Annotated in this window: 50 protein-coding genes and 1 riboswitch (2 of these 51 cut by a window edge); of the genes, 25 read left to right on the top strand and 25 right to left on the bottom strand. The window is 43.7% G+C overall.

What is annotated here, in order from left to right; genetic code table 11:
* Positions 1-981, bottom strand: partial view of a M20 metallopeptidase family protein gene (locus ACRZ9O_RS07700; RefSeq protein WP_459457956.1) — the 5' portion only. It extends 210 nt beyond the left edge of the window; 981 of the gene's 1,191 nt are visible here — the first part of the coding sequence; its start codon is at positions 979-981; its stop codon lies off the left edge, out of view.
* 135 nt (positions 982-1,116) lie between these two features.
* Between ACRZ9O_RS07700 and ACRZ9O_RS07695 the strand changes: the two genes are divergently transcribed.
* Positions 1,117-1,632: an HNH endonuclease gene (locus ACRZ9O_RS07695; RefSeq protein WP_130894781.1), complete on the top strand. Its 516-nt coding sequence runs from the start codon at positions 1,117-1,119 to the stop codon at positions 1,630-1,632.
* Positions 1,629-2,369: a DUF2520 domain-containing protein gene (locus ACRZ9O_RS07690; RefSeq protein WP_459457955.1), complete on the top strand. Its 741-nt coding sequence runs from the start codon at positions 1,629-1,631 to the stop codon at positions 2,367-2,369. The genes ACRZ9O_RS07695 and ACRZ9O_RS07690 overlap by 4 nt, the downstream gene beginning before the upstream one ends.
* Here the strand turns inward: ACRZ9O_RS07690 and ACRZ9O_RS07685 are convergent.
* The gene (locus ACRZ9O_RS07685; protein ID WP_459457953.1) at positions 2,362-2,820 is read right to left on the bottom strand and encodes a hypothetical protein; all 459 of its coding nucleotides are present in this window, start codon (positions 2,818-2,820) and stop codon (positions 2,362-2,364) included. The genes ACRZ9O_RS07690 and ACRZ9O_RS07685 overlap by 8 nt on opposite strands.
* Before the next feature lie 94 nt (positions 2,821-2,914).
* Between ACRZ9O_RS07685 and prfA the strand changes: the two genes are divergently transcribed.
* Positions 2,915-3,985: a peptide chain release factor 1 gene (prfA, locus tag ACRZ9O_RS07680; RefSeq protein WP_459457951.1), complete on the top strand. Its 1,071-nt coding sequence runs from the start codon at positions 2,915-2,917 to the stop codon at positions 3,983-3,985.
* Positions 3,986-4,417: 432 nt separating this feature from the next.
* Here prfA and ACRZ9O_RS07675 read toward each other — a convergent pair whose 3' ends face one another.
* A complete protein-coding gene (locus tag ACRZ9O_RS07675) occupies positions 4,418-5,449 on the bottom strand; it encodes a sensor histidine kinase (protein ID WP_459457949.1) in 1,032 nt (343 codons plus the stop codon).
* A 57-nt stretch (positions 5,450-5,506) separates the two neighbouring features.
* Between ACRZ9O_RS07675 and purB the strand changes: the two genes are divergently transcribed.
* The 12 genes from purB to ACRZ9O_RS07615 all read left to right on the top strand — a co-directional run bounded on the left by purB (position 5,507) and on the right by ACRZ9O_RS07615 (position 16,931).
* Positions 5,507-6,862, top strand: a complete 1,356-nt coding sequence (purB, locus tag ACRZ9O_RS07670; protein ID WP_459457947.1) for an adenylosuccinate lyase — start codon at positions 5,507-5,509, stop codon at positions 6,860-6,862.
* Between the two features lie 53 nt (positions 6,863-6,915).
* Positions 6,916-7,299: a VOC family protein gene (locus tag ACRZ9O_RS07665; RefSeq protein ID WP_459457945.1), complete on the top strand. Its 384-nt coding sequence runs from the start codon at positions 6,916-6,918 to the stop codon at positions 7,297-7,299.
* Between the two features lie 188 nt (positions 7,300-7,487).
* Entirely contained in the window at positions 7,488-8,897 is a 1,410-nt protein-coding gene (locus ACRZ9O_RS07660; protein ID WP_459457943.1) for an anthranilate synthase component I family protein, read from the top strand.
* 4 nt (positions 8,898-8,901) lie between these two features.
* Positions 8,902-9,465, top strand: a complete 564-nt coding sequence (locus ACRZ9O_RS07655) for an anthranilate synthase component II (protein ID WP_459457941.1) — start codon at positions 8,902-8,904, stop codon at positions 9,463-9,465.
* Positions 9,466-9,468: 3 nt separating this feature from the next.
* A complete protein-coding gene (gene trpD / locus ACRZ9O_RS07650) occupies positions 9,469-10,458 on the top strand; it encodes an anthranilate phosphoribosyltransferase (RefSeq protein WP_459457939.1) in 990 nt (329 codons plus the stop codon).
* A 1-nt stretch (position 10,459) separates the two neighbouring features.
* Complete coding sequence (gene trpC / locus ACRZ9O_RS07645; protein ID WP_459457937.1) at positions 10,460-11,242, top strand: indole-3-glycerol phosphate synthase TrpC; 783 nt, start codon at positions 10,460-10,462, stop codon at positions 11,240-11,242.
* A 2-nt stretch (positions 11,243-11,244) separates the two neighbouring features.
* Entirely contained in the window at positions 11,245-11,838 is a 594-nt protein-coding gene (locus ACRZ9O_RS07640) for a phosphoribosylanthranilate isomerase (RefSeq protein WP_459457935.1), read from the top strand.
* Positions 11,839-11,840: 2 nt separating this feature from the next.
* Positions 11,841-13,028, top strand: a complete 1,188-nt coding sequence (gene trpB / locus ACRZ9O_RS07635) for a tryptophan synthase subunit beta (RefSeq protein ID WP_422172960.1) — start codon at positions 11,841-11,843, stop codon at positions 13,026-13,028.
* A gap of 1 nt (position 13,029) precedes the next feature.
* Complete coding sequence (trpA, locus tag ACRZ9O_RS07630; RefSeq protein ID WP_459458027.1) at positions 13,030-13,809, top strand: tryptophan synthase subunit alpha; 780 nt, start codon at positions 13,030-13,032, stop codon at positions 13,807-13,809.
* 112 nt (positions 13,810-13,921) lie between these two features.
* Positions 13,922-14,275, top strand: a complete 354-nt coding sequence (gene rplS / locus ACRZ9O_RS07625) for a 50S ribosomal protein L19 (RefSeq protein WP_130894795.1) — start codon at positions 13,922-13,924, stop codon at positions 14,273-14,275.
* A gap of 131 nt (positions 14,276-14,406) precedes the next feature.
* Positions 14,407-15,558 carry a Gfo/Idh/MocA family protein gene (locus ACRZ9O_RS07620; protein WP_459457932.1) on the top strand — a complete coding sequence of 384 codons (1,152 nt, stop codon included), beginning with the start codon at positions 14,407-14,409 and terminating at the stop codon, positions 15,556-15,558.
* The gene (locus ACRZ9O_RS07615; RefSeq protein WP_459457930.1) at positions 15,555-16,931 is read left to right on the top strand and encodes a Gfo/Idh/MocA family protein; all 1,377 of its coding nucleotides are present in this window, start codon (positions 15,555-15,557) and stop codon (positions 16,929-16,931) included. The genes ACRZ9O_RS07620 and ACRZ9O_RS07615 overlap by 4 nt, the downstream gene beginning before the upstream one ends.
* On the opposite strand, the gene ACRZ9O_RS07610 is transcribed toward ACRZ9O_RS07615, so the two are convergent.
* Together ACRZ9O_RS07610 and fusA are read right to left on the bottom strand one after the other, a co-directional pair.
* A complete protein-coding gene (locus ACRZ9O_RS07610; protein WP_459457928.1) occupies positions 16,928-17,638 on the bottom strand; it encodes an ABC transporter ATP-binding protein in 711 nt (236 codons plus the stop codon). The genes ACRZ9O_RS07615 and ACRZ9O_RS07610 overlap by 4 nt on opposite strands.
* A 167-nt stretch (positions 17,639-17,805) precedes the next feature.
* A complete protein-coding gene (fusA, locus tag ACRZ9O_RS07605) occupies positions 17,806-19,899 on the bottom strand; it encodes an elongation factor G (protein WP_459457926.1) in 2,094 nt (697 codons plus the stop codon).
* Positions 19,900-20,046: 147 nt separating this feature from the next.
* Here fusA and ACRZ9O_RS07600 point away from each other — a divergent pair, with 147 nt between their 5' ends.
* A complete protein-coding gene (locus tag ACRZ9O_RS07600; RefSeq protein WP_459457924.1) occupies positions 20,047-20,715 on the top strand; it encodes a ComF family protein in 669 nt (222 codons plus the stop codon).
* Positions 20,716-20,720: 5 nt separating this feature from the next.
* Here the strand turns inward: ACRZ9O_RS07600 and gldJ are convergent, their stop codons facing one another.
* A complete protein-coding gene (gene gldJ, locus ACRZ9O_RS07595; protein WP_459457922.1) occupies positions 20,721-21,932 on the bottom strand; it encodes a gliding motility lipoprotein GldJ in 1,212 nt (403 codons plus the stop codon).
* Positions 21,933-21,974: 42 nt separating this feature from the next.
* A complete protein-coding gene (mfd, locus tag ACRZ9O_RS07590; RefSeq protein ID WP_459457920.1) occupies positions 21,975-25,319 on the bottom strand; it encodes a transcription-repair coupling factor in 3,345 nt (1,114 codons plus the stop codon).
* 67 nt (positions 25,320-25,386) lie between these two features.
* Positions 25,387-25,481: riboswitch (TPP riboswitch) on the top strand.
* Positions 25,482-25,575: 94 nt separating this feature from the next.
* Here mfd and ACRZ9O_RS07585 point away from each other — a divergent pair.
* A complete protein-coding gene (locus tag ACRZ9O_RS07585; RefSeq protein WP_459457918.1) occupies positions 25,576-27,945 on the top strand; it encodes a TonB-dependent receptor in 2,370 nt (789 codons plus the stop codon).
* Between the two features lie 39 nt (positions 27,946-27,984).
* Here the strand turns inward: ACRZ9O_RS07585 and ACRZ9O_RS07580 are convergent, their stop codons facing one another.
* Entirely contained in the window at positions 27,985-28,722 is a 738-nt protein-coding gene (locus ACRZ9O_RS07580; RefSeq protein ID WP_377978996.1) for a glycosyltransferase family 2 protein, read from the bottom strand.
* Between the two features lie 52 nt (positions 28,723-28,774).
* Between ACRZ9O_RS07580 and ACRZ9O_RS07575 the strand changes: the two genes are divergently transcribed.
* Positions 28,775-29,833, top strand: a complete 1,059-nt coding sequence (locus ACRZ9O_RS07575) for a TerC/Alx family metal homeostasis membrane protein (protein ID WP_459458025.1) — start codon at positions 28,775-28,777, stop codon at positions 29,831-29,833.
* Here ACRZ9O_RS07575 and ACRZ9O_RS07570 read toward each other — a convergent pair.
* A complete protein-coding gene (locus ACRZ9O_RS07570; protein WP_459457915.1) occupies positions 29,830-30,699 on the bottom strand; it encodes an AraC family transcriptional regulator in 870 nt (289 codons plus the stop codon). The two genes, ACRZ9O_RS07575 and ACRZ9O_RS07570, sit on opposite strands and share 4 nt — an antisense overlap.
* A 127-nt stretch (positions 30,700-30,826) precedes the next feature.
* Here ACRZ9O_RS07570 and ACRZ9O_RS07565 point away from each other — a divergent pair, with 127 nt between their 5' ends.
* On the top strand, positions 30,827-31,615 hold the full coding sequence (locus ACRZ9O_RS07565; RefSeq protein WP_459457913.1) for a phytanoyl-CoA dioxygenase family protein: 789 nt from the start codon (positions 30,827-30,829) through the stop codon (positions 31,613-31,615).
* Positions 31,616-31,741: 126 nt separating this feature from the next.
* Here ACRZ9O_RS07565 and ACRZ9O_RS07560 read toward each other — a convergent pair whose 3' ends face one another.
* A complete protein-coding gene (locus ACRZ9O_RS07560; protein WP_459457911.1) occupies positions 31,742-32,578 on the bottom strand; it encodes a dienelactone hydrolase family protein in 837 nt (278 codons plus the stop codon).
* Between the two features lie 85 nt (positions 32,579-32,663).
* On the opposite strand from ACRZ9O_RS07560, the gene ACRZ9O_RS07555 reads away from it, so the two are divergent.
* The gene (locus ACRZ9O_RS07555; RefSeq protein ID WP_459457909.1) at positions 32,664-36,032 is read left to right on the top strand and encodes a ThuA domain-containing protein; all 3,369 of its coding nucleotides are present in this window, start codon (positions 32,664-32,666) and stop codon (positions 36,030-36,032) included.
* Between the two features lie 47 nt (positions 36,033-36,079).
* Here the strand turns inward: ACRZ9O_RS07555 and ACRZ9O_RS07550 are convergent, their stop codons facing one another.
* Genes ACRZ9O_RS07550 through glyA form a run of 3 tightly spaced genes read right to left on the bottom strand, consistent with a single transcriptional unit; the run spans position 36,080 to position 40,127 of the window.
* On the bottom strand, positions 36,080-37,942 hold the full coding sequence (locus tag ACRZ9O_RS07550; RefSeq protein ID WP_459457907.1) for an ABC-F family ATP-binding cassette domain-containing protein: 1,863 nt from the start codon (positions 37,940-37,942) through the stop codon (positions 36,080-36,082).
* Positions 37,943-37,964: 22 nt separating this feature from the next.
* Positions 37,965-38,831 carry a twin-arginine translocase subunit TatC gene (gene tatC / locus ACRZ9O_RS07545; protein ID WP_459457905.1) on the bottom strand — a complete coding sequence of 289 codons (867 nt, stop codon included), beginning with the start codon at positions 38,829-38,831 and terminating at the stop codon, positions 37,965-37,967.
* A gap of 6 nt (positions 38,832-38,837) precedes the next feature.
* Positions 38,838-40,127: a serine hydroxymethyltransferase gene (glyA, locus tag ACRZ9O_RS07540; protein ID WP_459457903.1), complete on the bottom strand. Its 1,290-nt coding sequence runs from the start codon at positions 40,125-40,127 to the stop codon at positions 38,838-38,840.
* A 151-nt stretch (positions 40,128-40,278) separates the two neighbouring features.
* On the opposite strand from glyA, the gene ACRZ9O_RS07535 reads away from it, so the two are divergent.
* Positions 40,279-42,279, top strand: a complete 2,001-nt coding sequence (locus ACRZ9O_RS07535; protein ID WP_459457901.1) for a protein-disulfide reductase DsbD family protein — start codon at positions 40,279-40,281, stop codon at positions 42,277-42,279.
* Positions 42,279-42,725, top strand: a complete 447-nt coding sequence (locus ACRZ9O_RS07530; protein ID WP_459457899.1) for a hypothetical protein — start codon at positions 42,279-42,281, stop codon at positions 42,723-42,725. Before ACRZ9O_RS07535 ends, ACRZ9O_RS07530 begins: the two co-directional genes overlap by 1 nt.
* A 72-nt stretch (positions 42,726-42,797) precedes the next feature.
* Here the strand turns inward: ACRZ9O_RS07530 and ACRZ9O_RS07525 are convergent, their stop codons facing one another.
* From ACRZ9O_RS07525 to ACRZ9O_RS07505, 5 genes are read right to left on the bottom strand one after another with little or no spacing between them, the layout of a single operon-like run.
* Positions 42,798-43,046, bottom strand: a complete 249-nt coding sequence (locus ACRZ9O_RS07525; RefSeq protein ID WP_459457897.1) for a hypothetical protein — start codon at positions 43,044-43,046, stop codon at positions 42,798-42,800.
* Between the two features lie 51 nt (positions 43,047-43,097).
* Entirely contained in the window at positions 43,098-44,801 is a 1,704-nt protein-coding gene (locus ACRZ9O_RS07520) for a M3 family oligoendopeptidase (RefSeq protein ID WP_459457895.1), read from the bottom strand.
* Position 44,802: 1 nt separating this feature from the next.
* A complete protein-coding gene (locus tag ACRZ9O_RS07515) occupies positions 44,803-45,849 on the bottom strand; it encodes a 2Fe-2S iron-sulfur cluster-binding protein (protein WP_459457893.1) in 1,047 nt (348 codons plus the stop codon).
* A gap of 1 nt (position 45,850) precedes the next feature.
* Positions 45,851-47,344, bottom strand: a complete 1,494-nt coding sequence (locus ACRZ9O_RS07510) for a glycoside hydrolase family 10 protein (protein ID WP_459457891.1) — start codon at positions 47,342-47,344, stop codon at positions 45,851-45,853.
* Positions 47,345-47,374: 30 nt separating this feature from the next.
* Positions 47,375-48,076, bottom strand: a complete 702-nt coding sequence (locus ACRZ9O_RS07505) for a response regulator transcription factor (protein WP_459457889.1) — start codon at positions 48,074-48,076, stop codon at positions 47,375-47,377.
* A 66-nt stretch (positions 48,077-48,142) separates the two neighbouring features.
* On the opposite strand from ACRZ9O_RS07505, the gene ACRZ9O_RS07500 reads away from it, so the two are divergent.
* The gene (locus ACRZ9O_RS07500) at positions 48,143-49,225 is read left to right on the top strand and encodes an AI-2E family transporter (protein ID WP_459457887.1); all 1,083 of its coding nucleotides are present in this window, start codon (positions 48,143-48,145) and stop codon (positions 49,223-49,225) included.
* Here the strand turns inward: ACRZ9O_RS07500 and ACRZ9O_RS07495 are convergent.
* Genes ACRZ9O_RS07495 through ACRZ9O_RS07485 form a run of 3 tightly spaced genes read right to left on the bottom strand, consistent with a single transcriptional unit; the run spans position 49,203 to position 51,649 of the window.
* Complete coding sequence (locus ACRZ9O_RS07495) at positions 49,203-49,940, bottom strand: LytR/AlgR family response regulator transcription factor (RefSeq protein ID WP_459457885.1); 738 nt, start codon at positions 49,938-49,940, stop codon at positions 49,203-49,205. The two genes, ACRZ9O_RS07500 and ACRZ9O_RS07495, sit on opposite strands and share 23 nt — an antisense overlap.
* A gap of 7 nt (positions 49,941-49,947) precedes the next feature.
* Positions 49,948-50,994: a sensor histidine kinase gene (locus ACRZ9O_RS07490; protein ID WP_459457883.1), complete on the bottom strand. Its 1,047-nt coding sequence runs from the start codon at positions 50,992-50,994 to the stop codon at positions 49,948-49,950.
* 1 nt (position 50,995) lies between these two features.
* Positions 50,996-51,649 carry a histidine phosphatase family protein gene (locus tag ACRZ9O_RS07485; RefSeq protein ID WP_459457881.1) on the bottom strand — a complete coding sequence of 218 codons (654 nt, stop codon included), beginning with the start codon at positions 51,647-51,649 and terminating at the stop codon, positions 50,996-50,998.
* A gap of 45 nt (positions 51,650-51,694) precedes the next feature.
* Here ACRZ9O_RS07485 and ACRZ9O_RS07480 point away from each other — a divergent pair, with 45 nt between their 5' ends.
* Together ACRZ9O_RS07480 and ACRZ9O_RS07475 are read left to right on the top strand one after the other, a co-directional pair.
* The gene (locus ACRZ9O_RS07480; RefSeq protein WP_459457879.1) at positions 51,695-52,117 is read left to right on the top strand and encodes a hotdog fold thioesterase; all 423 of its coding nucleotides are present in this window, start codon (positions 51,695-51,697) and stop codon (positions 52,115-52,117) included.
* Positions 52,114-53,202, top strand: coding sequence for a chorismate-binding protein (locus tag ACRZ9O_RS07475; protein WP_459457877.1), 1,089 nt, complete (start codon positions 52,114-52,116; stop codon positions 53,200-53,202). Before ACRZ9O_RS07480 ends, ACRZ9O_RS07475 begins: the two co-directional genes overlap by 4 nt.
* On the opposite strand, the gene ACRZ9O_RS07470 is transcribed toward ACRZ9O_RS07475, so the two are convergent.
* The 4 genes in view from ACRZ9O_RS07470 to ACRZ9O_RS07455 are tightly spaced (at most 1 nt apart) and all read right to left on the bottom strand, a layout consistent with a single transcriptional unit that may run on beyond the window.
* Positions 53,191-54,510, bottom strand: coding sequence for a hemolysin family protein (locus ACRZ9O_RS07470; RefSeq protein WP_459457875.1), 1,320 nt, complete (start codon positions 54,508-54,510; stop codon positions 53,191-53,193). The two genes, ACRZ9O_RS07475 and ACRZ9O_RS07470, sit on opposite strands and share 12 nt — an antisense overlap.
* Positions 54,497-54,715 (bottom strand): hypothetical protein, encoded by a 219-nt coding sequence (locus ACRZ9O_RS07465; protein ID WP_459457873.1) that lies wholly within the window; start codon positions 54,713-54,715, stop codon positions 54,497-54,499. The genes ACRZ9O_RS07470 and ACRZ9O_RS07465 overlap by 14 nt, the downstream gene beginning before the upstream one ends.
* 1 nt (position 54,716) lies before the next feature.
* Positions 54,717-57,266, bottom strand: a complete 2,550-nt coding sequence (gene ccsA / locus ACRZ9O_RS07460; RefSeq protein WP_459457871.1) for a cytochrome c biogenesis protein CcsA — start codon at positions 57,264-57,266, stop codon at positions 54,717-54,719.
* Between the two features lies 1 nt (position 57,267).
* Positions 57,268-57,671, bottom strand: the 3' portion of a protein-coding gene (locus tag ACRZ9O_RS07455) for a cytochrome c maturation protein CcmE domain-containing protein (protein ID WP_459457869.1). It continues 40 nt past the right edge of the window; the window shows 404 of its 444 coding nt (coding positions 41-444); its start codon lies off the right edge, out of view; its stop codon occupies positions 57,268-57,270.

Below are 57,671 nucleotides of genomic sequence, written 5' to 3'. Positions count from 1 at the left end.
ATTTTCTGCTCCCATATATTCGATAGCAGCGGCTTTAGAGCGACGCGTAAGTTCTGGATTATTCTGTAAGAAAGGGTAACCTTTTAAAACCTCGAATTCGGCACGTCCGCCCATCGCATCAGCGATTCCTTCGGCTAGTTTTTTCATCTTTTCTAATCCTTCAGCACGCCAAGTTTCGTCCATTGCACGGAAAGTGCCGGCGATGTTCACTTCGTCAGGAATGACGTTTGTGGCTCCTAGACCTTCGATTTTGCCAAAAGTCAATACCGATGGAAGCTTTGGATTCTTATTTCTGGAGATGATTTGTTGCATCGCCACAATAATATGAGAAGCAATGACAATGGGGTCAATGCAGGCGTCTGGCATGGCGCCGTGCCCACCTTTGCCGATTACTTTAATGTAGATTTCATCTGTGCTGGCCATGTACATTCCTTCGCGGAAACCGATTTTTCCGACGGGAACATTGGTGGCAACGTGTTGGCCAAAAATGCTCGCAGGAGTCGGGTTTTGTAGGGCACCTTCTTTGATCATGATACTCGCTCCACCGGGGGCTTTTTCCTCGGCAGGTTGAAAGAGTAATTTGATGGTGCCTTCGAATTCGTCGCGGACTTTTTGGAGAATTTGAGCCGTTCCTAAAAGGGAGGCGGTATGCACATCGTGCCCGCAAGCGTGCATGACGCCGGGGTTTTTGGATTTATAGGGAACTTCGTTGGTTTCTAGTATGGGAAGGGCATCCATGTCGGCACGAAGGGCGACGACTCTTTTGTCTGGATTTTTTCCTTTGATTTCGGCGATGAGGCCGGTGGTGGCGATTTTTTTGGCCTGAATACCCATGCGTTCAAGTTGTTCTAAAACATAAGCCTGCGTCTGAAATTCCTGATAGGATAGCTCTGGATTCGCGTGAATATGGTGGCGATTGACCAGGGTGTCAGGGGTAATTTCAGCGGAAAGCTGCTTGATTTTTTCCAATAAAGAGGACATGGGCATTTATTTAATTTACGCAAATCTACGAAATAGGACCTAATTCCAGGAATTCTTAACAAAAAAGCAATGCTAAGTGCTTCCTATTCAGCCGATTATTTTTTAATTTGATGAGCAAATTAAATCGGTTTGTCTATGGCTCAGAAAGTGTTAGTCTTAAATCAGGATTACAGTGCGTTAACGATTTGTTCCATGCCGAAGGCCTTTCTTTTGGTCTACTTAAATAAGGCAGAATTAGTGGCGGAATCCACCACCGCGAAATTGCATTCCGTTTCAAAAACATTTCCCTATCCCTCGGTCATTCGTTTGCAGCGTTATGTCTATTTTCCGTTCAAAGGAGTGATGCTGAATCGCCAAAATATCTTGAAGCGAGACAACCATACCTGCCAATATTGTGGTTCGAAAGATTTCTTGACAATGGATCATGTGTTGCCCAAATCACGCCAGGGGCGCACTTCCTGGGATAATTTAGTCACTGCGTGCAAGTATTGTAATTCGAAGAAGGGCTATATGACACCGGAGGAAGCGGGAATGGTTTTAGCACGCCAGCCATTTAGACCATCTTTTGTTATGTTTTTGCGAAATTTTTCTGGAATTTTGGATCAACAATGGGCGCCGTTCGTTGGGGCTAAACTGGAGACCACCACATGAGTTTTAAAATATCGTTTATTGGTGCAGGAAACGTTACCTGGCACATCGCAAAGGCATTAGAAAATGCCGGAAATTCAGTTCAAGAAGTATTTAGTCGCGAGCCCTCGAAGGCAAAAGAGATTGTCTCCTATTTATACAATGCGAAAGTCCACGAAGACCTTGATTTCTCTGACTCGGCAGCCACCGTATTTTTCTTGTGCGTTCCAGAATCAGCTTATTCGGAGGTTTTGAAAGAATTATTATTGCCAAAATATGCCACGCTCATTCTCGTAACAGGCACTTTTTCTTTAGCAGAAGCTAATTTATTATACGATCCAGCGCGGGAGAGCACGAACCAGATGGGGGTCTTTTTCCCAGTTCAGCATCTAGAAACAGGTCGCAGAATCAAATTAGATCAGATGCCAATCTGCCTAGAAGTACTGGTGGAAGAAACACAAAATACCTTAGTGGCGCTAGCAAAAGACATCACGGATGCGATGTATTTAGTCAGTGGCGAAGAGCGAAAGAAGATTCACAAAGCCATGCTATTGGCGGGTGTTTTAACCCAAAACCTTTGGTTACATGCACAAGAATTATTACAATCGATCGAATTAGAACCCAGTTTATTGCACGGACTAGTGCAACAACACGTTCAAGCCTTCTTTACGGGTAACCCGCTTTCAAAAGAAATTTCTGATCCACATTTACGCGAAGTGAATTTTCAAATCAGCCAAATTCTGGAGCGCAACCTCATTTAATCAAGGGGCGGTCCATGTTTTGGATCACGATGTTTTTAGCGAATCCAAGCACGGTAATTTTACCGGCTTCTGAAGGGTAAAAATAGTACAAGCTATCCCCTGCGGTATTTTTTTGGATAGATGGAGGGATTTCCTGCTTTTGGCCCAATGAATAATCCAAGGCATCCATTATCTCAACCATCTTCGCATCTTTAAAGGACGCTTTTAAGGAAGCTGGAGCACCGATTCGAACCGTAATCAGAAACGCTTTGGTCGCACTATCTAATTTTGTCGCCCCTTTTGATTGAATTTCTTGACCCCAAGTATCTACTTGATTAACGATGTCTTGTGGTAAAACGCGCTTCACTTGTCTAGCCTTCATCTCCTTGACGGCCGCAGCAGTATCGATACGTTTGGAAAAATCACAGGCTTGCACTGCGATTAAAGCGAAAAGGAGTAGGGCGTGTTTCATCGTTTGGAGATTTTATGCAAAGGTATTCTAAACGAGGGCAAAGGGCAATGGATTTAATTACTATCTTTGCAACGTTTTTTAAAACCAAAATGTTATGCTGGAGCAGCTAGAGGCCATCCGAGAAAGATTTTTAGAAGTAGAACAACAAATTGCGATGCCGGAGGTGGTGTCGGACTTGAAGAAATTCAAGACCTTGAGTAAAGAATACAAGGATTTGCAAAAGATCGTAGACCAATATATGGCCTACCAAAACTTGTTAGGCTCCATCGAGGAGGCGAAACAAGTGATCGCTACGGAAAAAGACGAAGATTTTCGCGACATGGCGAAGGCGGAATTAGAAGAATTAGTTCCAGCAGAAAAGGAAATGCAAGAGGTTCTAAAGGAGATGTTAATCCCCCGTGACCCGAACGATTCCAAAGACTGTATCCTGGAGGTTCGTGCCGGAGCAGGTGGCGATGAGGCCTCCATATTTGCCGGAGATATCTTCCGCATGTACCAGCGTTACGCGGAGAAAATGGGTTGGACTTTCCAAATCATGGACTTCACCGACGGTACCGCCGGTGGTTACAAAGAGATTATCGCGTCCGTTCAGGGCGAAGATGTATATGCCAAAATGAAATTTGAATCTGGTGTTCACCGTGTTCAGCGCGTTCCAGCAACGGAATCGGCCGGTCGTATCCACACTTCAGCAGCTACAGTGGCTGTGATGCCTGAGGCTGATGAGGTCGATGTCCAAATCAATATGAACGATATCCGCAAGGATACCTTCTGTTCGTCTGGAGCGGGTGGTCAGTCTGTAAATACGACCTATTCAGCCGTTCGTGTGACCCACATTCCGTCAGGCTTAGTGGTACAGTGCCAGGATGAACGTTCTCAAATCAAGAACTTTGACAAAGCGATGACGGTTCTCCGTTCTCGTTTATATGAAATTGAATTAGCGAAACGAAATGCAGAAATCGCCGGTAATCGTAAATCGATGGTAGGCACAGGAGATCGTTCGGACAAAATTAGAACCTATAACTATCCCCAAGGCCGCGTAACGGATCACCGCATCGGCTTAACCGTATACAATCTACCTGTCGTAATGGACGGTGAAATTGCTGAATTTATTGAGCAGTTGAGGATTGCGGAGAATGCGGAGAGGTTGACTGAAGGGGCGGTTTAGTCAATCAAATTCGAAAAATGGGCTGCGCCATATTTTTCCGAATTTGTTTTACTAAACCTCTGGAAAAAATGGTAGCTAAAAATGGCCTACGTCATATTTTTTCGCCACAATAAAAAATTTAAACTCTTGGTAAAAAACGCAAAATTGGGCTGCGTCCTATTTTTCCGAATTTGTTTTACTAAACCTTTCTAGAAAAATTGGTAAAAACGGTCTTCGTCATATTTTGTCGTCTCAAAAATAATTAAACCTCTAGAAGGAATCGCCAATATTCCTTTTAAACCTTTCTAAAGAGATAGAATATTTTGGGTATTTCTTTACTCATAAAAAATGGGGAAATCTGTTTCCATTTTTTATTCCACCTCTGTGCTTTATTCTTTGTTCTTTTTGCTTTGTACTTTTTGCTTTGATAAAAAAAAGGCCACGGCCTTTTTTTTATATCGCCCGTTCTAACTTAAAGCTAAAGCTCGTCCCTTTATCTAACTTCGATTCAACTTGGATTTTACTACCATGAGCTTGAACGATGTGCTTTACGATGGAAAGTCCTAGACCGGTTCCGCCGCTGAGTTTTGTTCGGCTTTTGTCAATTCGGTAGAAGCGCTCGAAGAGACGTGGGAGGTGTTTTTCAGAAATGCCTGGCCCATTGTCTTTGACCGAAATTAAATAGGATTTTTTACGGTCTTCAATTAAGACGGTTACTTTACCTTCTTGGTTGCCATACTTGATACCGTTGTCTATAAGATTAACTAAAACTTGTTCAATCTTTTGAGCGTCGGCTTTTACATCAATGGCCTCATCTGTGCAATTTAGGGCCAATTTAACCCCGCGTTTTTTGGCCTTACCCTCTAATTGTTCGAAAATTTCTTCAATCATAGGACGCAAATTAATGCGTTTCTTTTCGATCTTGATGGCGCCGGTTTCGATTTGAGATACAGTTAGCAGATCCTTAACTAAAGCGTCTAATCCGTCTAAACTTTTGGCAGCTTTTTCGAGAAATTTTTGGCGTATTTCTGGGCTTTCATCTGGGTTGTCCAAAAGTGTGTGGACAAAACCTTGAGCGGCAAAAATGGGTGTTTTAAGTTCGTGAGATACGTCAGCAAGGAATTCTTGGCGGTAAACTGCGGCCTTTTTTAATTCTTTTACTTCGTCTTCTGTGGTAGAAACGTAGGCCGTTAATTCACTTTTTAAGAGTTCGATGGGGTTCTCTTTTTGGACTAATTGTTTGCGAGAAATCAAGGGGAAACTTTTCTTCTTGATTTGCTTTATTTGGTCATATAATTCGTTTACTTCTTTGAAAACTAAGTTGTCCAAAGCAAAGTAAATCAAGATGGAGCCGAAAATAAGGACACTAATAAAACTCACAAATAAAGTGGCAGAATTAGAGTCTGGCAAGAAGGAAATGAAGGCAGTTGCCACCCCTGCGATGACAAAAGCTAATAAGACAGAAAGGATGCGGGGACTTAGCATGCTTGAAATTACGGATAATTTTTAAATTGTTGTACCTTTGTGCTTTGATAAGATAGCATGGAATTAAATTTACTGACTGCCATATCTCCGGTTGATGGTCGTTACCGCAAACAAACCGCCGCACTCGCTCCTTATTTTTCTGAATTTGGTTTGATCCAATACCGGGTGCGCGTTGAAATCGAATACTTTATTGCACTGTGCGAAATTCCTTTGGCCCCTTTAAAAGGTTTCCCTAAGGAGCATTATGCGGCATTGCGCTCCATGTACTCGAATTTCACAGAGGCGGATGCGACCTGGATTAAGGATGCGGAGAAGGTAACAAACCATGACGTGAAGGCGGTAGAATATTTTATCAAAGACCGTATGTTAGCGTTACCAGGCGATATGAGCCCTTTTGTGGAGTTCATTCACTTTGGCTTAACGTCTCAAGATATTAATAATACAGCGATTCCATTGTCTTTAGCAGAGGCTCATCGCGATGTTATTTTACCAGCTTACCAAGCAGTTGTTGCCACGTTAGAGGCATATGCAACCGAGTGGAAAGAGATCCCTTTGTTAGCGCACACACACGGACAACCGGCTTCACCTACTCGTTTGGGTAAAGAAATCAAGGTTTTTGCCGAGCGTTTGAATCGTCAATTAGACCTGTTAGCGCAGGTACCCTTTACGGGTAAATTTGGTGGAGCAACGGGTAATTTCAATGCGCATCAGGTTTCATTCCCAGAAATTAATTGGCCACAATTTGCGGCGAAATTGCACGCAGATTTAGGGATCAAGCGTAGCCAATACACGACCCAAATCGAACATTACGATAATTTAGCAGCCTATTTCGATGGCTTGAAGCGTTTAGACACCATTTTGATTGACTTGTCGAGAGATATTTGGCAATACATCTCGATGGGGTATTTCAAGCAAAAAATCAAAGCAGGTGAAATCGGATCTTCGGCGATGCCTCACAAGGTAAACCCGATTGACTTTGAAAACGCGGAGGGAAATTTAGCGATGGCGAATGCCTTCTTTGAATTCTTGTCTGCGAAGCTTCCGATCTCACGTTTACAACGCGATTTGACAGATTCGACGGTATTGCGTAACGTGGGAACGCCTTTGGCGCACGTCGTGATCTCTTTGAATTCCTTGCAACGCGGTTTGGGTAAATTAGAATTGAACAATAGCAAAATCCAACAGGATTTAGAAGATAACTGGGTTGTCATCGCGGAGGCAATCCAAACGGTATTGCGCCGCGAAGCATTCCCTAAGCCGTATGAGGCATTGAAAGATTTGACTCGCCACCACGGAAAGATTGATCAAGCTGTTTTCCATTCATTCATTGATGGCTTAGCCGTTTCTGATGCGATCAAGGCAGAATTGAAATTAATCTCACCATTTAACTTCGTAGGCCGCGACGAAAAGTAAAATAAAACCCAGCCACTGACTAGTGACTATCGACTAGCGACTCCCGACTACTTATGAACCACCGCCTCATGCACATTGCCCTCGTGGTAGCCGATTACGACGAAGCCATCGCTTGGTATACTCAGAAATTAGGTTTTACATTAGTGGAAGACACCGTTTTGAGTGATGTCAAACGTTGGGTGCTGGTTCAACCATCTGGCGAAGGTTCCTGTCAATTATTGCTGGCAAAAGCAGCGACGGAGGAACAAAAATCGAGAGTAGGAAATCAGACCGGAGGACGTGTATTTCTGTTTTTGCATACGGATGATTTTGAAAGGGATCATGCGAATTTGATCGCTCAGGGCATTACGATTGTACGCGGTCCGAGCGAGGAAGAATATGGTAAAGTGCTCGTATTCGCCGATTTATATGGAAATTTGTGGGATTTGATCGGTTAAAATTTTGATTTTACAGATTTCACTCTACATTTGTATCAAATAACAACACAATGACAAAAGCAACATACAACAAAAACTGGTGGCAAGGATAATAATCCCTGAACAGTTTTGCTGTGTGTACATGATATGTTTACTAAAGGCTTGCTGTTCAACAGTAAGCCTTTTTTATTAATTTTGCCCTTTGAAACATGTCTAGCATAAACATACGAACTTCCCGAAAATCACTTTTGGCAGATACACTGACGCCAATCGGAATCTTTTTGAAGATTCGCAAAAACTATAAGAACTCTGTCATTTTAGAATCGGCAGATTACCACGGCAAGGAGCATGGCTTTTCGCACATTGCCTTTGATCCCGTGGCGCGCTTCGAATTGACGGATTCAAAAGTCACCCAAACTTTTCCGGACGGAACACAGGAGAATTTCACCTTAGCCAATCGCCATGATGCAATAGAGGCGTTGAAGAGCTTTGCGGATCGTTTTGATTTTAAGAAGGAAAAAGGCGATTCACCTATGGCGAACGGTCTTTTTGGCCATATCTCCTATGATGCGGTAACCTATTTCGAGGATATCGATATTCAGGCTAAAAACCCTGAATCAGAAATCCCGTCTATTCGGTATTATGTGTACCGTTACGTGGTGGCGGTGAATCATTTTAACAACCAAATGAGCCTCTACGCGCACAGCTACGATGGTTCTGAGCCTACGTTTGATACCATTACTTACCTATTAGACATGCCGCATTATGCGACTGCGTCATTCGCTCGTCAAGGGGAAGAGGTGAGTAATTTAACGGAAGACCAAACACGAGAAATCGTCAATACTTGCATCAAACACTGTTTGCGCGGGGATGTATTTCAAATCGTTCCCTCTAGACGCTTTGCCCAAAAGTTCCAAGGCGATGATTTTCAGGTCTACCGCGCATTACGCTCGGTGAATCCATCGCCCTATTTGTTCTATTTTGATTACGAGGAATACCGGATTTTTGGAGCTTCTCCTGAGAAGCAGATCAAAATCGAGGGTTCGGTCGCGGAGATTCATCCGATTGCAGGAACATTTAGACGTTCAGGCGATGATGCACGCGATGCGGAATTAGCCCAGGCTTTGATCGCGGATCCAAAAGAATCGGCAGAACACGTGATGTTAGTGGATTTAGCTAGAAATGATTTAAGCCGTTCGGCAGATAATGTGAAGGTGGAGACGTTTAAGGAGGTGCAATTCTTCTCGCACGTGATTCACTTGGTTTCCAAAGTAACAGGGCATTTGCAAAAGGGCGTGAATCCATTACAAATGGTGGCGGATACATTTCCGGCCGGCACATTAAGTGGCGCGCCGAAGCACAATGCGATGACGATTATTAACCGTTTGGAGCCCACAAATCGGGCTATCTATGGAGGTGCGATCGGATTTATGGATTTCGAGGGCAATTTCAATCACGCCATCGCGATCCGTACGTTTTTGAGTAAAGGAGATACCTTATTTTTCCAAGCCGGAATGGGCGTAGTCGCGAAGTCCGTGGTGGAAAGTGAGATGCAGGAAATTCACAATAAACTAGCCGCCTTGCGCAGAGCATTAGAGGTAGCAGAAAATTTAGCCTAAGGATATGAAAGTTTTAGTGATAGATAATTACGATTCCTTTGTGTACAATTTGGTCTACTTGTTAAAGGAACTAGGGGCGGAGGTAGACGTGTTTCGCAATGATAAAATTTCCTTGGAGGATGTAGGTAAATACGATCAAATCTTGTTGTCGCCGGGTCCAGGGATTCCGTCGGAAGCTGGAATTATGATGGATTTATTGAAGGAATATAAGTCGACCAAAAAAATTCTAGGCGTCTGCCTAGGACACCAAGCGATTGCGGAGGCTTTTGGCTCTCAACTGAGCAATATGGGTGAGGTATTACACGGCGTGACAACCGAATGTGTAGTGACGGATCCGACAGAACGCTTGTTCTTAGATATTCCATCCCGTTTCGAAGTTTGCCGCTACCACTCTTGGACGGTAGTTCCATCGACGATGCCGAGTGACTTAAAGGTTACGGCGCAAGATGACAAAGGTTTTGTTTTAGCGGAGGCGCATTCGAAATACGATGTGCGCGGGGTGCAATTCCACCCGGAGGCGTTTTTAACGCAACACGGATTGCAAATGATTAAAAATTGGATGAAATAAGCAATGAAAGATATATTAAATAGACGGGCAGCGGGAGAGGCGTTATCAGAAAACGATGCAAGAGAGATATTGCTGCGCATTGGGCAAGGAGAAATAAATCCGAGTCAAATCGCCGCATTTTTATCCTCTTATTGGTTCAATCCGATTCAAGTGGATGAGCTGAAAGGATTCGTTTCGGCGATGTTGGAATTAGCCATAACGGTGGATTTATCGGAATTTGATGCGATGGATGTGTGCGGAACGGGTGGTGATGGGAAAGATACCTTTAACATTTCGACGACGTCCTCTTTCATCATCGTGGGTGCCGGCCAAAAAATCGCCAAGCACGGTAATCACGGCGTTTCCTCTTCGGTGGGATCGTCGACGGTGTTGGAGTTTTTGGGATTGAAATTCAATAATGATCCGAAGATATTGAAACGCAAGATGGAAACGGCGGGAATGTGCTTTTTGCACGCGCCACTTTTCCACCCAGCGATGCGCTTCGTGGGCCCTATCCGCAAGGAATTAGGGATGAAGACTTTCTTCAATTTGTTAGGACCTTTATTGAATCCTGCCAAAGTCAACAAGCAAATCTCCGGCGTCTATTCGCCAGAAGCGTTTGCCTTGTATGAAGGATTTTTTGCCGGTTCAGGCAAACAATACGGCATCGTTTATGCGGAAGATGGTTACGACGAAATCTCGCTAACCTCTGCGTTCCGTTTAACCACTGCTGATGGAGCTTCGATTTACAATCCGGGAGATATTGGCTGCGAAGTGGTGGCACAATCCGAATTGTTTGGTGGTTCTACGGCGGAGGCATCTGCGAATATGTTGTACAGAATTTTGCAGCGCGAAGGCACACCAGCACAAACGCAAGCGGTTTTAGCGAATGCGGGAGCTGGTTTGTTTGTCGCAGGCAAGGCCGGAAGTTTAGTGGAAGGATATGCTTTAGCGAAGGAATCTTTGGAAAGTGGTCGTGCTTTCCAGGCTTTCAAGAAATTTATAATGGATTAAGATGAGCATATTAGGCCAAATCATAGCCACCAAAAGACAGGAAGTCGCCGCTTGCAAAGCGCGCACTACGACTGCTCAACTCGAAAAGCAGGGTTTTTTCGCGCGGGCATGTCATTCTTTGTCGATGTCTTTAGTTCAGCCAGCTTCCACGGGAGTCATTGCTGAATTCAAGCGCAAATCCCCATCAAAAGGCATTATCAATGACCGTTTGGGTGTGGATGTGGTGACAAAAGGCTATGTGGAAGCGGGTGCGGCCTGTTTATCGGTGTTGACGGATGAATCCTATTTTGGAGGAACTTATGCCGATTTCGATTTAGCGCGTCGCACGAATCCGAATACGCCCATCTTGCGCAAAGACTTTATGATCGATGAATACCAAATCATCGAAGCAAAGTCCATGGGCGCTGATGTGGTGTTATTGATTGCGGCGGCTTTAAGTCCAGCTGAAATCAAAACATTAGGAACCCTAGGGCGTTCATTAGGTATGGAAACCTTACTCGAGGTGCACGATCAAGAAGAATTGGATCGTTCGCTGGGAGATTATATTTCCGTGGTAGGTGTGAATAACCGGAACTTGAAGAATTTTTCGGAGCAAAATGTGGAGGCGTCTAAAGTTTTGGCATCTAAAATACCGTCCCAATTCGTCAAGGTTTCGGAAAGTTGTATTTCGGGTCCGGAGATTATAACAGAATTAAAAACCTACGGTTACCGCGGCTTCTTGATAGGCGAGAGTTTTATGAAGACCGATAACCCAGGAAAAGCCTTAAGCGACTTTATCAACTAGGTATGAAGTGGAAAGTATGTGGCATGCGGGAACCGGAAAATATCCAAGAAGTAGCGGCTTTAGGGCCAGACTTCATGGGCTTTATTTGGGCACCTAAATCGCCACGCTACGTAGGACCTGATTTTGTCATCCCAGCTTTACCTGCCAAAACGAAGGCGGTTGGCGTTTTTGTCAATGAAACGACTGAAACCATTATCTCCTTGTCTAAAAATGCTGGATTCTCGGTCGTGCAATTGCATGGAGAAGAGGGTCAAACAGAAATAGAAGCCTTACAAGCCGCCGGATTACAGGTCATCAAGGCGATTAGTGTAGGCTCAGTGAAGGATCTCGATCTGACAGACAAGCCTAATTTCTATTTGTTTGATACGAAGAAAGGGGCTCAGGTAGGTGGAACGGGAGAGCATTTTGATTGGTCGCTTTTAGCACATTATACGTTGGATATCCCCTATATTTTAGCCGGTGGATTGCAGGCTGGGGATGTGGAAAAGGTGAAGGATTTTCCGGGCTTATATGCTTTGGACTTTAATAGTAAACTCGAAATACGTCCTGCATTTAAGGATGTCGAGCAAGTGAAAGAACTAGTAAAACAGCTATAAATATGTCATTTAATGTAGATGAGCGTGGTTATTACGGGAATTTTGGCGGGGCCTTTATTCCGGAAATGTTATACCCAAATGTCGAGGAATTACGTTCCCGCTATTTAGACATTATCGCGGAACCCTCTTTTCAAGAAGAATTCCACGCCTTGTTGAAAGATTACGTGGGTCGTCCTACGCCACTTTTCAAGGCAGAGCGTTTGTCTGCGAAATACAACACGAATATCTATTTAAAGCGCGAAGATTTGTGTCACACCGGGGCACATAAAATTAACAATACGATAGGCCAAATCCTGGTTGCGAAACGCCTGGGCAAATCAAAAATCGTCGCAGAAACAGGTGCTGGACAACACGGCGTGGCAACAGCGACGGTTTGTGCCTTGATGGGCATGGAATGCATCGTCTACATGGGTGCCATCGACATCGAAAGACAAGCTCCTAACGTGGCGCGTATGCGGATGTTGGGTGCTCATGTAGTACCAGCCACTTCCGGTTCAAAAACCTTGAAAGATGCCACCAACGAGGCGATGCGTCACTGGATTAATCACCCGGTAGATACCCATTATATCATTGGTTCCGTCGTGGGACCACATCCTTACCCGGACATGGTTGCTCGTTTTCAGGCAGTCATTTCCGAGGAGATTCGTTTTCAATTACAAGAGAAAGAAGGCCGAGATTACCCAGACTACGTGATTGCGTGTGTGGGTGGAGGATCTAATGCGGCGGGTGCGTTTTACCATTTCTTAGATGAGCCACGCACGGCATTGATCGCGGCGGAGGCGGCAGGTCTAGGGGTTAATTCAGGTCATTCAGCAGCGACTACTTTCTTAGGAAAGCCAGGCGTCTTACATGGAAGCAAGAGTTTATCGATGCAAACCGAAGATGGCCAGGTGATCGAACCCTATTCGATCTCTGCCGGCTTAGATTATCCAGGAATTGGACCTATGCACGCGCATTTGTTTGAATCTGGTCGCGCCACTTTTTATGGAGTGACGGATGAGGAGGCGCTAGTGGCTGCCGTGGAATGCTCTCAATTAGAGGGAATTATTCCCGCTTTAGAGACGGCACACGCTTTGGCCGTATTCGAAAGATTGCAAGCGAAGCCGAATGAAATCGTGGTCGTTAATGTATCCGGAAGAGGGGACAAAGATTTAGCGACTTACCAAAACCGTTTAAAATTGAATGACTAAGATGAACCGAATTTCAGCCCTTTTTGCTTCAGCGACTGAACCCATTTTAAATGTATATACCACGGCTGGTTATCCTCGTTTGGAGGATACGATGACGGTATTGAACGCGCTTCAAGCAGGAGGCGTCGATATTATTGAAGTTGGAATGCCTTATTCTGATCCTGTGGCCGATGGGGAAACCATACAGCTTTCGAATCAAGCCGCTTTAGAGCAAGGAATGAGCGTGGCGCATCTTTTCGAGCAATTGAAGGATATGCGTAAAAGCATTACGGTTCCCGTTCTCTTGATGGGTTATATTAACCCCGTTTTACAATACGGTGTGGAGGCTTTCTGTGCGAAGTGTGCGGAAGTAGGAGTGGATGGCTTGATTTTACCCGATCTACCAATGGTAGAATACGAGGCGTCCTACAAAGCCATCTTTGAGAAATACGGCTTACACAATATCTTATTGATCACCCCACAAACGAATGACGAGCGCATTCGCCACATCGATTCAGTCTCGAAAGGATTCATTTATATGGTCTCTTCTGCGAGTACGACTGGGGCAAAAACGGGTATTTCTGCTGACCAGGAAGTCTATTTCTCCCGGATTGCCGCGATGAATTTACAGAATCCACGTTTGATTGGTTTTGGGATTTCGGACCACGATAGCTTTGTGAAAGCCTCTAAGAACGCCTCTGGGGCTATTATTGGTAGTGCTTTTGTGAAGATGATTGCTCAGGCTAAAGACCTTAGTGCTGAGATCGTTGCCTTTGTGCAGTCGATTAAAGGTAAAAACTAGGCAAATGTTTTTGGAAAGAAATATTTTTCCTATCTTTGCAACCCCAATCAGACGTTCTTATGCACAAGTGGGCCGCTAAGCGCTGATTATCATCAAATAAAAATTAGTTCAGATGAGCGATTTAATTAAATTCGTAGAGCAAGAAAACGCAGCACGTAGAGGAGAACACCCTGAATTCGCTGCAGGAGACACCGTTAACGTACACGTAAAAATTCGTGAAGGTAACAAGGAGCGTATCCAGGTTTTCCAAGGTTTAGTTATCCAACGTAAAAATTCGGGTGCTGGTGAGTCTTTCACAGTTCGTAAGATCTCTAACGGTATCGGTGTTGAGCGTATTTTCCCAATCTTGTCACCAAACATCGACAAAATTGAAGTATTACGTCGTGGTAAAGTACGTCGTGCACGTTTATACTACATGCGTGGTAAGCAAGGAAAAGCGGCTCGTGTTAAAGAGAAGAAAAAATAGGAGAAGAAAAAATAGGTTTGAAATTTTTTATATAAGAGAAAGCTGTTCAGAAATGAGCAGCTTTTTTTATGTCTGTAAGTCAGTAATTTCAGCAAGAATTTTACTTTTGTAAATAAATTAAACCTATTGAAATGAAATCAACAGCTGCGAATCGCCGCGAATTCTTGCACAGTGCAAGTATGCTAGGCGGTATGGCCTTTTTACCCTCTTCCTTGAAGGATGCCACAAAAATTTTTGCATCTAAACAGCCGGAACGAATCATAGCACCCCGTTTGAAATTTGGGGTAGTGGGAATCAATCACGGACATATTTATTCGATGGCTAATTCGATCATTCGTGGCGGCGGAGAGTTCGTTTCTTATTATGCTAAAGAACCCGATTTAATTAAAGATTTTGCGAAACGTTACCCCCAAGCGAAGCTGGTGAAGAGTGAAGCGGAGGTATTGGAAGACCCATCTATCAAATTAGTGCTTAGCTCTATTACACCGAACGAACGAGCTCCTTTAGGAATACGTGTGATGCAGCATGGGAAAGATTATATGGTGGATAAGCCTGGGATTACTAGTTTAGAGCAACTAGCTGACGTTCGAAAGGTCCAAAAGGAAACCAAAAAGATTTATTCGATCTCATTCAGTGAGCGTTTTGAAAATAAAGCAACCGAACTAGCGAGTCAATTAGTAGCTTCGGGAAAAATAGGTAAGGTCATGCAAACCTTAGGAACTGGGCCTCACCGAATGAGTGTAAACTCCCGTCCTGACTGGTTTTTTGATGCTAAATATTACGGAGGAATTATCACGGATATCGCCTCTCATCAAGTAGATCAATTTTTGCATTTTACAGGCTCGACACAAGGTGAAGTGGTTGCTTCCCAAATCGCGAACCACCACCACCCCCAATACCCTAAATTCCAAGATTTTGGAGATTTGATGCTTAGAAGCAATAAAGGTTCTGGCTATATTCGGGTGGACTGGTTTACGCCGGATGGTTTAAATACTTGGGGTGATGGCAGGCTGACCATTTTAGGCACAGACGGCTACATGGAAGTACGGAAAAATACGGATATCGCCTCTCCGCATGGAACGGGAAGCCATTTATATGTGGTCACGAATAAAGAGACCTTGTATATCGATTGCAAAGATGTCAACCTTCCTCACGGAGAATTACTTGTGAATGACGTCTTGAATAGAACGGAGACAGCGATGACACAAGCGCACTGTTTCTTAGCCACTGAATTAGCTTTAATTGCACAAAAAAATGCAACAAACATATCTATCAAAGCATGAAAAGGAGAAAATTTATCAATAACCTAGCACTAGGCGCCGCGGGTACATTCGGCTTCCCTACGATCGTTCCTGCGAACGTTTTAGGCGGCAAAGATGCCCCAAGCAATAAAATCAACATCGCCCAAATCGGCTGTGGACGCATCGCGCGCACCCACGACTTACCAGGAACCTGGAAGCACGAGAAAGCACGCATCATGGCGGTTTGTGATTTGGATCGCCACCGTACCGAGGAGACGAAGCAATTAGTCGAAGAATACTACACGAAGAAAACGGGACAATCGAATTACATCGATGTGAAGATGTACGATGATTACCGCGAGATGCTTTTGAATAAGGACATTGATGCGGTGATGATTAGTACGCCAGATTTTTGGCATGCACAACCAGCGATGGAAGCGGCACTTGCTGGGAAGGATATTTACTTGCAAAAACCGACCTCTCTGACCATTCACGAAGGCCGTCAATTAGCCAATGTCATTAAGAAAACAGGTCGCATCCTGCAAGTAGGAACACAACAACGCTCTAACTCTCAGTTTAGAATTGCCGCAGAATTAGTGCGTAATGGTCGCATCGGTAAATTGCATACCGTAAAAATTGGATTGCCAGGTGACCCATCTGGACCTCCAGCGCCAGCAATGCCGGTGCCTAAAGGATTTAATTTCGATATGTGGTTAGGTTCAACTCCAGAAATGGCTTACACGGAGATTGCGGTACATCCACAAAAGGGCTATGATCGCCCGGGTTGGTTGCGTATGGAGCAATTTGGCGCGGGAATGATTACGGGTTGGGGTCAGCATCATTATGATTCCGCTGCCTGGGGTATGGATACAGAATATACGGGACCGATCTCGGTAGAATCAGTAGCTGAGTTTCCTAAATCAGGTCTTTGGAACGTCCATGGGGACTTTATGTCGAAAGCTGAGTATGCAAATGGCATCACGATGTACACTTCAGGCGGCTATCAAAATGGTATTCGCTACGAAGGGTCTGAGGGATGGATTTTTGTTTCCCGCGGTGATTATGCAGCTACACCAAGTGATCCTACAGCAAAAGTGAGATCGAAAGCCTTAGATGCGTCTGATCCGAAGATTTTGCAATCTGTAATTGGTGAGAAAGAAACACACTTGTATCATTCGGAAGATCAACACGGAAACTGGCTAGATTGTATCGAGATGCGTAAAGAGCCAATTTCGCCAATTGAGATTGGGCACCGCGCTTGCACGGTTTGCTTGATTACGCACGTGGCAATGAAAATACCGCGCAAATTGCAATGGGATCCTACCAAGGAACAATTTGTAAACGACGCGGAAGCAAACACGTGGTTAAGAAGAGCGCAAAGAGCTCCTTACGGGACGGATCGGATTAAGTTTTAGATTTTTTCTACCTTTCTCACGTTCTTGTTGATGATGTCAGATTCTACGACGCCATCACGCAAACGAATAATTCGGTGGGCATATTGGGCAATATCGTCTTCGTGGGTAACCATGACGATGGTATTGCCTTTTTTATGCAATTGATCAAAGAGGTCCATGATCTCGTAGGAGGTTTTGGTATCTAAATTACCGGTAGGCTCATCGGCTAATAAGATAGATGGATCGTTCACTAGAGCGCGGGCTACGGCTACACGCTGTCTTTGGCCCCCTGAAAGTTCGTTAGGCTTGTGTAAGGCGCGGTTGTCTAGGCCTACCCCTTTCAAGGTTTTCATGGCAATCTCTGTACGTTCTTTTTTAGAATAGCCGGCATAGATTAAAGGCAAGGCTACGTTTTCTAAAGCTGATTGGCGAGGAAGTAGGTTGAAGGTTTGGAATACAAAGCCAATTTCCTTATTTCTAACCGCCGCTAATTCATTTTCTGACATCTCCGATACATCTTGTCCATTCAAGATATATTTACCCGTAGAGGGAGTATCTAAGCAGCCTACGATATTCATTAAGGTTGATTTACCAGAGCCTGACGGACCCATGAAAGCGACATATTCTCCCTTGTTGACAGAGATGGTTACGTCTTTTAAGGCGTCGATCACTTCTTCGCCCATCACGTAGCGCTTAGAAATAGAGTAGGTCTCGATAATTTTAGTCATAGCAATCAAATTAATGAGTTCAAAAATACACCCATTCTAGGAAACAATTCTTCTTTTTCGACAAAAGATAGCGGGGGAGGATGAATTGAGCGTGGGAAGGATGAGAGGTTTTGGCATAAAAAAAGCCCGAACAAATCGCTCGGGCTTTTCTCTATCTTCAAAGAATCTTACAATCCTTTTGCTTTCTTAACTACTTCTTCAGCAATATTCTGAGGAACGAATTCGTAGTGAGAGAACGTTAAAGATGCTGTTGCACGTCCTGAAGACATCGTACGTAAATCTGTTACGTAACCGAATAATTCAGAAAGAGGCACATCAGCCTTCAAGATTACAGCGCCTTGACGAGAATCCATACCTTTCATGATACCACGACGACGGTTTAAGTCACCTGTGATAGGTCCAGTATATTCGTCTGGAGTAACTACGTCAACGGCCATGATAGGCTCCATTAACTTTGCACCCGCTTGTTTCGCTGATTCTTTATAACCCATACGGGCTGCTAATTCAAATGATAATGAATCTGAATCGACATCGTGGAAAGATCCGTGGAATAAACGAACTTTCATTGAATCCATTGGGTATCCAGCCAAAGCACCATTTTTCATTGCTTCTTCGAATCCTTTTTGAACTGCAGGAATGAATTCACGAGGAATCACACCACCCACGATATTGTTAACGAATTCTAAACCTGGTTTGTCATCTTCTCTTGGTCCGATTTCAAATACGATATCAGCAAACTTACCACGACCACCTGATTGTTTCTTGTAAACCTCACGGTGTTCTGTTGTCTTAGTTAAAGACTCTTTGTAAGCTACTTGAGGAGCACCTTGGTTTACTTCTACTTTGAACTCACGACGCATACGGTCGATGATGATCTCTAAGTGAAGCTCACCCATACCCTTGATGATCGTTTGACCAGTCTCTTCGTTTGATTCTACTTGTAAGGTTGGATCTTCTTCGATCAACTTCGTGATTGCTTTAGAGAAGTTATCTGCATCAGCCGCTTTCTTAGGCTCGATTGCGTAACCGATAACTGGCTCTGGGAAGTCCATTGCTTCTAAAATGATTGGGTGTTTCTCATCAGAAAGCGTATCGCCTGTCTTAATGTCCTTGAAACCTACTACCGCACCGATATCACCAGCACCTAAGCGCTCGATCGCGTTTTGCTTGTTCGCGTGCATTTGGAAGATACGAGAGATACGCTCTTTGTTTCCTGAACGGTTGTTCAACACATAAGAACCTGAATCTAGTCCACCTGAATACGCACGGATGAAACATAAACGACCTACGTAAGGGTCCGTTGCAATTTTAAAGGCCAAAGCCGCGAATGGCTCAGACTCACTTGGCTTACGCAAGATTTCAGCACCTGTATCAGGGTGAATACCTTTAACGCCTTCTTTGTCCATCGGAGATGGTAAGATAGCCATTACGTAATCCAACATCGTTTGAACACCTTTGTTTTTGAAAGATGAACCACAAAGCATTGGAACGATTTTCATAGAGATCGTAGCGGCACGTAAAGCGGCTAAGATTTCATCTTCTGAGATAGATGCTGGATCTTCGAAGTATTTCTCCATCAAAGACTCATCAAACTCAGCTACTGCTTCTAATAATTTCTCACGGTATTCAGTCGCCTCTTCTAACATATCATCTGGGATAGGTACCTCAGTGAATGTCATTCCTTTATCTGCCTCGTTCCATTTGATACCACGGAAGTTAACTAAGTCAACTACCCCTTCAAATCCTTCTTCAGCTCCGATAGGCAATTGCAACGGCACTGCGTAGCTACCTAACATTTCTTTCACTTGCTTACACACGTTTAAGAAATCAGCACCTGAACGGTCCATTTTGTTAACGAAACCGATACGTGCTACGTTGTAGTTATTTGCTAAACGCCAGTTAGTCTCTGATTGAGGCTCTACACCATCTACTGCAGAGAATAAAAATACTAGACCATCTAATACACGTAATGAACGGTTTACCTCTACTGTAAAGTCAACGTGACCTGGAGTATCGATAATGTTGATGTGGTAATCTTGATCGCGGTATTTCCAACCAACTGTCGTTGCAGCAGAAGTGATCGTGATACCACGCTCTTGCTCTTGCTCCATCCAGTCCATTGTTGCCGCACCATCGTGTACCTCACCAATTTTGTGGGAAACCCCTGCATAATACAGGATACGTTCCGTAGTGGTGGTTTTACCCGCATCAATGTGCGCAGCAATACCGATGTTTCTAGTGAATTTTAAATCGCGTGCCATTTTAAAAGGTTAATTATGAAATGATTTTTTTAATCCGTTTGTGAATCGTTTGTTAATTACCAAGTACTTGGACAACATTCTCGTTCGAGTACTTGTTTAGGGGTGCAAAATTACTGAAACTTAGTTAAATACAAAAGTTTTTTCGAAATGATTCACCGGTTTTTACAATTACTTTATCCCAAATGTTGTTTTGCCTGCGATGAAGTCCTAATTCGATCTGAAAATTGGATCTGTACTCGCTGTCGATTCGAACTGCCCAGCCCCGGATTATTCCTAGAACAGCCTAATTGGATCTCGCATAAGTTGGATGGCTTGATTGAATACGATCGCGTGCATGCTTATTTTTTGTTTGCTGAGGGAGGGAAGGTGCAGCATTTATTACACCAGGTAAAATACAAGGGGCAACAGGAATTAGGAGAATATTTAGGAGCTTGTGTGGGGAGGTCTTTTTCAGTGGCAGATTATGATATGATTATACCCATGCCTTTGCACCCATCACGTCTGAAAGAGCGCGGCTATAACCAGGCGGCCTGTATCGCGAAAGGGATTTCGTGCACTTCCGGGATTCCCATTTCTGAAACACATTTACTAAGGACGAAACAAGTGGCCTCCTTAATCGGATTGAATCGAGCGGAGCGTTACGCGAGTTTAGAGGAAGTGTTTGAGGTGAAAAGTCCAGGGGAGCTGGATGGGAAGCGAATTTTGTTGGTGGATGATACACTGACGACGGGTGCGACTTTTCTAGCAGCAGGGGCTAAAATAAAAGCAGCCAGCACAGGAATTTTGTCTTTCCTAGCGCTGGCTGCTTTAAAGTGAATGTCTTATTTTCTCTTAGAGCCTGTTGCAATCATGGCACAACGGAATCCGATGGTCGAAGTAGCTGAATCCTCATCTAAGAAACGACGCGTTCCTGGCGCTAACCAAAAAGGCAAGTCAGACCATGAACCACCTTTATACACACGAATCTTATTGTCAATTAAAGACTGATTATTTTTCTTATCGTACATTTTAGCCTTATCTAGGTCGTCATTTAAACGTACGGGATTTAAATCGTTGAAGTCCTGGTACGATAATGGGCGGTAGAGGTCAGCAACCCACTCGTTTACATTTCCAGCCATTTGGTAAAGTCCAAAATCGTTAGGGGAATAGCTGTAAATTTCTGCTGTAATAATAGCGCCATCATTGTTTCTTCCCGCTAAGCCGACATAGTCACCTCGTCCTCTTTTGAAATTGGCCATCATCATACCTCTGTCCTTCCCAAGTGGCTGGCGCATAGATGGGCCATCCCATGGATAAATACGCTGATTACTCTGATTTTCATCCTCTTGTTGCGTTCCGATCATTGCCTTCGCCGCATATTCCCATTCCGCCTCCGTAGGTAGACGGAAAGGAGGAAGAAGTCTACCAGAGGCTACATTTAGCTCTTTTTTGCTTTTCTTAGGTTTTTTGCCTTTTTCTACTTTTTCGATATTGTTGATGGAATTATTAACTGCTGTGGTTCTCCATTTGCAGAAGTCATTCGCTTGTTTCCAAGAGACGCCCACCACAGGATATAATCTAAATCCAGGGTGTCTAAGGTATTGTTCTACATAGGGGTCGTTATAAGCTAACTGATTTAACCAAACAGTGGTATCTGGTAAGGCAGCCTCGTAGAATTCTTGAGTGGAATCTTTTTGAACAGCGTTTAAATATTCTAAATAGTGAATATTTGCCATCTCTGTTTCGTCAATATAAAAGGACTGAATAGTGACGGTACGTTGGTAATTATCGTGTTTTCCCAAAACATCTTCGTCAGTAGCTCCCATGGTAAATCGTCCCCCTTCTATGAAGACAAGATTAGGGCCTACCATGTCACCACCAAACTTAGAATTCGTTTGGAATCCGCCTTTCTTGTTGTAATCTACACCTGAAATGCTCGAAGTTTTTCCTGGAGATAAGCTATTGGGCTTCTCGTTTTTCTTGAATTTACTACAAGAGCTTAAAGCTCCGATGGCAAGAGAAATGAAAAGTATTAGTCTAAATTGAGTACGCATTTATATTCCTTTTACAATAGAATTAATTAACAAAGGTATTAATTACCCTAAAATATCCACTAAAATAGTATTTAATTCTTTAATACTACTCACCTTATCGATTTGCAAGATCATTTTTCCCGCTTTTTCTCTTAACTGACAAAGTCCCTTTTTGTTGTTTACGAATGAAATCACTTTAATCACTAGGCTTTGATCAAGTGGTCGAGCAGACTCTGATGAAACGAAATGAAACTTCAGATTATTGTTTTTCAAGAGGATTTTTTCGATTCCCAAAACCTGAGCCTTCCAACGACACTTCACTAATTCAATCATATCCTGGACCTCGTTCGGTAAATCACCGAAGCGGTCTTTAATCTCTTTAATAAAGGTAGCAAGCGTTTCTTCGTCCTCGATTTCGTCTAAACGGGTGTAGAGGGCAAGGCGTTCTGATATGCTAGTCACATATTCTTCTGGAATCAACACACGTAAATCAGTTTCGATCGTGCAATCCACTTTTAGCATTTCTGCTACTTGTTCTAGGTCGACTTCGAATAGTTTTCTAAACTCGTTTTCCTTCAATTCCTGCACTGCTTCATCGAGAATTTTATGGTACATGTCATATCCCAAATCATTGATAAAGCCACTTTGCTCCGCACCTAGTAGGTTTCCGGCACCGCGGATATCCAAGTCCCGCATCGCTACTTTGATTCCATCGCCTAGATCTGAGAATTCCTCTAACGCACTCAAACGCTTGCGCGCATCGCTCGTTAAATTTGCTAAAGAAGGGGTTGCCAGATAGCAATAAGCCTTTTTGTTGGATCTACCTACCCGGCCCCGCATTTGGTGCAAGTCCGAAAGCCCGAAATTGTTGGCATTTAAAATGAAGATCGTATTCGCATTAGGGATATCTAATCCCGATTCGATGATGTTTGTGGCTACGAGTACGTCGTAATGGCCTTCGATGAAGCCCATCATGATTTTCTCAAGCTGGTCGCCTTCCATTTGGCCGTGCGCAACAGCGATTTTAGCATCTGGGACTAAGCGTAAAATACGGTTCGCAATGCTTTCTAGTTCGCCAATTCGATTATATACCACGAAGACTTGACCCCCGCGGCTAATTTCTTCTCTAACCCCATCACGCAAAATTTCGTCTGATAGAACGACTAATTTCGTTTCCACCGGCTGGCGGTTGGGTGGAGGCGTGGCGATGATACTTAGATCGCGCGCACCCATTAAGGAGAAATGAAGTGTTCGTGGAATAGGGGTGGCTGTCAAAGTCAGCACATCCACATCTACGCGCATTTCTTTCAGGCGATCTTTTACTTTCACCCCAAACTTTTGCTCTTCATCGATGATCATCAAGCCCAATTGTTTGAAATGCACGTCCTTATTCACTAGACGGTGCGTTCCTATCAAAATATCAGTTTGTCCACTGGCAACCCGGGCCAATGTTTCGTTGATTTGCTTAGTCGATTTGAATCGATTAATGTATTCTACTTTGCAGGGGAATGCGGCCAGACGATCGTGGAAAGTGCGGTAATGTTGCATGGCTAACACGGTCGTGGGTACTAAAACGGCTACTTGTTTCGAATCCGCTACGGCTTTGAAGGCCGCACGAATGGCGATTTCTGTCTTACCAAAACCCACATCCCCACATACCAATCGGTCCATCGGATGCGGCTTCTCCATATCGATTTTTACATCGATAGTCGCTTTCGCCTGATCCGGTGTGTCTTCATATAGGAAGGATGATTCAAGTTCTGCTTGTAAATAGGTATCTGGCGAGAAGGAAAAACCGGGCGCATTCTTACGCTTGGCATAGAGGGATATTAACTCTTTGGCAATATCCTTTACCTGCTTCTTGACGCGCGATTTCTTGTTGTCCCAGTCGGGTGAACCTAGTTTCGACATCGCAGGAGGAGCTCCTTCCTTGCCAGAGTATTTGGATATTTTATGTAACGAATGAATCGAAACGGATAAGACGTCGTCGTCACGGTAAATCAAGCGAATCACTTCTTGTTCCCCATTCGCGGTTTCGACCAAATTCAATCCAGCAAAACGACCGATACCATAATCGATATGCGTGACGAAATCACCCACTTGCAATGACCGAAGTTCCTTCAAGGTCAAGGCCTTGTTCTTCGAGAACTTGTTCTTTTCCTTGTAGCGGTGGTAACGTTCAAATAGCTGGTGGTCCGGATAAAAGGCCACTTTCGTTTGTTCGTCCACAAAACCCTCACGCAAGGAAATCTGCAAAGGTTTGAACTGAATACTCGTATTGATCTCGTTAAAAATCACCTCGAGGCGCTCTAATTGACGCGGGGATTCGGAACTGATGATGTTGTGAAAACCGTGGGTTTGGTTGTCTAACAAGGTAGTTGCAAGTCGCTCGAAATCTTTTTGGAAGGCACCCGGATTCTTCGAAGGAAATACGATGGTTTCGGAATTTTTCAGATGAGATCTCTTACCAAATTCGATGCATGGGAAGCCCTGCAGTGATTTTTTAATCGTCTTTGCCGTTTCCCAACGTTCCTCCGGTTTATTCAACAGGTTGATGTCTGAGGACGAATTGACTTCGTAGACCATAGTCCCTTTCTCAAAATTCTCCGTCAGCACATCGCTCAAGATGTTCAGATCTTTGATCCAGATCTTCGTATGTTCTGGCAAAAAGGTAAAGAAAGATTCTCTTGTTTCTTGAATCAGTTTGGTCTGCACATCGGGGATGAGGTGCATCGCAGAAACGGATTGAATGGAAAGCTGGGTTTCTGGGTGGAAAGTTCGAATACTATCGACTTCATCCCCGAAAAAATCGATGCGGTAAGGATATTCCGCCGCATAAGAAAATACGTCTAAAATTCCTCCGCGCACGGAATATTGGCCTGCCTCGTAGACGAAATCCGTTCGTTCGAAATCATATTCGTTTAGCGTTTCCGCCACGAAATTGCGATCAATTTTATCTCCTACCCGGATAGATAAGGTGTTTTTGACCAAAGACTTTCGGTTAATCACCTTCTCAGTCATCGCCGCCGGATAGGTGACGATGGCGAGGCTTTGACCCGAATAATTACTTAAAATGTTGAGTACTTCCGCCCGCAACAATACGTTCGCGTTGTCGACTTCCTCCCATTCATAGGGTTTCTTGTGGGACATCGGAAATAAGGTCACGGAGGTATCCCCAATTAAGGCTTGAAGGTCGTTATAGACGTATTGCGCTTCTTCTTTTTCCTCGCAAATAATCAGAAAGGGCTGTTGCTCTTTTAAAAGAGCAGACATTAAAACGGTGTCGAGGGAGCCGCAGAGGCCTTTTAGGTGGAGGGATTCGCCCGGTTTGGACGTAGTTATCTTGTCAGAAATGCTTTGGACAATTCCGTCGCTCTGGTAGATACTTAGAAATTCTTTGACGATCATACGTGCAAAAATTCCCTACAAAATTTACGTAGGGCTTGCAAAGGTAGGAAATTTTGTATCTTTGTGCATCTACAAAAAGGGGTGCCTCTAAAAAAGGCTGAGATTATACCCATTGAACCTGATGCGGGTAGTGCCGTCGAAGGGATTTTGTTGAGTTTTTAGCGCTGAAAACTCAGAAAAAATCGTCAATGTAAGGGTTAAAAAGTTAAATCATAACAGGATTTGGCTCCTTTACCTGTTGCTAAAATTTCAAAAAATGAAAAAGGCAACAACGCTTATTATTACGCTTATTTTATGTGTGCAAAGTGTATTTGCACAAAAAGTACAGGGAACTGTTTTCGATCTGGAAACCAAAGCACCTTTATGGGGGGCTTCCGTTTCTGTAAAAGGAAGTCAGAAAGGAAATGTGACAGATGCTAAAGGGCATTTCTATCTAACCGTCTCGTCTGAGGCCGTTTTAGTCGTTAGATTTGTGGGCTATGAGCCCGTAGAAATCACCGCTGATAAAGCCAACCAAATCGCTCTGAAAAAATCCAATTTCTTACAAGATGAGGTTGTCGTAAAAGCGACGCGAGCGGATGAAAATTCGGCGATGGCCTATTCCAATGTGTCAGCAGAGGAATTAGGTAAAAGTAATTTGGGTCAGGATATGCCTCAATTACTTAACTTTACGCCTTCAGTTGTCACCACTTCTGACGCGGGGGCGGGCATTGGTTATACGGGTATTCGTATTCGTGGTTCCGATGCGACGCGAGTGAATGTGACCGTGAATGGTATTCCAATCAACGATTCGGAATCTCAAGGAACCTTCTGGGTGAATATGCCGGACTTTGCCAGTTCGGTGAATTCGGTCCAAATCCAACGCGGCGTGGGAACTTCTACCAATGGGGCTGGGGCTTTCGGCGGTTCTGTTAATATGCAGACCAATACGTTTGAGTCTAAGGCGTATGGAGAGGTACATGCCTCTGGGGGTTCTTTTGGAACGCTAAAAACAACAGTTAAGGCAGGTTCAGGACTTTTAGGAGGTAAGTTCACCTTAGATGGCCGTCTATCTCGGATTGTCTCGGATGGATTTATTGATCGCGCTTCCTCTAATTTGCTTTCTGCGTATTTTTCTGCGGGCTATTTTGGTGCAAAAAGTTTCATCCGGTTGAACTACTTTACCGGAAAAGAAAAGACCTATCAATCTTGGTATGGAACTCCAGAAAGCAGGGTCAATGGATCAGATTCAGAGATGCAGGCCTTTATCGACCGCAATTATTTGTCAGATGCAGATGCGAAGAACTTATTGAATAGCGGTCGCAGCTACAACTATTATACCTATGATAACCAAACGGATAATTACGCCCAGGATCACTATCAATTAATTACGAACCACCGGTTGACGGAAGCTTGGAACTTAGATTTGAATGCGCATTATACCTATGGTCGCGGGTACTTTGAGGAATTTAAGCCAGATGCGGATATGGAGAATTATGGGGTTAGCTCGATCGAAACGGCTAATGTGATTCGACGCAAATGGTTAGACAATGATTTTTATGGATCGACCTTTGCTTTCAATTATGCAGGTTCTCAGAAAATTAAATTTACGTTTGGTGGCGCATGGAATCGCTATATTGGCCGTCATTTCGGTGTTTTGCAGGATCCATTGCCGGGGACTGAATGGTACCGCAGTCGTTCTCAAAAAACCGATGTAAACCTGTATGCGAAAGGGAATATTATGTTGTCTTCGGCATTAAATGCTTATGTAGATTTACAATATCGGACGGTGGGCTACCGCATGTTAGGAACAGCAGATAAGTTTTTGTTGTTAGATTCCGATAATTCGTATTCTTTTTTTAATCCTAAATTTGGTCTAACACATCAATTGTCAGAAAAATCGAAAGTATATGGTTCTGTCTCAGCGGGAAGTAAAGAGCCTAGTCGCCAGGATTTTGTGGATAATGCAGCTGGTGCGCCTCGTCCGGAATACCTGCAGGATTATGAGTTAGGCTATGAGCGTTCAGGCCAAAAATATGGATTCCAATTGAATGGTTATTTCATGAATTACCAGGATCAATTGGTGTTGACAGGGGCTGTCAATTCTACAGGCGATGCCATTCGGACAAATGTGGAATCGAGTTACCGTTTAGGGATAGAGGCATCGCTTAATTACCAAATTTCGAAACGTCTACTTTGGAATGGGAATGTAACTTTAAGCCAAAATCGCATCCGTCAATTCAAGGAGGAAATCGTTGATTATGAAACCTATGATGTCGCTTTCATTCAGCACGAAAACACAGCTATTGCCTATTCTCCATCCCTTATTGCAGGAAATACCCTTTCCTATTCTGTAGGCGCATTCGAGGCGAGTATATTGAGCAAGTATGTAGGTAAACAATATTTGGACAATACCTCAGATGAGGAGCGTTCGCTCAAAGCATACACGACACAAGATATTCGATTAAAATACACGATAAAGAAAGGCCCAGCTCTAACCTTATTATTGTATAATGTGTTGAACGAGCTATATTCTTCTAACGGCTACACCTATTCGTATCGTTATGGGGGCGCGACGACCACCGAGAATTTCTACTATCCGCAAGCCGGATTTAATTTCTTGCTAGGAGCAAGTATTCGGTTCTAAATTAAGAAGCCTCAGATTTTACAGTCTGAGGCTTTTTTATTAGTTCATTAAATCCCATTTCCAACCCCATTTCGCGAGGCGGTAGCGGACAGAATACCAAAGTACGCCTAGTCCGTAGATGGAACTGCGTTTGAAGTTAATGGAGGAGGCTTCGTCGAAATACTTGGTTGGACAAGTCACTTCGCCTACCTCGAATCCTTTCCAGAAAAGCTGCAAAACCATTTGATTGTCAAAGATGAAATCATCGTCGCATTTCGTGAATTTCACGGCTTCTAAAGCTTCTTTCGAAAACGCACGGTAACCCGTGTGGTATTCCGACAGCTTTTGGTCAATCATGATATTCTGAAACAAGGTCAACAAGCGATTTGCAATGTATTTGTAAATCGGCATCCCGCCCTTTAATGCGCCTTTTCCTAAGATGCGAGAAGCAAAAACGACGGGGTACAAGCCATTCCCAATGATGGAAATCATGGCTTTCAATAACATAGGAGTATATTGGTAATCTGGGTGCAACATGATCACGATGTCGCCGCCTAATTCTAAAGCTTTCGTATAGCAGGTCTTTTGATTTCCCCCGTAGCCGAGGTTTTTATCGTGTCTAATGACGTGCTTAATGCCTACCGCTTTTGCTACTTCAACGGTATTGTCAGGGCTGTGGTCATCCACTAATATTACCTCGTCTACCCAATCGTGAGGTATTTCATGGTATGTTTTTTCCAGGGTTAGCGCTGCCTTGTAAGCGGGCATAACGACAATGACCTTTTTGCCTTCGTACATAAATTTTCTGAGCTATTTTTGCGACCTTTGTGCGGCCAAAGTGTAAAATTAAATATTTATGAGCGAAACGCTATTTTTTCTTCTTTTTTCAGTGGGTGTGATGGCAGTAATGCTAATCGATTTGGGGGTGTTTAAGAAAGAGACTGCCGAAGAAGTGACCTTTAGAGAAGCAGGTTTCTGGACTGGAATGTGGGTTTTGTTAGCGATTGTGTTTTATATTTTCTTAGGCTATAATGGCGGAATGGTACATGGCATTACGGATATGCAAAGCTTGAAAGCGGTGCAGCAGGCCTATGCCTCGCACATTGATTTAGGGACTGGTTCTTACCTAGAAGCTTTGGCTATTTTCCAGAACAATCTTTCGCTAGAGTTTATTACGGGCTATCTAGTAGAGTATTCTTTGTCGGCTGATAACGTATTCGTCTTTATTTTAATCTTTAATTCTTTTGGGGTCCAAAAACGCTACTACAAGAAAATCCTCGTTTGGGGTATCTTGGGAGCTATTATTTTGCGATTGATATTCATCTTTTTAGGGGCGGCTTTATTGCAGAAATTTGATTGGATTATCTACGTTTTTGGGGCATTTCTGGTCTACACCGGTGTAAAGATTTTGTTTTCTAAACATGAAGAAGAGGAGATTGATACCGCTAATCATCCGGTTGTTCGTTTGTTATCTCGGTTCTTTAATGTGTACAAACGAAATGTGATTGGGCATTTTTTCGTACGAATGAAGAATACGGGTAAAATTTTTATCACACCTATTTTTATCGTCGTGGTGGTTATTTCATTTACCGATATTCTTTTCGCTGTGGATTCGATTCCAGCGATTTTCTCTATCTCGAAAGATCCCTATATCGTCTTCTTTTCGAACGTGTTTGCCGTGATGGGCCTTCGTTCTTTGTTTTTCTTCTTATCTAGCTTAATGGGTTTGTTTCGCTTCTTGCCTATGGGTTTAGGCGTATTATTAAGCTTTGTGGGAGGCAAGATGTTAGCACATTCGAAGCTGGAGGAATTGGGTTTTGGAACGCTTTCGTCTTTAGGAGTTATTATTGGAATCTTAACAATTAGTATCTTATTGAGCGTTTTGCTTCCAGAAAAGAAAAAGGCTTAATGCCATTCTTTAACCATTTTGCGGTATTGAAGAGGGGGCGTTTTCATCCAGGCTTTGAACTGTTTATTGAAATGAGAAAGATTGCCAAAACCACTCTCAAAACACACTTCTATCATCGGTTTATTTGTCGTTCGCAATAAAGTACACGCGTGCTTTACCCGAAACTCAGTCACTAATTCCACAAACGTTTTATTCGTCACCTTTTTGAAATAGCGGCAAAAAGCAGTCTCTGTCATATTAGCTAGATGAGCTACCTCGTCTAAGTGCACTTCTTGAGTGTAATTAGCGATCACATACGCATATACTCGATTAATTCGCTCTAAATCTCCCTCTGCAATGGCATAATTGCCTTCCGCAGTTTCGATGGGTTGTACATCCGCCGTTGAAATTCCGATGGTATGTAATATCTGCAAGAAGGAGATTAATTGTGGGAACGGAGGCATGTCTACTAACGCTAACATATCTCTTGCGATGCGATCTTGTGTAGGACCTACGATAGAGAATCCTGTTTTGGCTTTTTCCATCAGGTTTTTCAACCCGAGACAAGCCTCATTCGAAAGAAAATCTTCACCTAAAAAATCACGGCGAAAATGAATCACCAAAGCTTGGGCGCCATCCGATTCGACCTCATCTTGCAACCAATCTTTCCGGTGATTTTGCCAGCAATGAGGTAGGTTACCCCCTAGAAGAACAAGATCACCAGGTCTGAAGTCAGCAATTTGATTGCCGATAAATCGTTTTCCTTCCCCTGCGATGATTAATGTTAATTCTAGCTCTGGATGAAAGTGATAAGGAGCATCAAACCGTGCCTGTTTTACTAGTTTGATTTGAAATCCTGAGGTAAGGTGTTCGCGCTGTGCTCTCATTTAATTTTAGCCTATTTGGTTGCTGAAAATCGGAATAAGGTAAAATTGCATCTTTTTTGGTCAAAATAATGGTAGCCTGTCGAAATTTTTTTAGAAAACTTTGTCAAAATTTAATTCCATTAAAAAGATGTTACAACACCCCTATTCCGTATCCGCCGAGGATCGTTCTTATTTTGCTACCAACGGTCATATTTATTTGCCAGGTTTAATTACATCGGCTGAATTACAACCCTATCGACAAGCGATTATCGATTGGGCTGCCGATTTTCGTGCGCAACAAAAGCCGATGGAAGAGCGTGATACCTATGGGAAAGCTTTTTTACAAATGATGAATTTGTGGGAAACATCAGAAACGGTGAAGGAATTTACCTTAGCGAAGCGTTTTGCGGGTGTGGCTGCACAATTACTAGGAGTTAAAAATGTTCGACTATACCACGATCAAGCTTTATTTAAAGAGCCAGGTGGAGGGCATACGCCTTGGCATCAAGATCAATCTTATTGGCCTTTGGATACACCTAAAACCGTGACGATGTGGATGCCATTGGTGGATATTGAAGAAGGAATGGGAATGTTGACTTTTGCCTCTAAATCAGCAGGAGCTGACTTGCCTAAGATTGAAATTTCGGATCAATCAGAAGCCTTAATCGGCGACTACGTTTCAAAACAAGGATATGAAATTGTGGCTCAAAAATCCATGAAAGCCGGTGATGCCACCTTCCACCTGGGTTGGACGCTACACAATGCACCAGGTAACGAATCAACTAAAATGCGGGAGGTGATGACGATTATCTACATGGATGCAGATGCACACGTTACCGAGCCATTAAACCCTAATCAAGAAGCTGACCGCCAGCGTTGGCTACAAGGTCTAGCTCCAGGTTCACCAGCTGCGTCTGCTCTAAACCCGCTTATTTAAGGTTAGGGCAGTCGCAGTCTTTTTTCTTAAATAAGGACCATTTTTTCTTGTAAAGCTTGGGCTGGCGTTGACTTGCACAGGAGCCTGCGAGTATGGCTATACAAAGAAGTAAAAGTAGATAACGCATTATTTTAAACGTGTTTTAAAGTAATTTATCGCTAATCCCCAAGCCTCTTCCGTAGCTACTTTATCATAGGCAGGGTTTGATGGATTCGCAAAGGCGTGTTGCGCATCGAATATTTTTGTTTGGATTCCTTTGCCTGCCGTCTTCATATTCGCCTCAAATTCCTTTACTACCGTCGGGTTTATAAATTGCTCTTTTCCAGCAAATAGCCCCAAAACATCTGTTTGCAATAATTTCAATTGCTCTACTTCCTTCACTGGCATTCCATAATACATCACGCAAGCAGCCGCTTGCTTGCCTGCTAAAATGGATGCTTTTAAGGATAAAGATCCGCCAAAACACCAACCCACTGTCGCTATTTTCGCTTTAGGGCCCGCAAACGCAATGGCCCCTTTGATGATCGCTTCTAAACGTGCTGGACTAGCACCGCCCATATACTTTGCTGCGTCTTCGCGCGTGGTGGCCACTTTTCCATCGTACATATCGACAGCTAAGACGTTCACGTTGCCTAAAGTACTGTAGAAATGCTCTGCCTCTCTTTTGATGTGGTCATTTAGGCCCCACCATTCTTGGAAAACCAATAGTGTATATTCGGTCGGTTTGTCGGCAGGAATGTAAAAGCCTTTCGCCATCTGGTCGTCCGGCGTCTTGAATTCGACCATCACTCCACCTGCTTTGCTGACGTGGTGGTAAGGCTTCGGAAGTGCGTGCGATTTAATAAAGGTTTTATTGGAGGCCAAAAGCTGCATTCCGTCTTTTTTAACGAAGCAACATGAGACTTGAGAAAAGGCGAAAAACGAGGTGAAAACGAGTGCCAGAGTTGCGATATATTTTTTCATAGCTTGATTTGAGAAATTTTTTCTTAAATGTAGCCGAAAATTTCTGTTTTGACCTAACTTTGTCCCAAACCTATTTATAGTCCTTATGAAAAATACTTCGTTCGGAATTCTCCGAATCACTCTTGTCATTGCTCTTTTTGTTTCCACTCTTTCCGTTTTTGCACAGGCAGCAAATCCTTTAACAGGAAAGAAAATTTTAGTTTATTCTGCAACAAAAGGCTATCGCCACTCCTCTATTAAGCCGGGTCAAATCGCCTTATTTAAGATGGCGAAAGAAAAAGGATTTTCTGTCGATACGACTGAGAATGCGGCTAATTTCACGGAAAAGAATTTAAAACAATACCGCATAATTGTATTTTTAAACACGACTTCTAACGTATTAAACGATGTGCAACAAATTGCTTTTGAGCGTTATATCCAGGCTGGCGGGGCCTATTTTGGTATTCACGCAGCCACAGATACAGAATACGACTGGGCTTGGTATACGAAGTTAGCCGGTGGTCAATTTGCCTCTCACCCGGGTAATCCGAATGTCCAAAAAGGGAAATTCACCGCGGTAGATCGCACACACATTTCAACGGCGCACATGCCAGAAACTTTCGATCGTACGGACGAATTTTACGATACGAAGAACTTCAATAAAGATGTTAAAGTTTTAATCACACTTGATGAAAAGTCATACAAAGATGGTAAAATGGGTGATTTTCACCCGATGGCTTGGTACCACGAATACGATGGTGGCCGTGCTTTCTATACGAACTGGGGACACACTCATGAGTCATTTGAAGAGCCTATTGTGGTGCAACATATTTGGGGTGCTTTGCAATGGTTAGCTTCGGGTCGCCCACAAGATTATACGAAGAAATTACGTTCTGAGTTGCCTCCAGAGGAGAACCGTTTCAACAAAGTGGTTTTAGATCGCAATTTAGATGAGCCTACAGAATTAGCGGTGACGGATGCCGGAAAGGTATTTTTTGGAGAGCGCAAGGGTAAATTAAAGATGTATGATCCTAAGAAGGGAAAGACAAAGGTCGTTGCTGATTTGGACGTATTCTCTAAATTCGAATATGGTTTAATGGGGGTTAATATTGACCCAGATTATAACAAGAATCACTGGATGTACCTATTCTATTCTCCTCAAACGGGGAAAGCAGATACGGCGCAACACTTATCTCGTTTTACCTATGATGACGTGAATGATACCTTAATTATGAGTTCAGAAAAGGTTATTTTACGTGTACCAGTAAAGCGTGACGGATGTTGCCATACAGGTGGTTCCATCGCTTGGGATAAATCAGGTAACTTGTTCTTATCTACTGGGGATGACACGAATCCATTTGATTCGAACGGTTATGGACCTATGGATAATCGTCCAGGACGTTCAGGTTGGGATGCACGTGCTTCCTCTTCAAATACGAATGATTTGAGAGGAAAGATTTTGCGTATCAAGCCCACTCCAGAAGGTGGATATACAATCCCAGAAGGCAATTTGTATCCGGCAGGTATCTACCATGCTAAGCCAGAAATCTATGTGATGGGTAACCGTAATCCTTACCGTATTTCGGTGGATAAGCGTACAGGTTTCTTGTATTGGGGTGAAGTAGGTCCGGATGCGGGAGAGGATTCGAAGAAATATGGTCCTCGTGGTCATGATGAAGTGAATCAAGCGCGTCAGGCAGGTTATTTTGGGTGGCCATTGTTTGTAGCGGATAACCGTCCATACAACCAGCGTGATTTTGCGAATGATAGTACGTGGGCTACGTTTAATCCCAAAGCGCCTATCAACACCTCGCCTCACAACACAGGATTTTCTCATTTACCAGCAGCTCAAAAAGCGTTCATCTACTATCCTTATGTAGATTCTCCAGAGTTTGGTCCGGTAATTTCCAAAGGTTCTCGTAATGCGATGGCTGGTCCGATCTACTATAGAGACGATTTTCCAGCAACTTCGAAGACTAAATTTCCTGCCTATTATGATGGTAAGTTCTTCGCTTATGATTGGTCACGCGATTTAATCTATGCTGTTTCGATGAATGATAAAGGAGATTTCGTTCAGATGGAGCGTTTCCTTCCTAATATGACTTTCTCTCATCCAATAGACTTAGAGTTTGATAAGAATGGTACAATGTACGGCTTAGAATATGGCCCTAACTGGTTTGCCGCAAGTGAAGAAGCAGCCTTATATAAAATTGAATACAACGCGGGTAACAGAACTCCTAAGGTGATAGTGGCGGTAGACAAGTCGGTAGGTGCTTTGCCTTTAAAAGCAAAATTCTCTTCCGTTGGAACCGTTGATTATGATGGAGATGCCATCAAATACACATGGAATTTTGGAGATGGCGGCACAAGTACGGCTGCTAATCCAATGCACGTATTTACAAAAGCAGGTGTGTACAATGTAAGATTGACCGTGAAAGATGCGGCTGGAAATTCAAAATCAGAGGTGGTCAAAATCACGGCGGGTAATGAAGTGCCAGCGGTAGATGTCACGATTGAAGGGAACAAATCCTTCTATTGGAATGACAAGCCAGTAACTTATAAGGTTTCGGTTCAGGATAAAGAAGATGGTAGCCTAGCGAATAAAAAAATTACAGAAGATGAAGTAATGATGCAAATCGATTACTTAGAAGGATTTGATAAAACGGTAATCGCGCAAGGTCACCAAGCAAACACTTCTTTATCTACAGGTAAGCGTTTGATCGATTTATCTGATTGCAAGACGTGTCACGCGATCGACAAAAAGTCGGTAGGACCTTCTTATACAGATGTCAGCAAGAAATACCCTGCTAGCTCACAAAACATCGACGAATTATCGAAGAAGATTATTAACGGTGGTGGTGGTGTTTGGGGAGAGAATGCGATGGCAGCTCACCCACAAGTTTCTGTAGCTGACGCTCGTGAGATGGTGAAATACATCTTAGGGCTAGCCGATAAAAAGAAGGCATCGAAGCCAGTGGCTGGACAATATGTACCACAAGACAAAGGGAAGCCAGGTACCTTTATCTTCCGTGCGATGTACACAGATAAAGGGGCAGGTAAAATTGCACCGGTGACAGGTTCTAAAGTCGTGACTTTGCGCGATGCGAAGTTCCCTGCAGTTAGCGCAGATGCTTCGGCTAAAACAATGAAGTTTAAAGTGGACGGAATCGGCGAAATCTTAGTAGCAACGGGTGCTGGTGGATATGCTCGTTATGATGCCATCGACTTAACAGGCATCAAGAACTTATCGGTAATGGCGAGCTATATGGCGGGTCAAACAGTAGGAGGTCAATTAGAACTTAGAACAGGTAGCGTGACAGGTCCGTTATTAGGTTCTGTGGAAGTAAACGCTACCAAAGCTTACAACTTCCCTATTAACACTTCAGGCGTTCATGATGTCTACTTAGTGTTTGTGAATGACAAGGTGAAAGAAGGAGCGCTTTATGCGTTGATGAATTTGAACTTCCAGAATTAATCTCGAAGTCTTATAGCGAAAAAAGCCCCGAGCGATCGGGGCTTTTTTTATGCTCTTTCGGATAAGTCAAGCCATCTTAGCTCTTTCTCTTCTAGCTTATTCTTGATGTCCTCGATGGCTTTCGCCCAGTCGGTTAACAATTGAAAGTCTTCCGAACCTTGGTTGAGCTTTTCGACGAAGGATTCTTTCTCGATTTCCAAAGCGGCCATCTCCTTTTCTAATTCCTCGAATTCCTTTTGTTCTTTGAAGCTGAGTTTAGGGCCTTTCGGTGTAACGGGGGCCGATGTCGAAGGAGCCTTTACTGGACTTTGCTTAGCGACTGGTTCATTCTCCTTGTTTTCTAAGGCAATGCGGTAATCTGTATAGTTTCCATTGAAGAAGTTAACCTCGCCTTCGCCTTCCACTAGGATCAATTGATCTACTAAATTATCCATGAAATAACGATCATGGGAAACGAGTAACAGACAGCCTTGGAATTCCGTTAGGAAGTCTTCTAAGAGTTGTAAGGTATCTAAATCGAGATCATTGGTGGGCTCATCGAGAATCAAGAAATTGGGATTCTTTACGAGCACGCGCATTAATTGCAAACGCTTCTTTTCGCCACCACTTAGCTTTTCCACAGGTGTGTATTGCTGGGCAGTAGGGAATAAGAATTTGCTCAAAAACTGGCTCGGGCTGAGTGATTCGTTCTTTCCGTAGGGAATGACTTCGGCGATCTCGGTGATCGTGTCGATGACGCGTTGTTCTGGGCGGAAATCGAAAGGGATTTGGGTATAATAGCCCACCACTAAAGTTTCACCTGGATCGATAGTGCCTGAATCGGGTTGTTCTAAACCGGTTAAGAGTTGTAAGAACGTCGTTTTGCCGGCGCCGTTCTTGCCTACGATACCGATGCGGTCCTTTTTCTTAAACGTATAGGTGAAATCGTTGATAATCTTCTTGTCTCCCCAAGCCTTTTTCAAGTGGTTGATTTCGATGATCTTGTTGCCTAGACGGGACATTTGGATGTTTAATTCCAACTTGCTGTCGTCTAGTTTTTTGTTTGCTTTTTCTTCTGTCTCATAGAAGGCATCGATGCGAGATTGGGACTTGGTTCCACGCGCTTTTGGTTGCTTGCGCATCCACTCGAGTTCCTTGCGGTAGAGGTTTTTTGCCTTCGAAACGCTGCTGGCATCTGAGGCTTCTCGTTCGGCTTTTTTCTCTAGGAAATAGGCGTAATTGCCTTCGTAGGTGTAGATGGAGCCGTCGGCTAATTCCATCATTTTGTTGCAGACCTTATCTAGGAAATAGCGATCGTGGGACACGACTAAGACGGTGACGTTAGGTCCGGACATGATTCCTTCGAGCCACTCGATGGTTTCGATGTCCAAATGGTTAGTCGGCTCATCCAGAATCATAATATCTGGACTTTCGATGAGAAGCTTAGCGAGGGACAGACGTTTCTTTTGGCCACCGGATAAAGTAGAAACTTTTTGGTCGCCATCTGGAATGCCTAAGCGGCTGATGATTTGTTTCGCACGTGCCTCGTAATCCCAGGCGTTGTGGGCTTCCATTAAAGCGAAGGCGTCTTCGAGTTCTTTTGAATCACCGGAAAGCATCGCTTTCTCATAGGATTTGATCGCTACTGCGCTCGGTAAATCGTCCGAGAATAGGTAGTTAAGCACTTGTTCGTTTTCGGCGAAAATGGGATTCTGCGGTAGATAACCTACGCGAATTCCTTTGCGGATGGAAATATTTCCCTCGTCTGGTGTTTGCATTCCCATCAGGGATTCCATCAAGGTGGTTTTTCCCGTCCCGTTTTTTCCGATGAGGGCTACTTTTTCGCCTTTTTGGAGGCCAAAAAATAAACCTTTAAACACCCATCTTTCGCCTAGGTTGCGTGATATGTTCTCCGCCGATAAATAATTCATTCGTTTGTTGTTGAGAATTCGATTAAGAATTCGATTCCATCTCTTCTTCTCTCATTTTACGCTTCAAGACACGGCCTGAAACGCCGATACTGACTTCATACAAGCCTAAGAGTGGGAATGCCACTAAAAGTTGTGAAATCACATCTGGGGAAGGAGTGATGATCGCCGCCACGATAAAAATGACAATAAGGGCATGTCTGCGATATTCCCGCATGAAGGACGGGGTTAAAATGCCTACTTGTGATAGCACATAGGCTACCATGGGTAATTGAAATGTGATACCACAGGCCAAAGTCAACATAGATAACAACGAAATGTAATCGTTGATATCGAACTGGTTTTGAATCGTAGGATCTAATTTAAAATTAGCTAGAAAGTTAATCGCCATGGGGGCAACTACATAATAGCCGAATGCAACTCCGCTAAAAAATAAGAGGGATACCCAAAAAACTGCCCCGCGTGCCGCGTTTAACTCTTTGCTTTTCAAGCCAGGTTTAATGAAGCGCCATAATTCATGGAACATGTACGGGAATGCAAACAATAGACCTACAATGATAGATTGTGTCAATGCCATCATGAATTGTCCAGAAACCTCTCTACTTTGAAGAATAAAATCTGCCTTCTGCATGCACAAACTTGGCATATTGAAGAGGTCAGCGGCTTGACATAGGATTTGGTTCGTATAAAAATCCGTCTTTGTAGGACCTAAAATAATCGTGCTGAAGATGAATTCACGGAAGAACCAAGCGGCCACCGCAAAGACAAAAAAGGAAGCAACAGATCGCAGAATATGCCATCTTAATTCTTCTAAATGACCTAGGAAGGACATCTCTGTGCCATCCGATGCGTCATCGTCGTCGAAATCGTCAAAATCTTGATCTGCTGCCATGTGTTATTATAGATATAATGGGAATTGTTTCACCCACTCATTCACTTCTCCTTTGATTGATTTCAATACCGCCTCGTTATCGTGGTTCATTAAGGCCTTGTCGACCATCTCCACGATTTGAGACATATCTGATTCTTTTAAACCACGTGTCGTCATCGCCGCTGTTCCCACACGCATACCTGAGGTAACGAATGGAGACTTGTCATCGAATGGAACCATGTTTTTGTTAATCGTGATATCGGCTTGAATCAAGGTATTCTCCGCTAATTTACCGCTCAAACCTTTCGGACGTAGGTCAATTAACATCAAGTGATTGTCTGTACCTCCAGAGATGATATCGTAACCTTTCGCTAAAAAGGCCTTCGCCATCGCTTGGGCATTCGACTGCACTTGCTTCGCATATGCCTCGAATGTAGGAGTTAATGCCTCGCCAAAAGCAATCGCTTTCGCCGCAATCACGTGCTCTAATGGACCACCCTGCGTACCTGGGAACACGGCGCCATCTAAGCAGGCAGACATCATTTTTAATTCTCCTTTTAAGGTCTTAAAGCCAAATGGATTCTCAAAATCATTCCCCATCATGATCAAACCACCACGTGGTCCACGAAGTGTTTTGTGCGTCGTAGTCGTAATAATGTGGCAATGTTGAACCGGGTTATTTAATAAACCCTTCGCGATTAACGCAGATGGGTGTGAAATATCAGCTAATAAAATCGCTCCTACTTGGTCAGCGATCGCGCGAAGACGGGCATAATCCCAATCACGAGAATAAGCAGACGCGCCACAAATGATCAATCTTGGTTTCTCTTTTAACGCAGTCGCCTCTACTTTGTCCCAATCGATCAAACCAGTTTCTTTTTCTACCCCGTAGAAGAATGCTTGGAAATATTTTCCCGAGAAATTCACTGGAGAACCGTGTGATAAGTGACCACCGTGTGATAAATCAAATCCTAAGATTTTATCGCCTGGGTTTAAGAACGATAAGAATACTGCCGCATTCGCTTGCGCTCCAGAGTGAGGTTGAACGTTTGCCCATGTCGCGCCGAATAATTTCTTTGCCCGCTCAATCGCTAAGGTCTCCACTTCATCCACTACTTCACAACCCCCATAATAACGCTTTCCGGGTAGACCTTCCGCGTATTTGTTGGTTAAAACACTTCCCTGTGCTTCCATCACTTGTGGCGATGTGAAGTTTTCCGAGGCGATTAATTCAATGCCAAATTCTTGGCGGTGTGCCTCCTGGTTAATCAGGTCAAAAATCTCTTTATCTCGTTGTGTAGGGAAAGTGGATGCCATAAAAATCGAATGGGGTCTGGATTACAATTTGAAAGGTCAAAAGTACGTTTTTTTCTCCAAATTGAAAAACGAAAAGCCGCTATAATAAGACAAATATCACGCGCGTTTCCGCGCTTTTTTCTTAATTTTGGTTTTGCATTTTGAGACAAACATGAAATTAAAATATATCGCCTTTCTTTTGTTCGCATTTATGGCCATTCCGGCTTTAGCGCAAAAGATTACCCCTGCTAAATGGTCTTGGTCGATCAAACCTGCTAACCCTAAAGTGGGGGAGCAAGCTGAGGTCATTTTTAAAGTCGCGATCGAGAAAGATTGGTATTTGTATTCATCTGACTTCGATAAAGATTTAGGCCCCACGGTAACAACCGTTACCTTTAAACCGGGCGCTGGTTACCAAACAGTGGGTGGCTTGAAAGCGATTAACCCGCACTCGAAAAACGATACCGAGATTTGGAACGGTACCTACACCTACTTTACTGATCAGGCTGAATTCCGCCAAAAAGTGAAAATCACCACCTCGGATTACACGATCGAGGGCTCTTACGATTCACAATCTTGCTCGAATGTTTCAGGTCTTTGTGTTCCTATACGAGGGGCATTTAGTTTAAAAGGTAAAGCAGAGATGGCGGCGGTTGTGGATACGCCAGTTGCTGCCGTCGTGCAACCAGCGGTGACTGTGGATTCAGTGGTTGCCAAACCTGCCGCAGTAGCGACGCCCACAGAAACACCCGAAGACGAATCTCTTTTCGCTTTCTTTTGGATCGCCTTAGGTGCTGGATTCCTTGCCCTATTAACACCTTGCGTCTATCCATTAATTCCGATGACCGTGAGTTTCTTCACCAAACAAAAGGGTGGAAAAGGCTTAGCGTTTTTATATGGAGGATTTATCGTTTTGATCTATGTGTTTTTCGGGACGCTATTAGCCTTCTTCGCTGGAGCGAGTTTCGCGAACTTCCTAAGCACGCACTGGATCCCAAATATGCTCTTCTTTACGATATTTATCTTGTTCGGTATTTCGTTCTTAGGGGCGTTTGAAATTGTATTGCCATCGAATTTAGTGAACACGGTAGATGCGAAGTCGGATAAAGGTGGATTCATCGGCGTGTTCTTTATGGCCTTCACTCTTGTATTAGTTTCCTTTTCTTGCACGGGACCACTCGCTGGATCTATCTTGATAGCGGCCTCACAAGGTGCTTTCTTGAAGCCGATCATTGGGATGCTTGGCTTCTCCCTAGCCTTTGCGATTCCGTTTACGATGTTCGCGATTTTCCCTGGCTTTATGCAAAAACTGCCTAAGTCGGGAAATTGGATGAACGAGGTGAAAGTCGTTTTAGGCTTCTTGGAAATCGCTTTAGCGTTTAAATTCTTAAGCATGGCAGACCAGGTGTACCATTGGCATCTATTGGATCGCGAGATCTTCTTAGCGATTTGGATTGCGATCTTTACGGCTTTGACCTTGTATTTATTCGGTAAGATTTCCTTGCCACACGATGGCCCTGCGAAGAATCTGTCAGTTCCACGTACCTTATTTGCGACGGCGGTTTTAGCCTTTGTCATTTACTTGGTTCCAGGGATGTTCGGAGCGCCATTGAAGGGCCTTTCGGGCTGGTTGCCACCGATGAATTCACAGGATTTCAAAGGATCGCAAGCCGTTGAGCCTGTTGCACCAACAAATAATGCTTTATACAGCGATTTCTTAGAGTTGCCTTTAGGTCTCGATGGTTATTTCGATTTCGAACAGGCGAAAGCCGCTGCGTTGAAGGCAAACAAACCTTTGTTTATCGACTTTACGGGTCACGGTTGTGTGAATTGCCGCAAGATGGAGGAATATGTGTGGTCAGATCCAGCAGTTTTGCAGCGTTTAAAGGAGGATTACATCGTGGTCGCATTGTATTGCGACGATAAGACGGAATTGCCTGCTTCGAAATGGTATACTTCGAAAGTGGACGGACAGGAGAAGAAGACATTAGGGGACCAAAACCTCGACTTCCAAATCTCCCGCTTCAACTCGAACGCGCAACCGCATTATGTTTTGCTAGACCCACGCAAAGACGATAAGCCGATGGTTCAACCGGTAGCTTTCGATGCGAATGTTTCTCACTTTGTTAGCTTCTTAGACGAAGGTAAATCCATCTTTCAATCCGCGAAATAATGTCTTGGGCAGCCTATTCTGGTGTAATGATCGCCACGGGATTAAAGTTTATTGCTGGACCAATCACGGGTTTTAGCCTAGGCTTAGCATGGTACGAAACCGTACTTTTTACTTGGCTTGGAGCGATGGCTACGGTTACGATCATTGTTACGTTAGGAAAAGCCATCTTGGGTTTGATTGCCAAATACCGAACCACCAAACCAAAGATTTTCTCCAAACGTATTCGCTATGCGGTAGATATCTGGCAGCGTTTCGGAATGAAAGGAATTGCCGCCTTGACGCCCTTGATTTTTACTCCGATTGGAGGTAGTTTGTTATCGCTGTCATTTAAAGTCCCTACCCCGCGAATCCTATTCTTGATGGGAATCTCTTCGCTGATCTGGTCGCTCATCTATGTGGCGGGTATTTACCAACTGACTTTTTTAAGGGATATGCTGGTGCATTAATCGCGCGACTCTCGCGAAAGAGCACAAAAAAAGCCGGATAAACCGGCTTCTTTAAATCTATGTGAACAGGACTTAGTTTCCTTGATTGATCGCTTTTCCTTTGAATAATTTCTCACGGATGGAATTCGCTTTCACTTCTAGTTCTGGCTTCGCATCGTATTTCAATTTTGATTGAGCCGCTGCGCTGTCTGGGTGAACGCCGTACACATACTCATCGCCTTTGCGCACGTCTTTTTGTTTGATGGTATTGTTTTTTTGGTAATCACAAGAAGTCGCTACCGCTAAAACCGCTACTAAAGAAAGTAAATTTGATAATTTCATAAGGCTGTGTCAATAATTATTTGCAAAAATAAGGAATAGGTCTTCGTTCGCCTAACTTTCCTCAATTTTTTTAATTTGATCCGCTAAAAAGTTCATCAATTCCTGGATATAAGGTTTACTGAAATTGAATTCGATGCCGGCTGTGGCGTAAATCGTTTTCATCGGTTGTGTATATCCAAGTGAAAGCGCGGCGATGTATTGCTCGAGGGCTTTTTTCGGATTTTGACAATAATTACGCCAAACCGCCAGCGCCCCTAATTGCGCAATTGCATACTCAATATAGTAGAAAGGTACTTCGAACAGGTGTAATTGTTTTTGCCAAATATTCGACCGCACCTCCGCTAATCCCGTCCAATCCGTCACCGAATCCGAGAATTTCGAAACGATTTCGTTCCACTTCTCTTCGCGCTGCGCGACCGTATGTGCAGGGTTTTCATACACCCAATGTTGGAACGCATCAATGGTCGCCACCCAAGGAAGTGTCTCTAAGATGTCTTCCAAGTGTTTGATTTTGGCACGTTTTGCCTCTTCCGGATTCGTAAAATAATGTCCCCACAGGTCCATCGTCATCAATTCCATACTCATCGAAGCCAGCTCAGCTACTTCAGATGGGAAATTACGGAAGGAATTTAAGGCTAAGTCTTTGGTCAAAATACTGTGCACCGCATGCCCGCCTTCATGTAACAAAGTAACCACATCGCGCACCGTTCCCGCCGCGTTCATAAAGATGAACGGATAGCCCGTCTCCTCTAAGGGATAGTTATAACCGCCAGGATTCTTCCCTTTGCGCGAGTCTAAATCGAAACGATCCAATGTCACCATTTCCTTTAGGCAGTTACCTAAGAACGGATCCATCTCGTTGAAAACGCCGATCGTCTTTTTCAATAATTCCTCACCCGTTTCGAATGGTTTCAAAGGTCCGCGACCCAACGGATCCACCGCCTTATCAAAAGGTTTCAACGCATCCAAGCCCATCTCTTCTTTGCGCTTCGCCGCCGCCTCGTTCAACAAAGGAACAACCGTTTCAGCCACCGCCTCGTGGAATTCAAAACATTCCGCCGGACCATAATCAAAACGGCCTAAGCTCGCGAAGGCATAATCGCGGTAGTTTTCAAAACCCGCATTCAAAGCCACTTGATGGCGCTTATCGATCAAGGAAGTATACAAATCGTTTAACTCATTTTTAATAGTTAACCGTTTCTCCACCATGATGCGGTACACAGACTCGCGTTCTTCGCGATCAGTTGATTCTAATAGCGCCCCCGCTTGTTGCAAGGTTTTTTCCTCCCCTTTAATCGTCACCATCAAGGCGCCGGTTAAGGCCCCGTAATTGGTTTCTAAATTTTGTAATTCTGTGAATAAGGGAATATTTTCCTCACAGAAGATCTCGATCGCCTTCTTCATTCCGCGCAACATCACTGGGAATCCCGTTTCCGTTAGTTCGTTCACGAAGGGACTTTCGATCACTTTCTTATTCCAAGCATCGTCGAAAACAGAGGCATTGGGCATGATTTCGTTCACAAACTGTGCGTAGCTCGTTTGCAAGGTCTCGTTTTGGTTATCGCATGACATTTTGATGTAGCGCCACGCGAAGTTTTCCGATAGATAGGATTCTAATTCGGATCTATTCGCGCAAAAATCCCGTAAATCAGCAATGCTGGAGATTTCCGTCGCACTCAATTTTTCAAAATAAGGCAAAACCGATTCCCACGTACTTAACTGAAAATCTGCCGGTAAAAATGTTCTCTGTCTCATATTAATCTAAGTCAATCACCACGCCAGCGCTCAATGGATGCGCTACGCAGGTTAAAATATAGCCCTTCGCGATTTCGCCTGGGGTTAAGCCGTCTTCCTCGTCCATTCCCACTTTTCCGCTTTGACATAGACCCATACAAGCCGTACACATGCCTGCTTGGCAAGAATAAGGGATGTCTAAGTCTGCCTCCAAAGCCGCTTCTAGAATGGTTTCGCTCGGTTGAACGGTAATTTTATGTTCTTTCCCTTCGTAAATCAAGGTCACTTCCTGCGTTTGCAACGAGCCATCCTCTTCGGCCTGCTCCATCGCCTCACTAGCCACCAAACCAAAAGACTCCTGGTGAATCTGACCCGCCGGTACATCAAACATCGCTAAAGACGATTGTACCTCCGTCATCATTCCTTGCGGTCCACACAAATAATAATGCGCAGACGCGATGTCAAGACCTAATTCCTGCTTTAAATAATAGACGATCGAAGCTTGATTAATTCTGCCTTTCAAACCTGGCCAATTCGCCGCCGGTTGAGAGATAACGTGCAATACTTTAAAACGATTTGAATGCGAGGATTCCAATGAATCCAAAACCTTTTTGAAGATGATTTGGTCCTCGTGACGAGAACCGTAGATCAGGTGAATTTTAGACAAAGGTTCACCGTGAAGGATCGTTTTGATCATGGACAAAAGAGGCGTGATGCCTGATCCAGCCCCCACGAACACGTAGTTTTTAGAAGAAGCAGAATCTGGTTCCACGGAGAAATTTCCCATCGGTTCTAATACCTCCAGGCTATCACCCTCTTTCAAGGTATCGCACAGAAAGTTAGAAACTAAGCCTCCTTCTATCCGTTTTACGGTGATCGCAGGAGACATATCGGTCTTCGATGAAGACGATAAACTATAACTTCTGCGGACTTTTTTGCCCTCGATCTCGGGGATAACGGTTAAGAATTGACCCGATAGATAATGCAGGGCATCGTGAATCGGTTGCCAAAAATGGATCGTCTTCGTGTCGATCGTTTCTTCCGTAATTTCTTTAATTTTTAAATGCATATTAATCGCTGCTAGCGGGTTTAATCCAGGCCATCGCGCTCGGTCTGCTCTCATTGTGCAGACGATCGAAGGCGGTCACCGTGAATCCATAACCCGGTTTAAGGTCATCTTGTTCTAAAATTACTTCATTTGCTTTACCCTTGTACACGATATTGCGCGGGTCCTCCAGGTATTTTTTGTCTTGCTTCGGGATACGGTAGACCACATAATAGGAAACGGGATCTCCAACATCGGATTCCTCTCCTGCTTGCCATTTCAGTTTATTAGTGGCTAAGAATACTTGTGTGGGCGCGTGAGGGGCAATGCTATCGAGCCATGGAGTGGTCGGTAATAAAGCGGGATGTGCAAAATAATTCGAGCGAAGGGTATCTCGAAATGCCTTCTTGTTTTTTGTCAACGAAGTCGAACTGTAAAAAATCAATCCTTCGCCTTGAGACATGCTTCGGCTAATCTCCACCTGCTTTTTCATTTCTTTGTTTGACCACACATCTCCTAAATGATACGAAGCCATTCCAAAATAGACCGGTTTCCCATACGAATGCGCATTCCACCAATCCGCTAATGGTTTAAAAGGCGCCACCCGATGCGTCGTATCCCAATACAGTTGCGGCGCGATATAATCTAACCAGCCTTGCTTCAGCCAATGATCCGTATCGGCATATAAATCATCATAGGATTGCAACCCACGCGTAGTAGGCGATCCATTCACCGGATCAGACGTTTTATGTCGCCAAATCCCAAAGGGGCTAATTCCAAACTTGATTTTCGGATTCGTTTTGCGAATCGTTTCGGATATTTCCTGAATCAAGGCACTCGTATTTCTTCGCCTCCAGTCTGCTTTAGACTCACCCGCATGCCGGTATTGCAAGTAGGTATCTTCATCATTTAATTTTGATTTCGGATCTGGATACGGATAGAAATAATCATCAAAGTGAATGCCATCCACATCGTAATTCAAGATGATGTTCCGCACTAAACCTGCGATATAGTGACGCGCAGCTGGGATCCCAAAATCAAATAACAATTGTCCACCATAAGATAAAAGCCATTCTGGGTGCTTTCTGGCCACGTGCTCCGAACTTAAAAGTGACCGCGATGACATGGAGGCACGATTCAAATTTAACCAGGCATGAAATTCCATCCCTCTAGCGTGGGTCTGATCAATCATAAATTCCAAAGGATCGTAATAAGGACTAGGCGCCTGCCCTTGTTTTCCAGAAAGGTAGGTGGTCCATGGTTCCGCACTTTTCGCATAGAGCGCATCGGAAGCCGTTCTGATTTGCACAAAAAGGGCATTGATTCCCGTTTTCTGATGGGAATTCACTAAATCAATAAATTCGGTTTTTTGCTTAGCACCGTCGTAATTGCGTGGACTAGGCCAATCGATGTTTTGGACGGTCGCCACCCAAACTCCCCTTAACTCGCGTTTAGGTCCCTGCGCTAGAACACAGGTAGAAAAAAGACAAAAAATAAGGATTGAAATTAGGCGCATCATTCGGGATGCAATTTACCTAAAAATGGGCAATTAGGCTTTCTCGATTGAAAATAAATAGCCTACACCCTTCAATGTTTTGATGTAATATTCTGGAATTTTCTCGCGCAATTTGCGGATATGCACATCCACGGTGCGTTCCACGACGAAAACATCTGATCCCCAAACCTTCTCCAATAACTCATCTCGGTTAAATACCTTATTCGGGTTTTTCGCTAGGAAGGAAAGTAATTCGAATTCCTTTTTAGGTAAAATTAAGGCGCGACCCTGAAATGTCGCGGCATATTGCACGCGGTCAATGACTAAATCGCCAATAGAAATAACGTCGTTTTTCGATTCAGGAACCGCCACTTCACGCGTTAATAAAGCATTGATGCGGCTGATTAAGGCACGTAATTTGATGGGTTTTACCACGTAATCCGTGGCTCCACTCTCAAAAGCGGCGATTTCCGTATACTCTTCACCGCGTGCCGTTAGGAACAAGATGAGTGTATTTTTGAATTCGGGATTTGATTTAATTTGGCGGGCTGCCTCGATACCATCCATTTCGGGCATCATCACATCCATGATGATTAAATGAGGCTGGAAAGATTTAGCTACTGTAATAGCTTCTTTTCCATTCGTGGCTTTTGCTAAAAGAAAGTTTTCTTTTAGTAAATTGTATTCCAATAACTCCAAAATGTCTGCATCATCATCTACGAGTAGAATTTTGTATGCGGATGAAGCTGTTGCCATAGTTTTGAACGGATTACGACACAAATATAGAAAGTTGTATGTTATGGAATTGTTAATTTATTAGATATGTCAAACCACATCGCTTACTCGTCTAGATTATCTAGTGCCCTCTTATCGATGTCCTTAATCATTGCCGCGGCCTATGTATTACAGGACTTATTGATTTTACTTTCTTTTGCGCTCGTCTTGTCTCTTTTGCTTTTGCCTGCGAGTAAGTTGATGGAGGCCAAAGGTTTCCCTCGCGCCCTCGCCATCTTCATCGCTATCCTCCTCACCTTCGCACTTATTTCTACCTTGCTCTTTGTCGCAGGAGTACAAATTATGGAATTCTCTTCAGAGTTTCCGCTCTTTGCAAAAAAAGCGGAAAAGTGGATTTCCAGCTTGCAATCCTTTATTTCTGCTAATTTCAATATCTCGCGCCGGAAGCAAATGCTAGAGCTGAGTAATGAGCTGATGGCCTTGTTGAAAAACTCCGGTGTCATTATCAGCACAACGTTTTCGACGGCTATGCACGCCATAACGGCCTTGATTTTAGTGCCCGTCTTTACTTTTTTCTTCTTGTTTTACCGCGATTTCTTTGAAAGCTTTTTGCAGAAAGTATTCCCTAAAACGGAAGCCCAAGTTTTAACAAAAGTGATGGAGAAAACGGGGTCGGTGGTCCAAGGATATTTGGTTGGATTATTAGTAGTTATGCTGATAGTGGGTGTGTTGAACTCGGTTGGTTTTTGGTGGATTGGTGTGGAGTATCCGGTGTTTTTTGGGTTTTTGACGGGTATCTTGTTGTTGATTCCTTACATCGGTATTTGGATAGGAGCGTTGTTACCCATCATATTAAGTTTGGTGACGCTGAGTCCATCGCACGCGTTAGCCGTGGTGGCATGGGTAGCGGCTGCGCAGTTTATTGAAGCGAATTTCATTACGCCGCTAGTGGTGGGCTCGAAAGTAAGTATGAATCCGATGGTCGCAATGCTGGCTTTGTTATGCGGGGAATTGCTGTGGGGAATACCAGGGTTAATTTTAGCGTTGCCGCTTACGGCCGTCATGAAAGTGATTTTTGATTCCGTCCCTCATTTAGAACCCTATGGATTCTTGTTAGGAGAGGCCCCTGTCCGAACTGCTAAAAGTACTAAAGAGACAGAAGCTCCTTAAAACGGATCGATTGACGACGGGAAATTTCGATTTTTTCTGCTTTGTCTCCCTTTAAGGTTACTTGCAAGCCGCCGGAAAACCACGGTTCGATCTTATCGATGAAGTTCAGGTTTACGATGTGCTTACGGTTGCAACGGAAGAATAACTTCGGATCTAAGCGTTCCTCTAAGGAATTGAGGGATTTTAATACGAGGGGTTTCTGATCGTCAAAAAACAAACGAACATAATTTCCCATCGATTCGCACAATCGCACGCGGTCTAAACGAACAAACCAACATTTCTCGCCGTCTTTCACAAAAATCTGATCATTTCCTCCTAAAACATGGTTAGTAGTTGCCGATTTTTCCGTGCTGGTCGGTCGCTGAAAACGGGACTCTAATTTTTGAATGCTTTCACTTAAACGCGCTAATTCGATTGGCTTCAAGACATAATCGAGGGCATTTACTTCGAATGCCTTTAGTGCATATTCATCAAAAGCTGTCGTAAAGATAATTTCCGGCAAGAAGCCATCCCATTCTTCTAACCATTCAAAACCTGTTTTACCAGGCATTTGGATGTCTAAAAAGACCACATCAGGTTGTAATTCCTCAATGAGTTGACTCGCCTCATCGGTATTCGCTGCTTCACCGATCACTTCGATGGACGGAAAATTTTCTAATAAACGTTTCAGTTCATTTCTAGCAAGGCGTTCGTCGTCTACGATGATGGCTTTCATATGGAATTTAGGCTATTGTTTCAACAAGGTACGGAATCGTCACGGAAGCAAGGACTCGATTTTTGTCCAAAGGTTTTAAGTCAATATGAGCGGTCTCCCCGAACAATAAGGTGAGTCGATTTTGGGAATTGATCAGCCCTATACCTGTAGATTCTCCGCGTGCTTTCAAATGTCCCGGATTGATCACCTGTAATTGAATTTGATCACCGATGAGCTCACCCTTGATTGCGATTAAACCCTCCTTCGAAGAATGCGCAATCCCGTGCTTGATGGCATTCTCGACCAAAGTTTGCAACAACATAGGGGGAATTTGAGCTTGATTTATTTCTTTCGTTACGTCTACTTTCCAGGTCAGCCTCTCTTCGTAGCGGATCTTTTCTAGGTTGAGGTAGTCGATAATCGTGTCTAATTCCTCCGCGATGGAAATCGTCTTTTTACGCTCGGTTAAAAGAGAGCTGCGGAGCAGTTTAGAGAGTTGGTTAATTCCTTTTTTGGCCTTCGACGGATCTTCTGTGATTAAGGCGCGAATGCTGTTTAGGGCATTAAACACGAAATGAGGATTCATTTGAGCACGCAATACTTTTCCCTCCGTCTCCTGAATCGCTCGTTCCAGCTGATTATTTTCGCGCTCCATCACGAGCTGCTTTTTTGAATATTGGAAGAAGAAATAGATTAACATCCAAATCGCCAGCGGCTTCATAAAATTGAAGAGGTATTGGGTGATGATGAAAGGGCTTATTTGGACTTCAAAATTCTCTCCTAATAAGTATTGGTCGATGGGTAAATTTAACGCAACCAGGGAGGAGGCCATAATACAAAGAGCGATGAAATGATTCCGCAACATCGCAAAAAGAGGCAAATCCTGCCAGGCGAAATGCTTCGCCACCCGTTTGTATTGGTGTGTGAGTAAGATGGCTAACGAAATGTTAGCTAAAGATGCATATAACCAGGCCCAATGCCAGCCATATTGATTCGTATATAACACCGCCTCATTGAGAATCCATGCGATCCAACCGCCGCATTGAAATACCCAATACATTCGTTGACGTAACATATTACATGGATTCTGGTAAATCGCTTAAGTGAATAATGCAATTCCCTTTTACTAGCTTAAATTCCTGCGCTGCATAATCGTATTGCAAATGGTAAAGGCAAAGGTTTTGGTGCGCGTAATTATCCATATGGTGAAGCGGCGCATTAAATAAATGGGTGAGTAAAACCCGCATCGCGCGTCCGTGCATCGCAATCAATATGGCTTTTTCTTCTTTACGGGAAAGAAGAAGGTCGACGACCGGTTTTTGGCGTTCTAATACCTCGATGGGACTTTCGCCTTCCTCGGATTGCACGTGGACATTCCCCTCGCGCCAGGTTTTTGTTAGATTTTTGTAGTATAAATCGTCCTCCGTATTGGGGGATTTTCCTTCCTTATTACCCCAAGAAATTTCGTTTAAGCCTGCGTGTTGCTCCCATGGCAAACCTTTTTCGATGAAGCCTCTCACCGATTGATGCGTTCTGCGCAAAGCTGAGGTATAAATTTTATCGATCGGAAGATCTTGGTAATGTGCGAAAAAAGCTGCGGCCTGCTTTTGGCCTAAATCATTCAAATCTGCATCAATCCCGCTGCCTTGCACGACCCCCTTGCGATTGTATTCCGTTTCGCCATGGCGAATCAGGTAAATATCTTTCACTAAATCAGGTTGAACGTGCATGATAATCGTATTTTATTCCGAATTTTAGCCAAAATTACGAAATATATGTTTAATACTTCCATCTCGCTGGAGACATTGAATTCGATGTCAAAAGGTAATATGATTGAACATCTGGGGATTGAGTTTACAGAAATTCAAGCTGGGTATATTAAGGCAAAAATGCCTGTCGACCACCGAACAAAACAACCTTTAGGTTTGTTACATGGGGGAGCTTCGGTGGTTTTAGCAGAAACCATCGGAAGTACTGCCGTGGTTTTGGCTTTGAAAGATCCCATGAAGGAAACGGGAGTGGGGGTTGAGATCAATGCAAACCATTTAAAGTCTGCTAGAGGGGGCTACGTAATAGGCACTTGTGTGCCCTTGCGCATAGGCCGTACTATGCATGTATATGAGATTAAAATTCACGACGAAGAAGAAAATTTGATTTGTGCTAGCCGTTTAACGGTGGCGATTATACCATTAAAATGAAACTAGGATTAGCGTGGGAGGAGGGAATGGTAAAAGGGGCAGCGATGGCTGCTTGGAGCTTGCCGCAGGGTAAGGAGGCCTTTCTTTTACAAGATTTTTCTGGTGGATCCACACTGGAGGAAGGCTGGAATCTAGCTGATTTAGATGCTGGTTTCTTAGCCGCGCCTTTTATCGGGCTTCCTTATTTTCTACAAGCGGATTCGTTAACTTCATTTCCTATTCATTCAGCTGAGCGAACGAAACCCTACGTAACACCCACCGAAAATTCAGCCAAAAAAGGCGAATTTATGACCTGGGTGGCGGAGGCCATTCATGCCATCAAAATAGGGCCTTTGCAGAAAGTGGTTATATCCAGAACGGATGAAAAAGATTTGCCGGTTGATTTTAATGTGGTGACGGCACTCGAAGAATTACGTTCCGCCTATCCCAATGCCTTTGTATGTGCTTTGTCTATTCCTGCCTTAGGCGGAGTTTGGATGTGTGCTACCCCTGAAATTTTAGTGGAGCAAAATGCAGCCGGCATATTTCGCACGATTTCCTTAGCAGGTACTCAATCGGGAGTAGACGCCGATGGGTTTGCCATTTCGCCTTCCCAGGCTCGTTGGTCCCAAAAAGAGATCGAAGAGCAAGCCTTCGTCAGTCGCTACATCATCGATTGCTTCAAAAAGATTCGATTGAGGGAGTATACCGAAATAGGGCCTAAGACGATCTCCACCGGAAATTTATTGCATTTGAAAACCGAATACATTGTCAATACAAAGGCAATGGATTTCCCTCAATTGCCTGGTTTGATGTTAGGCTTGTTACACCCAACTTCGGCTGTTTGCGGAACGCCTAAACAAGAGGCCATCGATTTTATTTCAGCGACAGAAAAGCACGAGCGTTCCATGTATTCCGGCTACTTAGGGCCAGTGAATTTGATGAACGCCACGTATTTATTTGTGAATTTGCGTACTGTAGAAATCAAAGAAAATCACGCGGTATTCTACGCCGGGTGTGGCATCACGGAGGATTCTGATCCTGAAAAGGAATGGCAGGAAACCCAGATGAAATGCCAGACCCTGCAGCGGGTATTAATGAAGTAATTCCGAAGATGGAGCTGGAGTAATCTTGCCGGTTATCAGTACTTTGACCGTATCAATTCGAGCGTCAGTCGTTGTTAAGATTTGGAATTGGAAAGGCGCTAAGGTAATCATCTCATTGACTTGCGGAATATCCTCATACAAGCTAATCAGCATACCTCCTAAGGTTTCGTAATCTCCCTCAGGTAAATTCCATTCGTATTTTTCATTCAAATAATCGATCTCGTGACGACCAGAAAGCACGAATGTAGTTTCATCGATTTGCTTTTCAATCCAGTCTTCTGAATCATCGTACTCATCTTGAATCTCCCCAAAAATCTGTTCCATCACATCCTCCATACTCACTAGTCCACTCGTCGACCCGAATTCATCAACGACTAAGGCAAGCGACTTTCTTTCTTTCGAGAACTTGATCATTAAATCATTCGCTGGCATCGCCCCTGGGACAATTGGAATGCTTGTTAGAATGGATTGAAGATCTTTTGGTTTTTTGAATAGGGCCAAAGAATGGCAATAGCCTACGACCTCTTCTAAGGTTTCTTTGTATACTAAAACCTTCGAGTGTCCACTCTCTAGAAAAACTTCTTTCAATTTCTCAATCCCATCTTCCATGTCAATAGCCGTTATTTCGGTTCTAGGAATCATGCAATCGCGTACTTTTACTTGCTTAAACTCAAGCGCGTTGTGGAAAATCTTGTGATCCACTTCGGCCTCTTGTTCGGTAGAAACTTTGCGGTTCAGGTTTTGGAGATAATGGTTTAAATCCGTTAAACCGAAGGCCGGCTTCTCCTCCGAATAACTTAAGCGAAGGACTTTCGTAATGAACCATTTGGAAAGGCCCACTGTAACCCAAACTAAGGGAAACATCAAGGTGTAAATTACCCAGATCGGAATGGCTAAAAATTCTAGAATGGCATCAGGATTAATTAAGAAGACACTTTTGGGGGTGAATTCCGACGTCATCAAGATAAGAATGGTGGCCACGATCGTCGCGATTAAGCGGGCCAAAATCTCATTAATGGACAAGAAATGCAATACGACGTGGTGTAAAAATTCCTCCATGAAAATACCATAGGCCACTAGGGATAAGGTATTTCCGATGAGCATCGTACCGATGAAGCGGGAGGGATGCTGGTTGAAATTCGCAATAATTTTAGCACTCAAAATATCTTGCTTTGCCTTGAGTTCAAAGTACAGTTTGTTCGAGGATACGAAGGCCATTTCGACACCAGAAAAGAAGGCAGAAAATACCATCGAGGCGATGATTCCGATGATTTGGGTATTATCCAAACTGATACTACTTGTTTCCATCTTTCTCTTTTTTTACCCTTTCGTTCTTCGCGTATTGGTAGTAGAACAAGCAACCTACTCCATACATGAGCCAGCCATAATGATAAAATATTCCTGCCCAAAACTGTCCCTTTAATTCAGCTGGAGTAGGGCCATTCAAATCGATAATCCAAATCAAAATGAATCCGATTGCGGCTGCTAAACTTAAGATTTCTTTCTTGCCCATATTATGCGGTGGTAGCAGGTTTCATTCGGCGGTAAGTAGCGATAAATAAACCGATAAATACCAAGATGGATCCGATCCAAACTAAATTAATATACGGCTTCTCTAATGCTTTCACGACAATTAATTCCTGTTGTGTGGTATTCCAAGCAAAGCCAAACTCTTGAGATTGTGGGTTAATACCTGTGAATTTAATCTTAATCCCGGTTTCTTCGCTTTCGAAGGCTGGCGTTGCCACCATTCCCCCCTTAATAATGAAGATAGGGCTCAGTGTAAACTGCTGGGAGTTTTTGCCCAATACTTGGAAGTTTGCTTGCACCGCCGCATCGTTTGCGCCTAGTTCTACACCATCCACATTCGTTACACGCGTCACATCTTTCAGAACAGCTACAAAATCATTTATGAAGAGGGTATCTCCTGTGGTAACTGTTTTATTTTCTGTTTGAGACCATTGTTTTTCAGATCCGGCCTCTGCTGCTAAGCGGGGATCTAAGGACACGTAGGTGTAAATATCGTGGTTCCACGCATGTTTCACATCTGGAGAAATCGCAGTGCCCATCTTCGGGTTTACCTGCCATCTTGGGAAGAGCGAGACCGCTTTTCCTTCTTCATTTTTGAACTCTAATTCGTAATAGGTATTTTCCGGTTCTACGGTTACAGTGTCACCTTTGCTCGCGATTTTCACCCCATCGCGTTCGATGTTTTTCAAAGCCACCGCGTGGAAATCACCCTCAATTATCTCAAAATCATTCTTATTAAAGTAGCCTTTGTGTCCGCGCACCTCGATGCGGCGTCCTTTGTAAGTAACTAAATAGTCCTGCATTTGGGCTCCTTGACCTAACCAAAGAGGCAGGTTTTCCTTGTTTTCCTTATTGTTGTCCTTCGTGAATTCCTCCACTTTCGTGCTGATCGCGAAACCCGATCGGTTCAGCGATACGACTTTGGAATAACCCGTGGAGAATAAAATTCCGATTAGCATGATCGCTAAACCCACGTGGGCAATGGCACCGCCAGCTAACGAGAACCGTTCGCGAATTAAGAACCACATGATTTTAAAGTTCGCTAAAACGGCAAACAAACTACTCCAAAGCAAAGCAATGTACGAAAACGTATAAATCTTACCGATATTGATAAACACAACGCTCAACAAAGTCGCTGCCAAAGCAGGGCTAATTAATGGCTTAAATGTCGTGCTTTGCTTGATTTTCCCCCACCAAACATACTGACCGATTCCACTCAAAATGGCTACGGCCAAGAAAATCCAGATTTGGATTTTGCTGTAGTGTTCCGCTTGGTCTGCTGGTAAGGCGATGTTAGAAAGAATGCCAAAAGCCTCAGCGATCTTATTGTATACCGGAATCGAAGTTGTAAACGTTAATTGGAAAGCGGATAGTCCTAAAACGGCCGCTCCCACAAATACCCAAAATTCCCGGTTATAAGTGCCAAGTTCTTTTTCATCTTTAGGCAAATCTTTCCAACGGTAGATTGACATACCAATCGCCACTAAAAGGAAGGTTCCCATGTACAACAATAGCTGTCCGGAAAGACCTAAATCCGTAAAGGAGTGCACCGAGGCGTTTCCTAGAATCCCGGAACGGTTCAAAAAGGTGGAATAAAGCACCAAAATAAAAGCCGAAATCACTAAGATGATGGAGGTTTTTAAGGCCGAACTAGAAGTCTTATAAGCGATCATCGTATGAATGGCACCTAGTAAAACTAACCATGGAACGAACGAAGCATTTTCCACAGGGTCCCAGTTCCAATATCCCCCAAAGTTCAAGGTCTCATAAGCCCAGTAAGCACCCATCATAATACCAATCCCTAAAACACCCGCACTAAAAAGTGCCCAAGGCAAGGCTGGCATCACCCATTCCGTCAATTTTTTCTTCCACAATCCCGCAATCAAATACGCAAAAGGAACTAAAGTCAATGCAAATCCTAAGAATAAGGTAGGCGGGTGAATCACCATCCAATAGTTTTGTAATAGCGGATTCAAGCCACGGCCATCTTTGGGAATAAAATTTGGCTGCATGCTCCAAACCGGAAGATCCGGCTGCGCCTCACGCAATAATAAGAAAGGAGAGGACCCTATTTTCAAGTCTATCCAAGGGATAATCACCCCTAAAATCATCGAAGTCAAGAATGTCTGAACCAGTGCAAAAACCGTCATCACAGGAGACTCCCACTTCGGGTTTTTTATCATCAATAACAGTCCTAAGACCGCTTGCCAAAAAATCCACAACAAAAACGATCCCTCTTGGCCCTCCCAATAACAGGAGATCATGAACATCGTAGGCAATTGCAGCGAGGAGTGCGTAAACGCGTAATGGTACTCGAAATAATGGTTGTAAATGATCACGAAAAGGCTAGACGCCACCACGATCACAGAAATGAAATGCAGTCCGAATAAAACGCGAGCTGTCATCTTCCAATCATTCTCTAATTCATTAGCAGCCTGCGTTGATTTAAAATAGGCAAAAGTCGCTAGAAGCGCCGTTACGAAGGAAATGATGACAGATAAATGTCCGACCGAACCGATGGTTTCGTGTATCATATTAATTTTTTACTGCTACTGAGGCGCTTGAGTCTGCTGATATTTTACCTTCTTGGTACTTAGAAGGGCACTTTAAAAGAATATTATCGCAATAGAAAATCTTATCCGAATGCATACTTCCTACTAGAACAATATTTTCTGATTTCTCAAAATCCTGTGGCTTCGGCGCGGCATAAACCACTTGATTTTCCCGGCCTAGACTGTCTTGTACTAAAAATTCCAGACGATTAGCATCGACGGCAGGATTGTAATTTAATCCTATAATATTGCCTGATGCGTCCTTTTTTAGCTTTCCTACCACATGGACCTTTTGGTTCGGATCCTCCAGTGAAATACGCTCTGCTTCATCGAAAGCTACATAAGTACTTACATCCGCCGTGGTAATCATAATGATTCCAATAGCTA

It is taken from the genome of Aquirufa sp. HETE-40SA (assembly GCF_054558635.1).
This window is presented reverse-complemented; position numbering and strand designations above follow the sequence as displayed.

Coding starts and splice junctions, on each gene's coding strand:
- ACRZ9O_RS07565 (WP_459457913.1), top strand. CDS start 30,827: ATGTTACAACACCCCTATTCCGTATCCGCCGAGGATCGTTCTTATTTT.
- ccsA (WP_459457871.1), bottom strand. CDS start 57,266: ATGATACACGAAACCATCGGTTCGGTCGGACATTTATCTGTCATCATT.
- ACRZ9O_RS07685 (WP_459457953.1), bottom strand. CDS start 2,820: ATGAAACACGCCCTACTCCTTTTCGCTTTAATCGCAGTGCAAGCCTGT.
- ACRZ9O_RS07500 (WP_459457887.1), top strand. CDS start 48,143: ATGTCAAACCACATCGCTTACTCGTCTAGATTATCTAGTGCCCTCTTA.
- fusA (WP_459457926.1), bottom strand. CDS start 19,899: ATGGCACGCGATTTAAAATTCACTAGAAACATCGGTATTGCTGCGCAC.
- ACRZ9O_RS07495 (WP_459457885.1), bottom strand. CDS start 49,940: ATGAAAGCCATCATCGTAGACGACGAACGCCTTGCTAGAAATGAACTG.
- ACRZ9O_RS07610 (WP_459457928.1), bottom strand. CDS start 17,638: ATGACTAAAATTATCGAGACCTACTCTATTTCTAAGCGCTACGTGATG.
- trpC (WP_459457937.1), top strand. CDS start 10,460: ATGAGCATATTAGGCCAAATCATAGCCACCAAAAGACAGGAAGTCGCC.
- ACRZ9O_RS07515 (WP_459457893.1), bottom strand. CDS start 45,849: ATGCATTTAAAAATTAAAGAAATTACGGAAGAAACGATCGACACGAAG.
- ACRZ9O_RS07615 (WP_459457930.1), top strand. CDS start 15,555: ATGAAAAGGAGAAAATTTATCAATAACCTAGCACTAGGCGCCGCGGGT.
- ACRZ9O_RS07655 (WP_459457941.1), top strand. CDS start 8,902: ATGAAAGTTTTAGTGATAGATAATTACGATTCCTTTGTGTACAATTTG.
- ACRZ9O_RS07505 (WP_459457889.1), bottom strand. CDS start 48,076: ATGGCAACAGCTTCATCCGCATACAAAATTCTACTCGTAGATGATGAT.
- ACRZ9O_RS07525 (WP_459457897.1), bottom strand. CDS start 43,046: ATGAAATTATCAAATTTACTTTCTTTAGTAGCGGTTTTAGCGGTAGCG.
- gldJ (WP_459457922.1), bottom strand. CDS start 21,932: ATGCGTACTCAATTTAGACTAATACTTTTCATTTCTCTTGCCATCGGA.
- ACRZ9O_RS07600 (WP_459457924.1), top strand. CDS start 20,047: ATGATTCACCGGTTTTTACAATTACTTTATCCCAAATGTTGTTTTGCC.
- ACRZ9O_RS07640 (WP_459457935.1), top strand. CDS start 11,245: ATGAAGTGGAAAGTATGTGGCATGCGGGAACCGGAAAATATCCAAGAA.
- trpA (WP_459458027.1), top strand. CDS start 13,030: ATGAACCGAATTTCAGCCCTTTTTGCTTCAGCGACTGAACCCATTTTA.
- ACRZ9O_RS07550 (WP_459457907.1), bottom strand. CDS start 37,942: ATGAATTATTTATCGGCGGAGAACATATCACGCAACCTAGGCGAAAGA.
- ACRZ9O_RS07620 (WP_459457932.1), top strand. CDS start 14,407: ATGAAATCAACAGCTGCGAATCGCCGCGAATTCTTGCACAGTGCAAGT.
- glyA (WP_459457903.1), bottom strand. CDS start 40,127: ATGGCATCCACTTTCCCTACACAACGAGATAAAGAGATTTTTGACCTG.
- ACRZ9O_RS07665 (WP_459457945.1), top strand. CDS start 6,916: ATGAACCACCGCCTCATGCACATTGCCCTCGTGGTAGCCGATTACGAC.
- ACRZ9O_RS07660 (WP_459457943.1), top strand. CDS start 7,488: ATGTCTAGCATAAACATACGAACTTCCCGAAAATCACTTTTGGCAGAT.
- ACRZ9O_RS07475 (WP_459457877.1), top strand. CDS start 52,114: ATGAAACTAGGATTAGCGTGGGAGGAGGGAATGGTAAAAGGGGCAGCG.
- ACRZ9O_RS07585 (WP_459457918.1), top strand. CDS start 25,576: ATGAAAAAGGCAACAACGCTTATTATTACGCTTATTTTATGTGTGCAA.
- purB (WP_459457947.1), top strand. CDS start 5,507: ATGGAATTAAATTTACTGACTGCCATATCTCCGGTTGATGGTCGTTAC.
- ACRZ9O_RS07465 (WP_459457873.1), bottom strand. CDS start 54,715: ATGGGCAAGAAAGAAATCTTAAGTTTAGCAGCCGCAATCGGATTCATT.
- prfA (WP_459457951.1), top strand. CDS start 2,915: ATGCTGGAGCAGCTAGAGGCCATCCGAGAAAGATTTTTAGAAGTAGAA.
- ACRZ9O_RS07695 (WP_130894781.1), top strand. CDS start 1,117: ATGGCTCAGAAAGTGTTAGTCTTAAATCAGGATTACAGTGCGTTAACG.
- trpB (WP_422172960.1), top strand. CDS start 11,841: ATGTCATTTAATGTAGATGAGCGTGGTTATTACGGGAATTTTGGCGGG.
- ACRZ9O_RS07675 (WP_459457949.1), bottom strand. CDS start 5,449: ATGCTAAGTCCCCGCATCCTTTCTGTCTTATTAGCTTTTGTCATCGCA.
- ACRZ9O_RS07520 (WP_459457895.1), bottom strand. CDS start 44,801: ATGAGACAGAGAACATTTTTACCGGCAGATTTTCAGTTAAGTACGTGG.
- ACRZ9O_RS07690 (WP_459457955.1), top strand. CDS start 1,629: ATGAGTTTTAAAATATCGTTTATTGGTGCAGGAAACGTTACCTGGCAC.
- tatC (WP_459457905.1), bottom strand. CDS start 38,831: ATGGCAGCAGATCAAGATTTTGACGATTTCGACGACGATGACGCATCG.
- ACRZ9O_RS07480 (WP_459457879.1), top strand. CDS start 51,695: ATGTTTAATACTTCCATCTCGCTGGAGACATTGAATTCGATGTCAAAA.
- ACRZ9O_RS07570 (WP_459457915.1), bottom strand. CDS start 30,699: ATGAGAGCACAGCGCGAACACCTTACCTCAGGATTTCAAATCAAACTA.
- ACRZ9O_RS07530 (WP_459457899.1), top strand. CDS start 42,279: ATGTCTTGGGCAGCCTATTCTGGTGTAATGATCGCCACGGGATTAAAG.
- mfd (WP_459457920.1), bottom strand. CDS start 25,319: ATGATCGTCAAAGAATTTCTAAGTATCTACCAGAGCGACGGAATTGTC.
- ACRZ9O_RS07535 (WP_459457901.1), top strand. CDS start 40,279: ATGAAATTAAAATATATCGCCTTTCTTTTGTTCGCATTTATGGCCATT.
- ACRZ9O_RS07485 (WP_459457881.1), bottom strand. CDS start 51,649: ATGCACGTTCAACCTGATTTAGTGAAAGATATTTACCTGATTCGCCAT.
- ACRZ9O_RS07560 (WP_459457911.1), bottom strand. CDS start 32,578: ATGAAAAAATATATCGCAACTCTGGCACTCGTTTTCACCTCGTTTTTC.
- ACRZ9O_RS07555 (WP_459457909.1), top strand. CDS start 32,664: ATGAAAAATACTTCGTTCGGAATTCTCCGAATCACTCTTGTCATTGCT.
- rplS (WP_130894795.1), top strand. CDS start 13,922: ATGAGCGATTTAATTAAATTCGTAGAGCAAGAAAACGCAGCACGTAGA.
- ACRZ9O_RS07470 (WP_459457875.1), bottom strand. CDS start 54,510: ATGGAAACAAGTAGTATCAGTTTGGATAATACCCAAATCATCGGAATC.
- ACRZ9O_RS07580 (WP_377978996.1), bottom strand. CDS start 28,722: ATGTACGAAGGCAAAAAGGTCATTGTCGTTATGCCCGCTTACAAGGCA.
- trpD (WP_459457939.1), top strand. CDS start 9,469: ATGAAAGATATATTAAATAGACGGGCAGCGGGAGAGGCGTTATCAGAA.
- ACRZ9O_RS07510 (WP_459457891.1), bottom strand. CDS start 47,344: ATGATGCGCCTAATTTCAATCCTTATTTTTTGTCTTTTTTCTACCTGT.
- ACRZ9O_RS07490 (WP_459457883.1), bottom strand. CDS start 50,994: ATGTTACGTCAACGAATGTATTGGGTATTTCAATGCGGCGGTTGGATC.